This window comes from bacterium (genome assembly GCA_035419245.1).
GTDB lineage: Bacteria > Zhuqueibacterota > Zhuqueibacteria > Residuimicrobiales > Residuimicrobiaceae > JAKPUX01.
Genome location: DAOLSP010000011.1, coordinates 1 through 57671 on the forward strand (window position 1 = coordinate 1; position 57671 = coordinate 57671).

General features: G+C 61.1%; 43 protein-coding genes (1 of these 43 running past the window's edge). 31 read left to right on the plus strand and 12 right to left on the minus strand.

Annotated features, from left to right (window positions below):
* The first annotated feature begins 265 nt into the window (after window positions 1–265).
* Both PLH32_12600 and PLH32_12605 read left to right on the plus strand, forming a co-directional pair.
* Window positions 266–8470: a FlgD immunoglobulin-like domain containing protein gene (locus tag PLH32_12600; protein HQJ65445.1), complete on the plus strand. Its 8205-nt coding sequence runs from the start codon at window positions 266–268 to the stop codon at window positions 8468–8470.
* Window positions 8471–8632: 162 nt separating this feature from the next.
* Window positions 8633–10069 carry a sodium:proton antiporter gene (locus tag PLH32_12605; GenBank protein HQJ65446.1) on the plus strand — a complete coding sequence of 479 codons (1437 nt, stop codon included), beginning with the start codon at window positions 8633–8635 and terminating at the stop codon, window positions 10067–10069.
* A 121-nt stretch (window positions 10070–10190) separates the two neighbouring features.
* Here the strand turns inward: PLH32_12605 and PLH32_12610 are convergent, their stop codons facing one another.
* On the minus strand, window positions 10191–11690 hold the full coding sequence (locus tag PLH32_12610) for a NapC/NirT family cytochrome c (protein HQJ65447.1): 1500 nt from the start codon (window positions 11688–11690) through the stop codon (window positions 10191–10193).
* A 72-nt stretch (window positions 11691–11762) separates the two neighbouring features.
* Window positions 11763–14534, minus strand: coding sequence for a FlgD immunoglobulin-like domain containing protein (locus PLH32_12615; GenBank protein ID HQJ65448.1), 2772 nt, complete (start codon window positions 14532–14534; stop codon window positions 11763–11765).
* Between the two features lie 461 nt (window positions 14535–14995).
* Here PLH32_12615 and PLH32_12620 point away from each other — a divergent pair, with 461 nt between their 5' ends.
* Window positions 14996–16108 carry a hypothetical protein gene (locus tag PLH32_12620; protein ID HQJ65449.1) on the plus strand — a complete coding sequence of 371 codons (1113 nt, stop codon included), beginning with the start codon at window positions 14996–14998 and terminating at the stop codon, window positions 16106–16108.
* A gap of 78 nt (window positions 16109–16186) precedes the next feature.
* Here PLH32_12620 and PLH32_12625 read toward each other — a convergent pair whose 3' ends face one another.
* From PLH32_12625 to PLH32_12640, 4 genes are read right to left on the minus strand one after another with little or no spacing between them, the layout of a single operon-like run.
* Entirely contained in the window at window positions 16187–17722 is a 1536-nt protein-coding gene (locus PLH32_12625) for a fused MFS/spermidine synthase (GenBank protein ID HQJ65450.1), read from the minus strand.
* 12 nt (window positions 17723–17734) lie between these two features.
* Window positions 17735–19099, minus strand: a complete 1365-nt coding sequence (locus PLH32_12630) for a hypothetical protein (GenBank protein HQJ65451.1) — start codon at window positions 19097–19099, stop codon at window positions 17735–17737.
* Window positions 19100–19122: 23 nt separating this feature from the next.
* Window positions 19123–20007, minus strand: a complete 885-nt coding sequence (locus tag PLH32_12635; GenBank protein ID HQJ65452.1) for a cytochrome c3 family protein — start codon at window positions 20005–20007, stop codon at window positions 19123–19125.
* Between the two features lie 18 nt (window positions 20008–20025).
* Window positions 20026–21213: a hypothetical protein gene (locus tag PLH32_12640; protein ID HQJ65453.1), complete on the minus strand. Its 1188-nt coding sequence runs from the start codon at window positions 21211–21213 to the stop codon at window positions 20026–20028.
* A 231-nt stretch (window positions 21214–21444) separates the two neighbouring features.
* On the opposite strand from PLH32_12640, the gene PLH32_12645 reads away from it, so the two are divergent.
* On the plus strand, window positions 21445–22143 hold the full coding sequence (locus PLH32_12645; GenBank protein HQJ65454.1) for a cyclase family protein: 699 nt from the start codon (window positions 21445–21447) through the stop codon (window positions 22141–22143).
* Between the two features lie 56 nt (window positions 22144–22199).
* On the opposite strand, the gene PLH32_12650 is transcribed toward PLH32_12645, so the two are convergent.
* From PLH32_12650 to PLH32_12660, 3 genes are all read right to left on the minus strand, one after another.
* Window positions 22200–23240, minus strand: a complete 1041-nt coding sequence (locus PLH32_12650; GenBank protein HQJ65455.1) for an AI-2E family transporter — start codon at window positions 23238–23240, stop codon at window positions 22200–22202.
* A gap of 11 nt (window positions 23241–23251) precedes the next feature.
* The gene (locus PLH32_12655; protein ID HQJ65456.1) at window positions 23252–23773 is read right to left on the minus strand and encodes a cyclic nucleotide-binding domain-containing protein; all 522 of its coding nucleotides are present in this window, start codon (window positions 23771–23773) and stop codon (window positions 23252–23254) included.
* Window positions 23774–23893: 120 nt separating this feature from the next.
* A complete protein-coding gene (locus tag PLH32_12660) occupies window positions 23894–26923 on the minus strand; it encodes a fibronectin type III domain-containing protein (GenBank protein HQJ65457.1) in 3030 nt (1009 codons plus the stop codon).
* Between the two features lie 235 nt (window positions 26924–27158).
* Here PLH32_12660 and PLH32_12665 point away from each other — a divergent pair, with 235 nt between their 5' ends.
* Window positions 27159–28679 carry a FumA C-terminus/TtdB family hydratase beta subunit gene (locus PLH32_12665; protein HQJ65458.1) on the plus strand — a complete coding sequence of 507 codons (1521 nt, stop codon included), beginning with the start codon at window positions 27159–27161 and terminating at the stop codon, window positions 28677–28679.
* Window positions 28680–28750: 71 nt separating this feature from the next.
* On the opposite strand, the gene PLH32_12670 is transcribed toward PLH32_12665, so the two are convergent.
* Window positions 28751–28933 carry a hypothetical protein gene (locus PLH32_12670; protein HQJ65459.1) on the minus strand — a complete coding sequence of 61 codons (183 nt, stop codon included), beginning with the start codon at window positions 28931–28933 and terminating at the stop codon, window positions 28751–28753.
* Between the two features lie 372 nt (window positions 28934–29305).
* Between PLH32_12670 and PLH32_12675 the strand changes: the two genes are divergently transcribed.
* From PLH32_12675 to PLH32_12725, 11 genes are all read left to right on the plus strand, one after another.
* On the plus strand, window positions 29306–29935 hold the full coding sequence (locus PLH32_12675) for a TetR family transcriptional regulator (GenBank protein ID HQJ65460.1): 630 nt from the start codon (window positions 29306–29308) through the stop codon (window positions 29933–29935).
* Between the two features lies 1 nt (window position 29936).
* The gene (locus PLH32_12680; protein ID HQJ65461.1) at window positions 29937–31286 is read left to right on the plus strand and encodes a TolC family protein; all 1350 of its coding nucleotides are present in this window, start codon (window positions 29937–29939) and stop codon (window positions 31284–31286) included.
* A gap of 11 nt (window positions 31287–31297) precedes the next feature.
* Window positions 31298–32188 carry an efflux RND transporter periplasmic adaptor subunit gene (locus tag PLH32_12685; protein ID HQJ65462.1) on the plus strand — a complete coding sequence of 297 codons (891 nt, stop codon included), beginning with the start codon at window positions 31298–31300 and terminating at the stop codon, window positions 32186–32188.
* Window positions 32189–32199: 11 nt separating this feature from the next.
* On the plus strand, window positions 32200–33117 hold the full coding sequence (locus PLH32_12690) for an ABC transporter ATP-binding protein (GenBank protein HQJ65463.1): 918 nt from the start codon (window positions 32200–32202) through the stop codon (window positions 33115–33117).
* Window positions 33118–33125: 8 nt separating this feature from the next.
* Window positions 33126–33878, plus strand: coding sequence for an ABC transporter ATP-binding protein (locus PLH32_12695; GenBank protein HQJ65464.1), 753 nt, complete (start codon window positions 33126–33128; stop codon window positions 33876–33878).
* Window positions 33875–34984 (plus strand): ABC transporter permease, encoded by a 1110-nt coding sequence (locus PLH32_12700; protein HQJ65465.1) that lies wholly within the window; start codon window positions 33875–33877, stop codon window positions 34982–34984. The genes PLH32_12695 and PLH32_12700 overlap by 4 nt, the downstream gene beginning before the upstream one ends.
* A gap of 3 nt (window positions 34985–34987) precedes the next feature.
* Window positions 34988–36112, plus strand: coding sequence for an ABC transporter permease (locus tag PLH32_12705; protein HQJ65466.1), 1125 nt, complete (start codon window positions 34988–34990; stop codon window positions 36110–36112).
* Between the two features lie 125 nt (window positions 36113–36237).
* Window positions 36238–37062, plus strand: coding sequence for a bifunctional DNA-formamidopyrimidine glycosylase/DNA-(apurinic or apyrimidinic site) lyase (gene mutM / locus PLH32_12710; GenBank protein HQJ65467.1), 825 nt, complete (start codon window positions 36238–36240; stop codon window positions 37060–37062).
* Between the two features lie 14 nt (window positions 37063–37076).
* Window positions 37077–37868, plus strand: coding sequence for an ABC transporter permease (locus PLH32_12715; protein HQJ65468.1), 792 nt, complete (start codon window positions 37077–37079; stop codon window positions 37866–37868).
* Window positions 37865–38596, plus strand: coding sequence for an ATP-binding cassette domain-containing protein (locus PLH32_12720; GenBank protein HQJ65469.1), 732 nt, complete (start codon window positions 37865–37867; stop codon window positions 38594–38596). Before PLH32_12715 ends, PLH32_12720 begins: the two co-directional genes overlap by 4 nt.
* Window positions 38586–39452 (plus strand): MlaD family protein, encoded by an 867-nt coding sequence (locus PLH32_12725; GenBank protein HQJ65470.1) that lies wholly within the window; start codon window positions 38586–38588, stop codon window positions 39450–39452. Before PLH32_12720 ends, PLH32_12725 begins: the two co-directional genes overlap by 11 nt.
* A 133-nt stretch (window positions 39453–39585) precedes the next feature.
* Here the strand turns inward: PLH32_12725 and trmB are convergent, their stop codons facing one another.
* Both trmB and PLH32_12735 read right to left on the minus strand, forming a co-directional pair.
* On the minus strand, window positions 39586–40242 hold the full coding sequence (gene trmB / locus PLH32_12730) for a tRNA (guanosine(46)-N7)-methyltransferase TrmB (GenBank protein ID HQJ65471.1): 657 nt from the start codon (window positions 40240–40242) through the stop codon (window positions 39586–39588).
* 224 nt (window positions 40243–40466) lie between these two features.
* A complete protein-coding gene (locus PLH32_12735) occupies window positions 40467–40790 on the minus strand; it encodes a hypothetical protein (GenBank protein HQJ65472.1) in 324 nt (107 codons plus the stop codon).
* A gap of 247 nt (window positions 40791–41037) precedes the next feature.
* On the opposite strand from PLH32_12735, the gene PLH32_12740 reads away from it, so the two are divergent.
* The 15 genes from PLH32_12740 to PLH32_12810 all read left to right on the plus strand — a co-directional run.
* Window positions 41038–41631, plus strand: coding sequence for a sigma-70 family RNA polymerase sigma factor (locus PLH32_12740; GenBank protein ID HQJ65473.1), 594 nt, complete (start codon window positions 41038–41040; stop codon window positions 41629–41631).
* A complete protein-coding gene (locus tag PLH32_12745; protein ID HQJ65474.1) occupies window positions 41631–42161 on the plus strand; it encodes a hypothetical protein in 531 nt (176 codons plus the stop codon). The genes PLH32_12740 and PLH32_12745 overlap by 1 nt, the downstream gene beginning before the upstream one ends.
* Window positions 42162–42662: 501 nt before the next feature.
* Window positions 42663–43304, plus strand: a complete 642-nt coding sequence (locus PLH32_12750) for a fumarylacetoacetate hydrolase family protein (GenBank protein ID HQJ65475.1) — start codon at window positions 42663–42665, stop codon at window positions 43302–43304.
* Window positions 43304–44368, plus strand: coding sequence for a uroporphyrinogen decarboxylase family protein (locus PLH32_12755; GenBank protein HQJ65476.1), 1065 nt, complete (start codon window positions 43304–43306; stop codon window positions 44366–44368). Before PLH32_12750 ends, PLH32_12755 begins: the two co-directional genes overlap by 1 nt.
* Before the next feature lie 12 nt (window positions 44369–44380).
* Complete coding sequence (locus PLH32_12760; GenBank protein ID HQJ65477.1) at window positions 44381–45889, plus strand: oligosaccharide flippase family protein; 1509 nt, start codon at window positions 44381–44383, stop codon at window positions 45887–45889.
* Window positions 45879–46739 carry a class I SAM-dependent methyltransferase gene (locus PLH32_12765; GenBank protein HQJ65478.1) on the plus strand — a complete coding sequence of 287 codons (861 nt, stop codon included), beginning with the start codon at window positions 45879–45881 and terminating at the stop codon, window positions 46737–46739. The genes PLH32_12760 and PLH32_12765 overlap by 11 nt, the downstream gene beginning before the upstream one ends.
* A gap of 27 nt (window positions 46740–46766) precedes the next feature.
* Window positions 46767–47189: a nucleoside 2-deoxyribosyltransferase gene (locus tag PLH32_12770; protein HQJ65479.1), complete on the plus strand. Its 423-nt coding sequence runs from the start codon at window positions 46767–46769 to the stop codon at window positions 47187–47189.
* Window positions 47190–47206: 17 nt separating this feature from the next.
* Entirely contained in the window at window positions 47207–48406 is a 1200-nt protein-coding gene (gene dinB / locus PLH32_12775) for a DNA polymerase IV (protein HQJ65480.1), read from the plus strand.
* Window positions 48403–50460 carry an alginate lyase family protein gene (locus PLH32_12780; GenBank protein HQJ65481.1) on the plus strand — a complete coding sequence of 686 codons (2058 nt, stop codon included), beginning with the start codon at window positions 48403–48405 and terminating at the stop codon, window positions 50458–50460. The genes dinB and PLH32_12780 overlap by 4 nt, the downstream gene beginning before the upstream one ends.
* Window positions 50461–50476: 16 nt before the next feature.
* A complete protein-coding gene (locus PLH32_12785; GenBank protein HQJ65482.1) occupies window positions 50477–51283 on the plus strand; it encodes a histidine kinase in 807 nt (268 codons plus the stop codon).
* A 120-nt stretch (window positions 51284–51403) separates the two neighbouring features.
* The gene (locus tag PLH32_12790; GenBank protein HQJ65483.1) at window positions 51404–53542 is read left to right on the plus strand and encodes a tetratricopeptide repeat protein; all 2139 of its coding nucleotides are present in this window, start codon (window positions 51404–51406) and stop codon (window positions 53540–53542) included.
* Window positions 53543–53557: 15 nt separating this feature from the next.
* On the plus strand, window positions 53558–54304 hold the full coding sequence (locus PLH32_12795; protein ID HQJ65484.1) for an ATP-binding protein: 747 nt from the start codon (window positions 53558–53560) through the stop codon (window positions 54302–54304).
* Between the two features lie 215 nt (window positions 54305–54519).
* A complete protein-coding gene (locus PLH32_12800; protein HQJ65485.1) occupies window positions 54520–55383 on the plus strand; it encodes a D-glucuronyl C5-epimerase family protein in 864 nt (287 codons plus the stop codon).
* A complete protein-coding gene (locus tag PLH32_12805; protein HQJ65486.1) occupies window positions 55380–56738 on the plus strand; it encodes a glycosyltransferase in 1359 nt (452 codons plus the stop codon). The genes PLH32_12800 and PLH32_12805 overlap by 4 nt, the downstream gene beginning before the upstream one ends.
* Before the next feature lie 13 nt (window positions 56739–56751).
* Window positions 56752–57671, plus strand: partial view of a hypothetical protein gene (locus tag PLH32_12810; protein ID HQJ65487.1) — the 5' end (the start) only. The gene runs 1168 nt beyond the window's last position; only the first 920 of its 2088 coding nucleotides appear in the window; the start codon lies at window positions 56752–56754; its stop codon lies beyond the right edge, outside the window.

The following is a 57671-nucleotide window of genomic DNA, read 5'->3' on the forward strand; positions in this document are numbered from 1 at the left end:
ACCCAGTCCGCCTGCCCTCTCGCACCCACCCGCCACTTCGAGCAGGCGCGAGAGGGGCCTTTGCTTTTCTTCTTTTGATCCCGTTCCCCCCTTTTGGCATAGTGTTTGCGAAATAGGAGGGCGGTGGGAGATCCTCACCATTGAAAATATTGAAGTAAGTATCGAAAATAATAGCCGAAATATGAATTTTCTTGTTCGTTGCGCAAACAAGTGTTTTGACATGAAACAGAACCACGCATCGCAACTGCATTGGAGGTTACCCATCATGAGAATCGCGTTGTCGTTCTCAAAAGCCGCAACTCTGGTTGTGCTCCTGACACTCGCTCTGGCCTTCACGGCTTTTGGGCAGGATCCCGTCACCGCCTATTTCGAAGGATCCGGCACTCTGAGCAGCACATCCTGGTCTGCCGGTGATTCGCTGGTCTATAATGGCAATCTGCATTCCACCAAAAAACTGACCGGGGCCAAACAGATCGCGGTCTACACAGGCAAGGCCAATGCCAATCAGGTCGACATCCGCTGGGCGCCCTCCGGTGACGGATGCGAGACCGCTTATACCGGCTACGGTGGGGTGGTCTTCATGCAAACCGCCAACTTCATGGGCAACGGCTATTTTGCCAATTATTACAGCGGGCAGATCAAGCTCTTCAAGATCACCGCAGGTGTGACCGCCAGCTCGGGGACGACGGCAAACGTCTCATCGCCGCCGACCATGGCGGCAGGTTCCCTGTTTACGGTACGGGTCAATACCGCCACCGGAAAATTCGAGTATTTTCTCGACGGCAATCCCCTCGGCTCGATTACCAACACCGATTATAGCCTCGCTTCCACCTGTTACGGCGGCGCCCTGCTCTACAGCGGTGCAGCGGTGGACAATGACATCGAAGAGATGACCTTCAGCACCTATACGCCGCCGACGACGACCGACACCACCGCCCCTGCCGCTGCGACGATCTCGGCAACGGCGGCCAGCTCCAGCTCGATCACGGTAACCTGGACCGCCCAGTCCGATGATGGCGGCCCGACCGGCACCGGCGCGGCGACCTCCTACGATCTGCGTTATAGCACCTCCACGATCACCAGCGCCAATTTCTCCGCGGCCACCAAAGCTACGACCGGCACGCCGAAAGCCCCCGGCTCGTCCGAGTCGGTCACGGTCTCCGGCCTGAGCGCGAGTACCAAATACTACTTCGCCCTGGTGATCAAAGATGAGGTTCCGAATACCTCACCTCTCTCCAATGTTGCCTCAGCGACCACCTTGGCCGGCGGCGGTGGCGGCGGGACGCCATCCACGGGTTGGAACAGCCCCATCGTCGATGATTTCAACCGGACTTCGCTCGGTTCCGACTGGTCCGCTCCCAAATTTGCCACTGAGAACAACGAATTGACCATCTCGTCGGCCAACGGCTACGGTCTGGCCGCTTTCGCCCGTTCCGGCGCAAACAAATCGGCCGGCGCCGATTCAATCAAGCTTTCGATGACCATGGGCGCCTCGGCCATCTATTACCAAACCAGCGGATATATACCAGTCGGTTTTGCCCTGATGCTGGATTCGCCCGCATCCACGGCCAATGGTTACTGGCTACGCCGCTCCGCAAACAAGCTCTCCCTCTACCAAATCACCGGCGGCGGTACGACGTTCAGCAGCCTCGTGAGTGAGACCAATGTGACCAAGACCGCTCCTGCTGCCGGGCAGAAAGTTACCGCCATCGTCAAGGTCAGCGGCACCTCCCTGACGGTTTCTCACTATATCGACGATGTGTTTGATGCGACACTGAATCTGACGTTGCCTTCGGCGCCCGGCGATACCTGGTACGTCGGCGTGGTGATGTACGAGGATGGTGTCAGCAATTTTAATATAGATAATTATTCGGTCTATCTTCCCAATCTCGGTTCAGCCAGTGCCAGCCGCATAGCCTACATCAGCGGCAGCAACCAGTCCGCGCCCATCAACCAGTACGTAGCCGATTCCCTCAAGGTCAAGGTGACCGACGATGCCGGCAATCCGGTGAGCAATGTCGTTGTGGATTTCCAGGTGACCCAGGGCAAGGGCACCGTCGAAACCGGCACCTTTGACGGCAAAATCTGGAAAGAGGTGGAATCCGGTTCGCTCGGCATCTCCATTGCCAAGGACACCACCTCGGCGACCGCCTCCGGTGGCCATTATATCAAAACCTCGTTCACTTCCGGGTATCGCTACAAAGAAGCGGTCTCTATTCCGGTCTATGTCCCTGAAGAGCGCTCCTACTATTTCTATCTGCGGTATAGAACCACCTCCACCAGCCGGAATAATGTGATCGTCCGCTACGGAACCGCCAAAACCGACACCCTCTACTGCGAAGTGACGGATGTCTCGGGCGCCTGGGCCTGGTACAAGTTTCCCAGCAGCTTCAAATTGACCAAGGGTTTGCAGAATATCCGCCTGGTTATTTATGAACCCGGCTGGGACTGGGACAAGATCGCTCTAATTGCCAGCGGCGTGACTGGCCCCTCCGGCTCCACCATGGGCGAGACCGGCCCGAACCTCTCCAACGTCTCCAACAGTGCCGGCTACGCTGCGGCGCGTCTGAAATTCGGCACCGACGCCGATACCAATGTGGTGGTCTCCGCCCTGGGCTACAAGGCGGACGGCACCACCCTGTTGACCGGTGCCCCGGTGACCTTCACCCTCGACCCGACGCCGGGGCCGGCTGTCGCGATGATCAAGGATCCCGAGCTCACTGATCCGATTCTCGGCACCCGCGATGAGACTGCCGGCGCCACCCTGATCGCTGACATTATTGACTCCTATGGCAACGGCGTCCCCGGTACCACGGTGAACTGGAGCCTGCTCTCGGGCGTCGGCGGCTCGCTCTCCAGCGCGACCTCAACCTCGGATGAGAAGGGCCAGGCTAAGGTCACCATGACCCTCGGACTGGTCGACACCCTCTTCAAGGTCCAGGCCGCGGCCACCGGCGGCGGCGGCACCGCCCTGACCAACTCGCCGCTGACCTTCACCATCAAGACCGGCAAGCCGCCCGCTTCCATGACCAAGATCTCAGGCGACCAACAGACCGGCATGGTCGGCGTCATGCTGCCCACCCAGCTCAAGGTAAAGGTGCTGGGCACGTCCGGCGGCAATTACCCCAACTACCCGGTGACCTTTACCGTCAAGAGCGGTGACGGCAAGGTGAGCTCGGTCGCAGCTCCGGCGCCGGTGAGCAGCCTCAAGGTGCTCACCGACACCAACGGCGAGGCCGCAGTCTACCTGACCCTCGGCGACAAACCCGGCACCACCACGGTCGAAGCCAAACTGCAGGGCCTGGCCGCGATACCGGTCCAGATCTTCACTGCCACCGGCACCATCGGGCCCCCGAGCATCCTGGCCATCGCCTCCGGCAATAATCAGAACGGCTCGATCGGTTTGCCCCTTGCCGATTCACTGGTTGTCAAGGTGACCGACTACAAGAACAACGGCATCGCCGGTCATCAGGTCAGTTTTTCGATCATTGATGGCACCGGCGCGTATCTCGAGACCGCCGGCACCCGCACCCTGACCCGCTACACCAATGGCTCCGGGCGCGCAGCGGTTTCCCTGATAATGGGCAGTGCGGTCGGCGAAGTTCACACCGTCCGCGCCACCGCCACCGGCCTGAATCCGGAGTATGTCACCTTCTCCGAGACCGCCACCAATCCGGTGGCTTCCCGGATCGAATATTTCTCCGGAAATGCACAGGATACCACAGTCACCGCCAGACTCTCCAAGCCCTTCGTCGTCAAGGTGTACGGCCCCTTCGATGCCGTCATCGCCGGCCATACGGTCCGCTTCAAGGTGGTCAAGGGCGGCGGCAATTTCGACGGCCTCAGCGAGAAGGCGGTGGTCACCGATGTCAGCGGCATGGCTGCGGCGACACTGACCCTTGGTAAAACCGCCGGCGACAGCGCCAACGTCATCGAGGTCTCCTCCTATCGCGCCGACCAGCCCGCAATGCACCTCATCAATTCGCCGCTGCGCCTCTGGGCCAGCGGCCGCGCGGGCACCGCCGCCAAACTGGTCAAGCTCGCAACGACGGACAATCAGAGCGGCCCCAATGGCCAGGAACTGACTCAGCCCATCAAGGCGCAGGTAACGGACGTCTATGGCAACGCCATATTCAACCACTCCGTCACCTTCCAGGTGGTCGGCTCGGGCGGCACCTTTGTCGATATCGACGGCGAGAGCACTGTCAAGACCATCTCCACCGGAACCGACGGCTATGCGAGTGCACGCTGGAAGATGCCGACCGGCTATCTTGGCTCTGTGCAGGTGCGCGTCGACGCTCTGCGCAATGACGGCGCGGCCTTGACCGATAGCCCGGCCTTTTTCAACGCCACTTCGGTCACCGGCGACGCCTACCAGATGGTCAAGTGGTCCACGCCCGACACCCTCAAGGGCATAGTAGGCAATGCCATCACCCAGAATGTCAAGGTGCGGATCACCGACAAGAACGGCCAGTCCAAGACCGGCTACATGGTCACCTTCACCGTGACCCAGGGAGCCGGCAAGGTCAATGGCGCGAGCTATGTGACCGTGCCGACCTCCGCCGACTCGGGCATCGCCCAGATCACCTGGACCCTCGGCACCACCTCCGGCACGGCCAACAACGTGCTCGAGGTCCGTTCCGGCGTGGTCCTCAATCCGCTGCTGGTCTTCAAGGCCACCGCCCTGCCTGATGTAGCCTATCAGCTGGTGCCCGATGCCGCGACGGCCAATCAGATCGGCAAGGTCGGACAACCCCTGGCCAAGGCGGTCCGCGTGCAGGTCAAGGACAAATACGGTAACGGCGTGCCCAATACCCCGGTCCTCTTCCATGTCAGCGGTGTCGACAGCCTGCGTGGCAGCATCAACGGCCTGGCCGAAACAACGGTCAACACCGATCTGGATGGCTATGCCAGCGTTTACTGGACGCTCGGCAAGCGCCCGGGCAGCAAGAACAACGCCATGGAGGTGAGCGCCCGCTATAACAGCACCAATCTGGTCAACTCACCCTATCTCTTTTATGCCAGCGCCATCGTCGGCGACCCGAAACTTTTGCTCATGGCAAGCGATACGACGCTCTTCCTCGGCATCACGGAAAACAAGCTGGGTGAGCTGCTCAAGGCAAGAGTGACGGACGAATTCAAGAACCCCATTGCCAATCATTCGGTTACCTTTACCGTGACCTCCAATGTCACCGCCGGCGGCGGCACCCTGGATGGCACCGTCAATACGACGGCGACCAAGACTACGGACAGCAACGGTCTGGTCTCCGTCCAGTTCTATCTGGGCAAAATCGCCGGCAACAAGAACAACCGCATCGAGGCGACCGCGGAGTACAACGGCGCCAAGCTCACCGGTTCGCCGCTGCTCTTTTTGATCTCCGGCACGCCCAGCAATGCGGATAACCTGGTTCTGTCGGCAGGCAACGCCCAGAGCGGCACCGTGGGCAAGTTCCTCGGCAGCGAGTTGGCGGTGATGGCGCGTGACAAATATAACAACCCGGTCAAGGGCCATCCCATCGAGTTCCGGATCATCGTCGGCGCCTCCGATTATGCCGCGCTCGGCACCGATACCGTGCTGACCAAGGTCATCAACACCGACGCAGACGGCATTGCCCGCGTCAAGTGGCGGCTCGGACGCACCGCCGGCCTGGACCGCAACGTGGTCGAGGCTACTTCAACCAACGGCACGGCGGCTCTGAAAAACTCGCCGATCCGCTTCACCGCTGTCGCCATGCCGGACATCACCGACGGCAAGCGCTCCAAGATTCTCGCCGTGGATGCCGCGGTTCCGGCGGACGGCACCACCAAGGCTTCCATCAAGGTCTCCTTGCGCGATAAATATGATAATGCCGTGACCGGAAAATATGTCACCTTGCTCCCGAATGACGCGACCACCTACATCACCCAGCCGCTGACCACGTCCGATGTCAACGGCGATGCGGTCGGATTCGCCACTTCGACCAGGGCGGGACGGAAGTGGATCAAGGCGCGCGACGTCAACAACAACATCAGCATCGCCGACAGCGTCATGATCACCTTCAATCCCCTCGGCGCCTACGAGATCGCGCGCGCGACCAGCAATGACGGCGATGCCCAGACCCGTAACGTCGCCACGGCCTTGCCTCTGCCGCTGCGTGTGGTCGTGCGTGACCGCAACGGTAACACCATCGCCAATCATCCGGTGACCTTTATGCCCACGCAGGGCGGCGGCACGATGATCGATCCGCAGGTCATCTATACCGACAGCACGGGCGTGGCCCAGGCGCGCTACAAACTCGGCAAGTCGGCGGGCGTCAATTTCGTCGAAGCCCGCGCGATCAAGAACGACGGCAGCGGCGCTGTCCTGAGCAACTCGCCCGTACGCTTTACCGAGATCGCCGTCGCCAACCCCCCGGCGAAACTGACGATCCTAGGCGGTGACAATCAGACGGCGCAGCCCGGCAAGGCCCTGCCGCAGCTCTTCAAGGTGCAGCTGAATGACATCAACGACTGGCCTGTAGCCGATGTTCAGGTCAAGTTCACCGTCCTGGTCAACAACGGCGCCATCACCAGTACCAATCCGGCGACCACCGACATGTACGGCCAGGCCACCGCCCAAGCCGTCGCCGGCAGTGGGAAGGGCAACACGCTCTATAGCGCCAGCCTGCCCTCCTATGCGGCCATCAGCGCGGTCACTTTTACGGCGACGACCACTTCTGGACCGGCCAGCAAGATTGTCTACCTCCTCGGCGGCGATCAGACTGGCACTGTCGGCCGCACCCTTTATACGCCTCTGGTGGTGCGCGTCGAGGATGAGTACGGCAACGCCGTTCCGGATTGGCCGGTCATGTTCAACGTGGTCGACGACGGCACGGTCTCCGGCAAGGGCACCCTCGACGGCGGCGTGACCGGCCTGACCGCCACCTCCAACGCCCAGGGCACCGCGATTGCCAACTACACCCTCGGCACACGGGCCGGCCTCAACAAGGTGCGCGCCTCGGCGGTCAATCTCAATCCCGCCTTCATCGAGTTCTTACTCAATGGCGAAGCCGATTATGCCTACACCATGGAGAAGATCGAGAATCCCAATCTCCGCGGCCAGGTTGGCAAGGTCATGCCCGATCCGATCCAGGTGCTGATCAAGGACCGCTACGGCAACCCGGCTCGAGGCGGTACTGTCCAGTTCGTCGTAGTGCCCGGCAGTGGCAGCATCGAGGGACCGAGCGTGGTGACCTCCGGCGCCGACGGCATCGCCAGCGCCCGCTGGAAGCTCGGCAAGCAGGGCCCCAACGAGGCGCTGGCGACGGCCAGCCTGCCCAGCGGTTCGCCGACGGTACGCTTCACCGCCCAGGGCGACAACCAGAACTATCCGGTCTTCGCGGCGCTGGGTTCCTACACCATCAACGAGGGTGAACACCTCCGCTTCTCGGTCAACGCCACCGATGCCGACGGCGACCAGATCTACTACAGCGCCGCCAATTTGCCCGACGGCGCCACCTTTGAACCGGACGGCAGCACTATTTACTGGTTCGACTGGACGCCGACCTTTGACCAGGGCGGCAAGACCTACGTGCCGGTCTTTACGGTGCAGGACAACCAGGGCGGCAAAGCCATCGATTCGGTGCGGATCACCGTGACCAACGAGAACCGGGCGCCGCGCCTCGTCGCCTCCGAACCCGCGACGGAGAGCATTACGGTCAAGTGGCCCAACTCGGTGACCTTCTCGGTTCAGGTCGAGGACCCGGACAACGACGCCCTCTACTACACCTGGAAAGTCGGTTCACAGGCGGTCTCGAGCTCCTCATCCTTCACCCTCAATTCCCAGTACTATCCCCAGGGCTTTTATCTGGTGACAGTGGAGATCTCCGATGCCGCACACACCCTGACGAAGTATTGGTCGGTCAATCTGCAGGTCAGCGTCGAAATGAAGAGTTTCACCTGTACCAGCGTCGAGTACGAGGGCGTCAGCCTCGAATGGCAGACGGCCGCCGAGAGCGACAACCTCGGATTCAACGTGCTGCGCTGTCGTACCGAGAAGGGGACGTATGAAAAGATCAACAGCGCCCTGATTCCCCCGGCGACGGACGGCAAGTATACCTGGATCGACCAGAGCGCCCAGGCCGGCGAGCGCTGGTATTACAAGCTCGAGGACATCAGCCGCAGCGGCGTGACCACCCAGCACGGTCCGGTCGTGGCGGAGATGCCGGTACCGAGCAAGTTCGAGCTCGCGCAGAACTATCCCAATCCCTTCAATCCGGTGACGACCATCCGCTACCAGCTGCCGGCGGAGGGACGGGTGCTGCTGCAGATCTACAATACCAACGGCCAGCTCATCCGTACCCTGGTCGATGGTGAGGTTCCGGCCGGATACCACCAGATCGTCTGGAACGGCCGCAACGACGCCGGCGCACCGGTGGTGACGGGACTCTATTACTACCGCATCGTCGCCAACGGCATGAGCGTGACCAAAAAGATGGCCTTGCTCAAGTAGAGTTGGCCATCCCCCGCGCAGTACAAAAAAGCCGCCCGATCCGGGCGGCTTTTTTTATATTGACGGTATGCGATTTTTTATTTAAGTTGAAGGATAATTTATTGCAAGGTGCACATAACCGGGTTTCCACCTGGCCCACCTGCAAAGAAGGATCGCTACGGCATGCAAAAAAGACTGTGGTATTTGGCGGCGCTGGTACTCTGTTTTGCCCCTTCGCTGCTGGCGGGGGAGGCCGAAGCCGCTGCGGGCGGCATAAACCTGGGCGAGGTGCTTCCGGTCTGGAGCATCATCCCCTTTCTTGGCATCCTGCTCTCGATCGCCCTTTTCCCGCTCTTTGCCCCCCATTTCTGGCACCATCATTACGGCAAGGTCTCCGCGTTCTGGTCGCTGGTCGTGGCCCTGCCCTTCGTCCTTGCTTACGGCCATCCCGCGCTCCATGAGATCCTGCACATTGTGCTGATCGATTACATTCCCTTTCTCATCCTGCTGCTCGCCCTTTTCACCGTCGCTGGCGGCATTCTGGTGGAGGGGACTCTCCGCGGCAATCCGCTGCTGAACGCCCTGCTGCTGCTGATCGGCACGGTGATCGCTTCGTGGATAGGCACCACCGGGGCTTCGATGCTGATGATCCGTCCGGTCATCCGCGCCAATTCCCATCGCCGCAGCAAGATGCACGTCATCGTTTTTTTTATTTTTCTGGTCAGCAACATCGGCGGGGCACTGACTCCGCTGGGTGATCCGCCCCTCTTCCTGGGTTTTCTTCATGGTGTCCCCTTTTTCTGGACCTTTAAGCTCCTCCCCGAAACGCTCTTCGTCGTCGCAATGGTCCTGGTGCTCTTTTTCCTGATGGACTCTTATCTCTACCACCGCGAAAAACAGGCGGGCACGCTGAAAGAACCGGCAGGAGAAAAGGTGCCGCTGCGCATCCGTGGGGCGCACAACCTCATTTTTCTGGCTGGTATCATCGGCGCCGTGCTGATGAGCGGCACCTATCATGCAGGAGAGGTCAAGATGCTCGGCATTCATCTTGGCTTGGCCAACCTGTTCCGGGATCTCGTGCTGCTGATTCTGGTTGCCCTTTCGTGGGCGACCACGGCCCGCGAGGTGCGCAAGAAGAACGAATTCACCTGGGGGCCGATCATCGAGGTAGCGCTGCTCTTCGCGGGGATTTTCATCACCATCATCCCCGCACTGGCGATGCTACGCGCTGGCACCCATGGCCATCTGGCCTTCATCATCAACGCCGTCAAGGAGCCCTGGCACTATTTCTGGATTACCGGCGTCCTGTCGAGCTTTCTCGACAATGCCCCGACCTACCTGACCTTCCTTAATACCGCGCTCGGCAATTTCTACGCCGGTTTGCCGGAATCCCAGGCCATTCCCGCCCTGATCGCTGAAAAGGGAATCTTTCTCAAGGCGATCTCCACCGGCGCCGTCTATATGGGCGCCAACACCTACATCGGCAATGCCCCCAACTTTATGGTACGCTCCATTGCCGAGGAGCAGGGCGTCAAGATGCCAAACTTTTTCGGTTACATGGGCTACTCCCTCCTGATCCTCATCCCGACCTTCATTCTCACGACCTTCATCTTTTTCTGACCCCATAATAAAAGGCGCCGCTGGATGCAGCGGCGCCCGGAGTTCCCTCCTTTGTGCTCCCCCTGGAGGCTGCCGCGGCGAAAGGCCGGCTGACAACGGGTTCGGGGGGCGTGAGCGGGCCTCAAATCGGCGGCTGGGCGTGACACTCCGAACACGGGGCCTCTTTCCAGCCGTCGCCAATATCCTCGGGATGGACGAACTCGAGCGAACTGCCGGCATTCGAATAGACCATCGCTCCGGCCTTGCCCTGCGCCTGGATGTCGTGACAGAGATTACACTCCTTGGAAATCACCCGTCCCTGGGCGCTGACGTGCTCACCATCGTGGCAGCGAAAGCAACCGGGGGAATTGAGATGGCCGATGTGGTCGGGATAGTCGTTCCAGGAGACCTTCATCCCCGGGAAGAGGTTGCGGCTGTAGGCCTTCTGGGTTCCGGCGAGTGCGCGTTCGATCAACGCTCCCGTCTCCGGGCTCTGCGCGCCGGCCAGGGTGGCGCCGAAGGTACGCAGGTGGGCGGCGATCCCGGCCTGGGCGGAGTCCGGGGTCCCGTAGGTGGTCATGCAAGCCTCCACCGCTGCCCGCTTGATGCCGGGCAGGGCGGGATCGATCTCGCCGGCTGCCATCGCGCTGTTGATGAAGCGGTTGGGATCGTGGTAGCCGTGGCTCGGCCGGTTATGGCAATCGATGCAATCCATCTCCCGGACTGGCAGGGCCGCCGTTTCAGAACCGGCCGACGGGCTATCATAGACTATTTTCTCGCCGTTCTTGCGGTTGGTCATGACAACGCGGGGGATCTCGAGCCGTTTTGCATCCGCCGCGAAATAATCGATACGGATGTCGGGATTGATATGCCAGTGGATCCCGGAACTTTGCCCCAGGGCGGCATTGCCGCTGCCCGTATTGAGGAGCAGATTGATTTCCCAGCGGGTGTTGTTCTCATCTGGAAGAAAATAGATCTCGCGGCGCAGCTGTTTGCCGTAAATCTTTTGCGGCCAGTGGCAGGACTCACAGGTTTCGCGCGCCGGGCGGAGGTTGGCCACCGGCACGGGAATGGGCCGGGGGTAGACATTCGCCAGGGTGGCATAAACCTGATACAAGCCGCTCAACTTGGATTTGACATACCAGTTTGCGCCCGCGCCGACGTGGCATTCGACGCAGGTCACACGAGCATGCGGCGAGTTCTGGTAGGCGGTGTGCTCCGGCTCCATCACCTTGTGGCAAAGCTGGCCGCAAAAGGGAACCGATTCGGTGAAATGATAGGCTTCATAGCTGCCGAGGGCGGAGAGGAAGAGAAAGATCGTGGTGCCGAGGGCGAATATGATTGTGGCGGTCCGCTGCTCGGGCTGGTTGAGATCGAGCACCGGGAAGCCTTTCTCCAGGGTCTTGCCCTGACGCCGCCGTCGGCGGATGAACTGCCACATCCCCAGCGGAATGAGCAGCAGTCCGAGGATGATGAAGGCGGGGATGACGATGAAGAGGACAATGCCCACATAAGCCCGGTCGACGCTCGAGAGCGAGGCCAGGACATAGAGAAAGACGAACATGAAGAGGGCGATCAGAGCGATCACCGTGCCCGTGTAGGAGACCGGATTGTAGTAGGAGTCAGGCAAACGCAGTTTCATGAACAGTTCTCCCAAAAAGAAGAAGCCGGGGCGTTATGCGCCCCGGCTTCGGTTAAGCCAGGATGAGACTAACTATTTCAGGAAGATCATCTTTCTGGTGAGGGTCTGTCCCTCGCTTTCGAGGCGATAGATATAGGTGCCGGCGCTGGCGACATCGCCACTGTCGTTGCGGCCGTCCCAACTCAACTGATGGGTGCCAGCCGCGAAGGCGCCGCTGGCCAGGGTGCGCACCAGCTGGCCGCGCATGTCGTAGATCTTGAGAGCAATGCGCTGCTGTGCCGGCAGGCCGAAGGAGATCATCGTGCTGGGATTGAACGGGTTCGGATAGTTCTGTTCCAGTGCGAATTCGGTCGGCAGGCTGGCGTTGATATCGACGGCCGTGACGTTGAGCATCACGCTGGCGAAAGCGCTGCGGTTGCCCGAGAAATCGGTCGCCGCCAGTTTGTAGTAATAGGTCTTCTTGTTCAGGGCCGAGCCGTCGACGAAAGCATGGGTCGTCAGTTTGGCCAAAGGCTGAACCGCATCCGGATCGAAGGAGGCGGTTTCGCCGCGGTAGAGGGTGAAGAACTTGAAATCGGCGTCCACCGGTTCATCCCAGGTGAGGGAGACACCGGAGCTGGAAACGTCAGCGCGCAGGTTCATCGGCACCATGGGTTCCAGATTGTCAACCGAATAACCGCTGTCGGGCGCGGAGGCACTGTACCAGTAGGGCAGGTCGGTCTGGCCGGTGACGACGAAAACCGACCAGTGCTGACCACCGGTTTTGGTCGAATCATAGAGGGTCGGGGCCACGACGCTGTACTGTGGCAGCGCGGCAGCCGGAACCGACGCGACAAAGTCATAGAGATCCTCTTGGAACTTGACGCGAACCTCGGAGGTCAGAGTCGCCGGTACCTCGTCGAAGGAGCGGTAAAGCCTGGGTGCGGCCGCCAGCGTGATGCCCGCTGCGGGCGCATCGACGCGGCGCCAGACATTGTAGTTCCGGATCGGCATGTCTCCGGGACCGTCCGCCGGGAATTTGCTCCAGATCACCCGCACCTGCTTGCCCTGGTCATGCGGCACATCGCTGATGCTGCGGATCACACCGGAGCCGATATCGCCATACTTGAGCGAGGCGATCGAGCGGCGCAGCAGGGTGGCTGCATAGGCCGTGTTGTGGATGCCGCCGCTGAGATCTTCCTCGACAAAGTAATAGTTAAAGGCGGCTTTGAGCAGCAGTTTGCGGTATTCGGCGATTTGAACGGGTTGTCCCGTCCAGTCATAATCAGCCTTGGTGAGGACCACGTCCGAGCCGGTGGGGGGCAGAATTTCGGCCAGTTCCTCCATCAGACCCTCGATCTCGGCGGTCGCGCTTTCCAGGGTGCCGTCGTCATCATAATCCTGGGCTGCGGGGATATCGTCGAACGATTTGATGTCGCCATGGCAGGGCTGACAGACGAAGACCTTGTCGACATCGTCGGCGGTATTTTCAGTGCCCTTGTCGTCGACCATGGAGAAGGTGTGATTGTGGTCGCCAGGGTTGCCTGCGGTCGCCATGTGGCAGGTGACGCAGGCGTCTTCCGTGGTGAGGATATGGCCGGTCTTGGCGACCGGCAGGCCATAGTGAATGCCGTTGCTGGCATTGATCATATCCGCCTGAGCGCTGCCGTGTGGGCCGAAATGCGTCGAGATGTTGGCCGGATTGGCGGAGTAGACTTCGGCATTCTGACGGCCGTGATGGCAGGCCATGCAGAGTTTGCCGGTGCCGCCATAGGTGACCACGCTGCCATCGCCGAGGGTGACATCGGCCATGGTACGGATCTGGCCTTCATAGGTGCCGGAATGCGGATCGTGGCAGACCGCGCAGGACTGCTGGCCAAAGCCGTTGGTCGGGCGGCCATCAAGGCTCGTGGTCTTGGGGTCGACGCGGCGGATGAAAGCCCAGCCCGAGTGGCACTGGTCGCAGGTGGCGCGTGTGGAGTAGTTCTCCATCACTCTGGCGTGTCCCGATTTGGCCCACTGGATGTTCTTGACGTTGTAGGGCGGCTCCTCATGGCAGCGGCCGCAGGTGCCCTCATTCAGGCTCATGTCGATCGCGCTCTTTTTGCCGACATGCTGGCTGCCAGGGCCATGGCAAACCTCGCACTGGACATTGGACATCTGGGCCAGGCGCGGATAATTGGCGATCAGGCTGGCCCAATTGCCCGCCTGCAGTGGGGCCGGAAAAACCCAGCCGAGCTCAGCCGCGATGTCATCAAAGCCGTTGTTGACCGCAGTCGGCGCGGCGTTGTAGCCGGTTACATGGCAGGAAAGACAATAGCTGGCGAAATGGCCCGGCGTGTCGATGTTGTCGCTCAGGCCGACAAAGTGTTTGGTCTTGTTCCACTGGTTGGTGTTCTCGTAGTGGCAATAGGTGCACTGGCCGCCGGCGACATCGACACCAAATCCCCACTGGCCGCCGACACCGCACCACTTTGCCGCGGTGAGGACAACGGTGGTTTCACCGGTGCCGTCGGCGGTGGTGACCGACAGGACCACTTCATACTGGCCGATTGCGTCGGGAACCAGCTCGACCTTGGCCGTGTTGGTAGCAGAAAGGGCTGCGTTCGAGGCGGCCGGCTTCGTCTTGAGTGTCCAGACATATTTGGTCACCGTGCCGGAGGAAGCGGAACCGATCAGATACCAGGTTTCGCCGACACCGATGACCTTGAGGCCGCTCGAGGTCATCATGGTGCTGCCTTCGACATCGACGGAACTCAGGGCGTCCACGGTGATCTTGGCCGTCGGAGCCGCCGCCCAGGCGAAGGCCGTGATGAGCAGAAGACTGGTGAGGGCAGCAAAGATGGTGATGAATTTCGGATTCATGGGACCTCCCGGGTGATAGGGTAGTTGATTAGAATATCAAGGTACACCGAATTCAGCGATAGACCTCCTCTTTTAGCTTAAAAATGGATGGAATTTAGGGTTTCAAAAATAGTTCAATAAAACGAAATAAATTGACTTAAGGGAATGTAAAATATTTAATTATGGAATAATATAGGCGGAGGTTTTTTTTCAGGCAAATCTTTTATTGGGATTCTTTGCAGGCATGGCTTGTTTTGCTGAAAAATACGGCACCTGCTGCCGATTCCGTGAACATCCAGGGATGCAGGGGTCCATTGTGCTGAAATAGGCAACGTCGGCAGGGTTGCATGGCGAGAAGCGACCTAAAAAAGTGTAGAAAAGGCTTGCAATTGGGCGTTCATATGGTTATTTTTAACGGAAACCCGCAGTTGTGGGGGGGGGGGAGGTTCGACCAGCGTCCCATACGCAAGGAGGTCAATTCGATGAAAAGTTTAATCTGGAAATTTGCCCTGGTCGGCGCGGCACTCGTGCTGGTACTGGCGCTGCTGACCGGCTGCGGCGAAAAGCAGGCAGCGCCAACCGCTGCGGAGCCTGTTGCTGCCGCCGGCGAGTGGACCCTGGATAATCCCGCTATCCAGGCCGTGGCGGCCGTGCAGGAACGGCACACCGCCAGTCTGATGAAGAACAGCGAGGTGGTCGGAACCTATGTGACTGTCACCGAAGCGGGTCAGCCGGTGATCGTGGTGATGACCAAATCGCCCGTCCTGCAAAAGGGCCCGGGCGGTCTTCCCGCTGAGCTCGAGAGCGTCCCCCTGCTGGTCCAGGTCACCGGCGAGATCAAGGCCATGAAGAGTTCAAGCAGCACGAGCCATACCGCGAAGCAAACCCCTCCGATCCAGCTCGGCACTTCCGGCGGCTGGTCCTATGACCTGGCCAACGGCTACTGCTGCGGCGGCACCCTCGGCTCCCTGATCAAAATCGGTTCAGCTCAGTACATCCTCAGCAACTATCACGTTCTCGAAGCCGACATCGTTTCCGGTGGGAATAGCCGAGTCGCCACAAGCGGTGATCCAGTCATTCAGCCCGGCCTGATCGACGTCAACTGCAGCGCCGCCGGCGCCCAGAACGTCGCCACCCTGGTTGTGAAAAATTCTTTGCCGAGCAACAATGTCGATTGCGCCGTCGCCCAGGTGATATCAGGGATGGTGAGAACCGACGGCTCGATCCTCGAGATCGGCACCCTTTCGGCGACTACGGTTGCCGCCTCGGTCGGCCAGGCGGTCAAGAAGAGCGGCCGTACCACCGGCCTGACGCGCAGCTCGGTCTCGGGACTCAACGGCACGGTCTCGGTGAGCTATGAGAACGAGTGCGCCGGCGGCACGGCCTTCACCAAGACCTTTACCGGCCAGATCATCATCGCTAACAAGCAAAGCAAGTTCCTCAACAGCGGCGACTCCGGCTCCTTGATGGTCCAGGATGTGACGACCAATCCCAAGGCGATCGGACTACTCTTTGCGGGCAGCAACACCACTGCCGTCGCCAATCCCATCAATGAGGTGCTCAGCTTCCTCGGTGCAACGATGGTGGGCAACTGATATGAATCGTGCGGGGCAAGTCCCCATGCACGAGCGGTTTTGTCTTGAACACCCGTCCTTGCGGCGGGTGTTTTTTTATTACCAGGCGAGGGAGGGGGCAGGGAAGAGCTCGGCGAGCCGGTGCCGTGCGGCACGGTTAATGCGCTCAGCCCAGAGGTCGGAAGGATTGTGGTCGTCAGTGAGCAGGCGCGCCTGTTCCGTTGCGGGGGTGTAGCGGTTGTCCCAGGCGTGGTTGCGCTGGACGGCGCACCAGCGTTGGTAGTCGTCATCGAGGAAATCGCCGGGATTCCCCAGCCAATCTTCGGGAAACTCCAGTGCCCGGTTAGCGGCCAGAAGCAGCACATTGCCGAGGGCGTTCGGCGGCTCGGCGCAGGGCAGAGCAAGGACTGTTTCGAAAACGCGCTTGAGGGTCAGCGCCAGGCTCTGCACCAGGGGATCCTGCCAACCGACGCATTCGACATTGACCGCCAGGACCCCCTCGGGCGACAGATGCGACCGTATCAGTTGGAAGACTTCGAGGGTGGTGAGATGAAAGGGGATGGAACTCGAGCCGAAGGCATCCAGGAGGATGACATCATAGGTCCGGGAACTTGAACGCAGGAACTGCCGGCCGTCGGCCAGATGAATCCTCGCCTCGCCGCCTTCCAGGCCGAAAAAACGGCCGGCCATCTCCGCCACGACCGGATCGATCTCGACCGCATCGACCTGCCATTCCTTCGCCGACCAGTTTTTCGCGACCGATCCCCCGCCCAATCCTATCAGCAGCATCTCCCCGGTCCGGTCATAAAAGTTGCGCACCAGGTCGAAGGCGGCCACATAGGGCATTTCCGTCGCCAGGGTGCGCGCCTCCGTAGCCGTATGGATCGCCCCGTCGATGAGTAGGAAGCGGGTGCCGTTCCGCTCCACCACACGAATCTCGCCGAAGGGACTCTGCTGTACGGTGAGCACCCCGACCCCCGGTCTGGTCTGCAGGCCTGAAGCCATCAGGGTGAGAGCAAGGCCGAGGATTAGGACTAGGCCGGCCCCCTTGAGATTGCGGCGCCCACCGAGCAGGACCGCCGCCGCAGTGATCAGCAGCAGCCAGGCGATGCCCCAGGTCATCCGGTTAATGCCGGCTGCCGGGATCAGCCAGTATCCGGTGAGAAGGGCGGAGAAGACGCTGGCCACGGTGGAGAGTGCGGAAAGCGATCCGGCGGTGCGGCCCAGCTGCTCCAGCTGGTGGGTTTTCAGTTTAAGGGCGTAAGGGGTCACCATGCCCAGCAGGGTGAGCGAGGGCGCGAAGAGCAGGGTGGCCGCCAGGAGTGCGGCGGCGCGGAGCCCGAGGGGCTGCAAGCGAAGCAGCACGGGTTGTTTGAGCAGGGGAACCAGCATCAGCCAGAGGCCGGCGCCGGCCGGAAGCGCTGCGAGCCGCTCCAGAGCGGCACCGCGGTCCGCCCAGCGGCCGCCGAGATAGTACCCGAGGCTCAGGGAGAGCAGGGTTACAGTGATCAGAGCCGCCCAGAGGTAGAGGCTGGAGCCGTAGAAAGGAGCGAGCACCCGCGTGCCCAGCAGTTCGATGGCGAGCACCGCAGCGCCCGCCACCGAGACGACGAGGTAAAGGAGAAATCGGGCCATGCCAAAAGACGCTCAGTGGTTCCAGATATAGTTCTTGGAGGGGTCGTTTTCATGGCATCCGGTGACACAGGTGCCGTTGGCGTGGTTCCACTGCCACAGATCGATGACCTCCGCCCGGCCGGGGGTATCGTCGTTGACATGGCCGGGGTCGCTGTAGACGGTCGGCACCTTGTGGCAGAGCAGACAGGTGTACTTTTTGTCCAGGACATGGAACTTGTGCCGCCCCACGCCCATGGCGGTCTCGGCCATGTTACCCTGGGTATCCTTCGGCGGTTGGATACCATCGGCGCTGCCATGGCAGAGGGTGCAATTCTCGGGTCCACCAATGCCGGTATGGCAAAGGGTGCAGCTTTTGCCCGAGGTGCCGCCGAGATAATCGGCGCCGTGGCAGCTCTTGCACGGAGTCAGGTCATGCTCGTCCTTGCGCAGCCAGGCTACGTGTGAGGCGGCTCCGGCGGGATGGGTCCAGTCCGCAGAATGCGGGTAAGAGGCGTGGCACTTGGTACAGCTGGCTTTGGCGATGCCGCCCTGGAAATCCGCCCCATGACAGCCGGAGCAGCCGCTCAGGTTATAGCCCTGGGACTTGAGCTGGACGCCATGGAACTGCGATGATGATTTTTCATACTTGAAAGCCGTTTCGTGAGGATAGGCCGTGTGGCAGGCGGTGCAGGCCTGCTTGCCATCCCCGCCCTGCAGCGTTGCGCCATGGCAAGCCTTACACTCATCCAGCTTGAAGCTGCGCACGGCGAGCCAGGCTCCATGCGAAGTGCTGCCAGAGCCCTCGGCCCAGCTGTCTCGGTGCGGATAAGAGGCATGGCAGGTGTAGCAGGACTGCTTATTGCCACCGCCGCTGTAGTCGCTGCCGTGGCATGGCTGGCAGCTGTTCAAGTTCCAGCCGGCATTTTTCGCCCAGGCGCCATGAAAGGAGGCGGAGCTGCTCTGCATCCACCCCGTGGCGTGCGGATAAAGGGCATGGCAGCTGGAGCAGGGCTTTTTGCCTTCGCTGTTCTGCAAATCCTCACCGTGACATGGGGTGCAACTCGTGGTTGCAAAGCCGGCCTTGGCCAGGTAGCTGCCGTGGAACCGGCTGTGCCCGACGGTGAGCCAATTCTCGCTGTGGGGATAAGTATCATGACACTTGAAGCAGGAAACCTTGGAGGTTCCTCCGGCGAGGTCCGCACCGTGGCAACTGGCGCAGGAGGCCATACCGGCGGACAGTACCTTTTGGCCATGGTCCGCCCGGCTCGAACTTGCCGAGGTGGTTTTTACCCAATTATCCGGATGCGAGTTGGAAGGCTGAGGCGTTTGATCTTTGGAGCATCCGGCCCACCAGATCGCAAGGAGAGAGAGCAGCAATGCAAGAATTGTTTTTTTCATTTTTTCTTCCCGATGGGCTCAGGTTATTTGGATGCGTGGCACTGGATGCAGATCGGCTCGCTGGCCGATTCGGCATGGCACACAGTGCAGCCATCCATGTCGGCGCGGGCGGCGCGTGCATGCGTCCCGCCGGTGGCGGGATTGGACCAGGCGGCGCTGGCATGCGAGCGCGGCATCACCATCTGGCTCTGATGGCAGGTGACACAGTAGCTCTGGTCGTCATGGCAAGTCAGGCATTGTTCCTTGTTACCCCGCGCCATCAAGCCGTGATTGTGGATGAAATTGAGGGGATGAGCTTTGCGGTCGAGATTCCCCCGTTTGTGACAAATCAAGCATTGATCGTCGGTGTGGCACTGCTTGCATTCGTCTTTTTCGGTCTGCATCCGAATGCCATGGGCTTTGGGCCAGTCGAGTGAGTGGGAAGCGGGCGCCAGCTTTTCCCCCTTGGCATGGCAGTCATAACAGTACCCCGGTTTGGCGAGGTCGTCATGACAGCCGGAGCAGGTGCTCATCTTGGGCAGATGCTTTGCTCCGACGGTCTCGCTGGCGGCGACGCCGGTATGGCAGGTGGTGCAGGTCACCTTGTCCGAGATGTGTTTGGCATGGGGAAATTTGGCAATATAGCCGCTGGTGCGCGGCTCGGGTTTGGCATGGTCGACATCGCTGTGGCAGAGGCTGCATTCGGCTTCGCGGTCGTGACAGGTATAGCAGCTCTCCATATTGGGCAGGAGATCGTCGGACGGCTGGAGGCTCTCGGCGACGGCGGTGTGGCAGTCTGTGCAGGCCGCGCCGACGCTCTCGCTATGCAGTTTGTGCGAAAACTTGAGTTCCGATTTCTGCGCCTCCGCGGTCAGGGTCTGGAGGAGGACCAGGGCAGAAAGCGCGGTAAGGCTGAACATTCTTTTCATGGAAGGGCTCCTCTGCGGCTACCAGCGGTAGGTGATATGGTTCAGAAAGCGCGAATCGTTTTCTTTCAAACGGTTGGTCAGCCACTGATATTCGCCGACAAAGTTCCAGCGGCCGAGGGAGTAGCTCAAGCGCGCGGCATTGGCGATTTGGTCGTCGTATTCGTATATGGTCTCGGTGCGGTATTTTGAATAATCGGCATACAATGAGGCGACCAGTTTGGGCAGGATCTCGTAGCCATAGTTGAAATAGGCGCTGATCTGGTCGCCGGTGTAGCCGGTTTCGTACATCATGCCGATGCTGCCGTCGTCGTTATTGAGAGAAAGCAGAATGCGGTCCGCCTGATCGGCGTCGAACATCAGGTGCTGATACTGGGCCTCGACGGCCAGACCCGGCGTAAGCGCATAGTCGGCGCCGGTGCGGATCTGCGAGTAGGGTTTGACTTCAAAGATGGTATAATAGGAGTTGGCGTAAACCTGCGGATTTTGCCGCTTGTATTCGATAAAAGTGGCCAGTTTTCCGTTCCAGGAACGGCTGGCGTTCAGCAGCAAACGATGGAGCCGCTCATTCTCGAGATCATAGTGGGACTGGAGCCGCAGCTGCACATAAGGTACCAGGTTGCTCTCCAGATTGGCCCCGGTGATTTGCCAATAGGCGGCCTCGCTGTTGAATTTGCGCAAATAAAAGAGCTGGGCGGTGGAGGCGTAGACCTTCTTCACCTGAAACGCGCCCCCCACAACCGATGCATCCGCGAATTTCTGGATCTTGAAGGCACGGGAGGCGACACTCTCAACGCCGCCATAAAGCTGCAGCGAAAATCTTTGATCAAAGGCATAGCGGGCATTGAGGCCGTCGAGGGCGCCCAGGGCGGTGCCAGGATGGAGAAACTGCCGGCCGAAAGCCAGGTTCAGCTTGCCATCAAGCAAGTTTCTGGCCTCGAGCGTAAGAGCGAAGGCGCGGAAGCGCATATCATTATCGAGATCCTGGTTGGCATCGGTCAGAAAACGAAGATTGGAATTCAGGGCGAGGTGCCTGCAGGGGCTGACGGCAGTGAAATTGAGGTACTGGAAGAAACGGGTATGCACTTTGTCACTCTCGAAAGCATAGATCGAGTTGCGCGCGCTGCCATGGAAGGTGATGCCCTGAGCAGCGAGAGCACCGGCCATAAAAAACAGGAGGAGCAGCAGGAAGTGCAAACGGTTTTTCATGGTTCCTCGCGAGGTTGATTAAAAAATGGTTCAACTATACGAAATAACAAGACATTAGAAATGGTCCAATGCCACGAAAAAACATAAGGACTATGCAGCAAAAAAACAAGCAAATTGTGCGCATGTTGGGCGTTCTGCAGCATGAACCGTATTTTGCCTTGTTATTCAGGCGCTGCTTTCCTACATTGCAGCCTGGCCCGGGTTTCACTCGCCCATCGAGCAGGAGGCACCATGAGATCGGTCTTTCCTTTCCGGATTCTTGATCTTTCCCATCCCTTTGCAGCGGATATGCCGGTCTGGCCGGGGGATCCCCCCGTTTGGATCACCCCAACCGCAGGATATGAACGGGAGGGTTATCTCCTGAATGCCCTCTCTTGCGGTGAGCACAGTGGCACCCATTGCGGAGCACCTTGCCATTTTGTCACCGGCGGCACCAGCATGGACCGCTTCTCCGCGGAACAGCTTGTGGCTCCCCTGGTCAAGATCACCCGCCGGCTGCATCAGGACGATCTACTCACCGCTGCGGGCGTGACCGGTTGGGAAAAACGCTTCGGTCCGATCGCTGCTGATGCCGCAGTGGTGGTGGAGACCGGCTGGAGCAGCCGCTGGCCTGACGCGGCAGCTTATTTGGCCCGCGATGCCGGTGGCACCATGCACTTTCCGGGGATCAGTCTGGAGGCGATGCAGTTGCTGGTAGTGGAGCGCGGTGTGCGCATTGTGGGAATCGATACTCCCGGAGTGGATGGCGGTGCTTCGGCTGATTTTGCCGCCGGCACCCTCCTGGCGCACCATGGAGGCCTGCACCTGGAGAATCTGGCCCGCCTGGCGCAGGCGCCGCCAACGGGCGCCTGGCTGATCATCGGTGCCTTGGCCATCACAGGCGGCAGCGGCGCACCGGCAAGGCTGCTGGCCCTGACACCGCGGGCCTGAGAGGACAAAAAAACCTTCCGGAGGATGAGGCCGGAAGGTTTTTTTGCAGGCCATACTCAGGAAAATCGGTACGCCTTGAGGGTCTGGAGACTCTCGGTGACCACCACCTTGACAAAGCCGGTGACGGGGACCGAAAGCAGCATGCCGATGAGGCCGAAGAGGTTGCCGCCGATGATGCAGGTGACCAGGACCAGCGCCGGATGGAGGTGAACGCTGCTCGAGACCGAGAGCGGCTGGATACAAAGATCATCGGCCAGCTTGAGGCCGAGAAAGAGCAGCGCAACGTGCCCCCCGGCCGAGAGATCGCCGTTCTCCATGATGGCGATGATGATCGACGGAATGCCGCCGGCAAACGGGCCGACGTAGGGGATGAGATTGGCCAGGCCGGAGAACGGCCCGAGTAGAAAGAAATAGGGCACGCTCAGGGCACCCAGGCCGATCGTTGCGAGCGTGCCGATCGAAACCGCATCGATGAACTGGCCGCGTAAATAGTTGCCAAGTTGCTGGTCCATCTTGTGGATGAGATCGAGACTGAACTCGAAATAGCGGTTGGGGACCATCCGGATCAGTCCTTTCTTCCAGCTGCGCGCATCCTTGATAAAAAAGAACATGAGAAAGGGGATGGTGACCAGGGCGAGAACGATCTCGACCACATCCTTGACGAGGAAGTCGATGATCTTCTTGCCGAAAGAGGCCTTGAATTCCGCCAGTTTGACCTTGAGGTCGATATCGCCATATCCGAGCCAGCCCATCTTGGCTCGCACCACCTCCTGCAGCTTGGCGAGGGCAAGATCGGTCTTGGCTGAACTCTCGCCGCTGCCCATCGCGATCAGCTGGGCCTTGAGGGCTGGCACGAAGGTGAGCAGACTGATGATGAGCAGCAGGGTGATGGTCAGCAGGATGATCCCCGCCGCAGCGGTGCGTGAGATGCCGTGCGCTTCCATGCGCACTACCAGCGGATCGAGGATGTAGGCGAGTAGAATGGCGATGATCATCATCTGGGCGACGCCGCCCATGGCGAGCAGGATGATGATCAGCACCAGCACAAACAGGAGCAGCAGCATCTTGCGGGTACTGGGGTCGCGGAAGGAGATCATGCGTTCACCTCCTACTGCGGCGTCTGGCGCATCTGCTGCAGCGCCTCGTTGATGGCATAGGTGCGCTGGTTGGTCTGGCGCAGCCGCTCGCAAACCAGCCGCGAGAGGCCGAGGACGATCTTGATACCCAGCTGCGGATTGCGTTCGATCAGGCCATACAGATCGGGCTGGAAAAAGCCGAAAATGCGGCAGTGGGCGCGCGCCACGGCTGTCGCCGAGCGCGGCGCGGCATCGAGCAGCGCAATCTCGCCAAAGAATGAACCATCGCTGAATTCGGCCAGCTGCAGTTTGCCGGCTTCGGAGAGAATGGCCACCCGGCCGGTCTGGAGGATGTACATCCCCATCCCCGGTTCGTTCTCACGAAAAATGACCTCGTCGGGCTGGTATTCCCGCTGGTGCAGAATGCGCACCACCGCCGCCAGTTCCCGCCGTGTTAAATCCTGAAAGATCGGCATGGCCTTGAGGAGCTGGCTGATCTCCTCTTCATTCTGCTCGGGATGTTCTGCTGCTTTCTTGACGAACAAACCTTTCATGGGCATTCCCCATTCAGCTGCGTGAATCGACTGGACTCCCTTTGCGGGGCCGTCTGCAAGGCGCAGCGGGCCCCTCTTCAATCGAAATATAATGCAAATTGGCCAAAAATGAAATGATTTTTATTGTTGCGTCAAAAAGGCCAGAATAGCCCGCATCAACCGATCCCGCTCCGGCGCTGCGGCGAGGGTCTCGAAGGGGAATCCCATAGCGACTACAGCATGGCCTTTTTTAAAGGCTGTGGCGGCACTGAACTGGTTCTCGCTGTAGCGGAGAATGGTGCGGCTGCCGTTGACCGGATCAATGGCGTCGGGAGCCTCGGCGGCATAGATCTGTGAATCCGGCCGGGTGATGAACCGGAACGGGGTCCCGCGCGGCCAGAAGCGGTCATCCGCGCTGAAGAGGATCCCCTCGGTGGCGGCGTGATCGGCCGTCCAACGGTAATGCAAGCGCCGCTCGATGAACTGAACCAGAGAGTCGTCGGACTTTTTCCCGGCGCAAGGATCGCTGCCGATGTACGCCCCGCTGACGAAGAGCCCCCCCTTGCGGTTGAGCAGACTGTCGAGGGCCGCGCAGAGTCCTGGCGAGAAAGCGGCATACCGCGGGCCGCGCAGCGAATCGCCGGCGGCGGTAGGCCAGCGGGTCCGCTTTTGCTCCCCAAGGATCAGATCGACCAGCCTGAAGCGGCGCAGATCGACCCGCCCGCTGGTGAGGGCTTCATCGCTGCAGGAGACGAAGGAGCGGCCAGCGGCGCGGATCGAACGGCCATGAACCGCGGGAAAATCGAAGGTATTGCCGCAGATTGGCTTCGCCTCCCAGGCCGCAGCGCTGGCACCGTGACCGGGGGCATCATTGGTTCGGAAGGGGGAGTCGGTCTTCAGGTCGGTCTGGCTCCCGGTATACCCGATGCTGAAATGGTCGGCTACCCCCTGATCGAGGAAATCGGTGAATCCCGCGTACTCTGCCCCGTCGATCCAGGCAGGAGACGCGACCCGGTCAAATCCGTTGACCACCAGGACCGGCTCAGGGTCCTCCGGCAGCTGGCAGAGGGAGAGCACCTCGCTGGGAAAGCTCTCGCCGCCGGCATTGACCGCGGTCACCTTGAAACTGTAGAGCACCCGCGGCTTGATCGGCCGGACCACCAGGCGCGGCTGATCGACCGGTGTGCCGTTGTCAAAACCGCCGTTCTCCTGGCGCATGTAGACGATGTAATTCTGCGGCTCGGCCGACGGTTCGAGGGGATCGCTGACCGGCTGCCAGCTTAGGGTTGCCTCCCCCGGGCCGCTCAGCAGGGCCTGAAAATGGTCCACCGGCAGGGGCTGGACGGCGAAGGCGCTCTGGTTTTGAAAGGCGATAAATTTGAGCATCGCCTTGTAGATAGCGCGCGCGGTGTCAAAACGGAAACGCGGATCGAGGGCATACTTCATGTCCAGAAAATTCTGGTGTGAGAGCAACTCGAGCAGGGTGCAAGGGATCTGCGGGCGCCGAGACTCGCTGTAATCGCCGTCCATCAGCGGACGGCGGCTCCAGACCGGATCATACAGCCGACGCAGATCCTCAACAAGCTGGGTCTGCAGCACATCGGCGAAATCGCGGTTGGCCATGCGCGATACCCCGTCCGGAAAGCTGAACGTCGAATCCGCGGATTGATAGCTGTAAATGCTCAGGGTGCCAATGGTGGTGTCGTTGCGGGTAATTCCGGCATCGGTATGAAAGGCAAAGCTGAGGTCAAAAGGGATGCCGCGGCCGGGATCGTGGCGGCTCTTCTTCGGCCCGAAGGGATCGCCGTAGAGATAGTTGGCGTACTCGCTGCGACTGTTATAGTCATCTCGATAATCATCGCGGCCATCGTTGAGATTGTAGATCAGGGTGTCGGGAAAGCCGGCGAACTGAAGATAGTACTTGCTCCCCTCGGCGAAACGGGGCTTGCCGCTGACCGCCCCATTGCGCAGGATGTCGCCCATGCCGCCGCCGAAACGGACGCCATCGGCGCTGACCAGACGGCCGGGGGTGTGGCCCCGGTTGCTCAGCTCGACGCTGCCGCTGTCGGGATGGCAGCCCTTCAGGAAGCGGAAGGTGCCGAGATAGATCCATGTGGAGCCGCCGATCTGCTGATTGACCAGAAACTGCGTTGCGCCACCGGCATGGCGGACGGTATAGAGGGCATCATCGAGGTTGTCCGGAGAGGCATGCCAGGAGATGTAGACAGCATAATCGCCGTCGGCGGGGATCTCCGGCCGCCAAAAGGCGCAGCTCGTCCCGACGGTGTCGCTGGTGCAGAGACGATGGGTGCCTTGAAGGAAGGGATTGTGATTGACCTCGTAGGGTGGACGGCCGATGGCGAAGCCTTTCTCCGCGCCACAGTGCCACCCGGGTCCGGATTCGTGGTAGCCGGCGCCGGTGGATGCCGGGGTGTCGTTGTCAACGATCACCATACGGGTCTGGATGTCGCGCTCGCGCGGTGTAAAGACCACCGCTCCGGCATTCTCGAGCATTGGAATGAGATAAAAGGTGGTGAACGAGAAAGGGAGCAGATCCTCGACGGTCTCGAAAAGGCGCGGACGCTGCCATTCCCAACGGTCCGTCCCGGCATTGTAATACCAGCCGTGGCTGGGACGAACGTCGATGGTGCGATTCAGCAGTCCGAGGCTGGGTTGACTGGGGCGGCTGATGCGCCGCACCAGGGCCGCCGGTCGCGGCGTCTGCCGGGCCATACGGCTGCGGTCCCATTGACGGGCATTGCGGCGGTAGAGATTGGGGATAAGGGATTCGATCGGCTGGCCGAGCGTGTAGAGGGTGATGTTGTAACGGTCGTATTTCTTGCCGAGCAGCGCATGGAGCCGGGCATAGGTCGCTTTGACATTATCAGGCCGGAAGGCGGGATAGGAAAAGTTTTTGCTGAAAGTGACCGCGAGGGACTTTTCGCTGGACTTGAGGATGAGGGATTCGATGCGCACCCCGTTGGAGAGGGGCAGAGGCGATTTGGTCGCCGTGCACTCGGCAATCAGGGCTTCGATTTTTTTATGGACGTGAATGCTTTCCTTGTCCATTTTGCTGTAGTCGTAGGCGGGTTTGCGCAGAACTGCTTTCGGCGCACAGGCCAGGGCGAGCGCAATCAGGCCCGGCAGGATGAGGCGGAGGCACGGTTTCATTTAGACTCCCGGTTAGATGGTCACATGATAAAGAATTTCGCGCAATCCTCCAAGCAAAAAGTGCGGCGGCCGGAAAACGGGTAGGCGCCAGCGGGGGTGCAAGTTACGTCGGCGGCCGGAAACCGGGCGGGCGCTGAAGGATGTGCGCAAACCGGGCGCGCCGGAACGGCGCGAATAATACCGGGCCGCGAATGGTTACATGCTGTAGAGCGCGACCCTTAAATACGGAGGTGGTATGGATTACACCCTGCTGCAGCAACATCTTTTCGAACTCATCCGCCGCACTTCGGCCTTTCTGCCGCGCGATGTCGAGGTTGTGCTGGCCGATGCGCGCGGCCTGGAGGAGCCCGAATCGCGGGCCCGACTGGCTCTGGAGATGGTCGCCCTTGACATCGGCCTCGCACGGCAGCGCTCGGCGCCGATCTGCCAGGATACCGGCACCCTCACCTTTTACCTGCGCGTGCCGGTTGGCGCCGACCAGATCGCCATCCGCCAGGCCATCGAGGCGGCGGTGGTTGATGCGACCCGCCATGGCTATCTGCGGCAGAATTCGGTCGACAGCCTCACCGGCCGGAACAGCGGCAACAACCTGGGGCCCGGCAGCCCGGTCTGCCATTTCGAGCAGGGGCCCGGAGAGAACCTGGATATCCGCCTCATCCTCAAAGGGGGCGGCTGCGAGAATACCAGTGCGCAGTTCATGCTCCCCGCCACCTTTGACGGCGTGCGCTATAACCGCGATTTGCAAGGGGTTCATGCCTGCATTCTCCAGGCGGTGCTGCAGGCGCAGGGCCACGGCTGCGGACCGGGGTTTCTCGGGGTTTGCATCGGCGGCGATCGCGCCACAGGGTATGCCTATGCGAAAGAGCAGCTGCTGCGGCCGGTTGATGATGTTAACCCCGTGCCCGCGCTGGCGGACCTGGAGGCGCGCGTAGTGGCGGACGCCAACCGCCTCGGGATCGGCCCCATGGGCTTTGGCGGCCGCCTGACCCTCGGCGGCTGCAAGATCGGCAGCCGCAATCGCCTGCCTGCCTCCTTCTTTGTCAGCGTCGCCTATATGTGCTGGGCCTATCGCCGCCGCGGTCTGTTGCTGGATGCGCAGGGCACGTTGGTCGATTGGCTTTATCATGAAGCGGGCGAATTCGCCGCCGAACCCGCTGCGCCTGCGGAGATGGTCTTCGATCCGGCGCGGGTGCGGCGGCTGCAGGCGCCGCTGGATGAAGCGACGGTGCGTTCCCTAGCGGTCGGGGAGATCGTCCTGCTCAGCGGCACCCTGTTCACCGGTCGCGATGCCGTGCACAAGTATTTGCATGAAGGCGGCGAGCTCGAAATCTTGCGCGGCGGCATCATCTACCATTGCGGTCCGGTGGTGATCGAGGCCGGCGGGCGGCGCCAGGTAGTGGCCGCAGGGCCGACCAGCTCGATCCGCGAGGAACCCTATGCAGCGGAGATCATCGCAAAATACGGCCTCAAGGCGATCATCGGCAAGGGGGGCATGGGGGAGCGGACGCGTCAGGCCCTGGCGGCGCACGGAGCGGTCTATCTGCACGCCATCGGCGGAGCGGCGCAGATCTATGCCCGGTGCGTCGAAGAGGTGGTCAGCGTCCATCTCGAAGAACTGGGCAGCCCCGAAGCGGTCTGGGAGTTGCGGGTGCGGGATTTCCCTGCGGTGGTGACCATCGATGCGCACGGCCGTTCGCTGCACCAGGAGGTGTTGGCCGCTTCGGGAGAGCGACTGCAGGCGTTGATGACACAATAATCGCGGAACCCGGCGCAAAAAAAACGCCCGGAGGAGGGGACTCCCGGGCGTTTCTGTTTTTTGGCAGCTTCTCAGAGCCGGCTGAAAAAGGGCAGCAGCGAGAGCGCCAGGCCGAGGAAAAATTTGGAGATGCGCAGGAGCCGTTCGTCGCCGGTGATGAAGAGGAACTCCTTGGCAAATGCGGCGTGGATCACCAAAAAAAGCCCTAAGCCGCTGCTGATCAACTGCCAAAAGTAGATGGGTTGATCTCCCATGGCTGCTTCTCCTGACGAAGCCGAAAATGATGAGGGAGACTCCAAAGCCGGGGGGGGGACGGCCATGGAGTGAGCACAGTTAGAGGAGGCGATGTAGCTTCAGAAACAGCTTGGTTAAATATAAAAGCCATGCTATTGGAAGTCAAGTATTTTCTTCACAGGTAGCAACTTTTTTTTAGGTCGGCAAAAGTTGCCGTTAAACGCAGAAAATACTTGACAAATTCCACAAGATGTAGTATTTTTAACTAAATAGTTGGTTAAACCAAATGGTTAATTCAGCGGCGGGGAAAAGACTGCCGCTTTTGAACCCTTCGGGACGGCCGTTGTTCCACACGTTCCACAGCGGGAGTGGATCCTTGCAGCAGGAGAACCATGAGCGACCGGGAAAATATGCGTGACCGGATCAAGCAGGCGGCCGCGGAAGTCTTCTCCGAGCGGGGTTTTGACGGGGCGCGTATGCAGGAAATTGCGGATCGCGCCGGCGCCAACAAGGCGATGATCTATTACTATTTCAACTCCAAGGAGGCGCTCTTCACCGCCATTTTTTCGGAAAACTTTACTAATCTTTTAAAACTGTTCAGCTCCATCCTCCAAGTTGAGGCGATCGATCCCAAGGTGGTGATCCCGCAACTGGTCCATCTGCACCTGGACTTTCTCAACCGGCATCCCGAGCTGCCGAGGATGATTGTCCGCGAGATTCACAGCGGCAACCCGGTGGTCGAGAAGCTGGTGCGGAGCAATTTCCGCCGCTTCAGCGGACCGTTGCAGGCCCTCAGGGACGAAATACCGGCAGCGATCCGAAACGGGCGACTCCGCAAGGTCGATCCGCTGCAAACGGTCTGGAATCTTGTAGCGCTCAATATTTTTGTCTTCATTGTGCAGCCGATCCTCGCAGCCGCCTTTCCCGAGGCCTTCTCCGACAAAGCCCGGATGCTGGCGGAGCGGGAGAAGGCCATCGTGGACCTCATGCTCTACGGTTTGATTCCGCGTCAGGAGGAGTGACATGTCATCTCCATCATGGATTCCCAGGCGATTTCCCATCCTCAGTCTGTTGCTGCTGGCGCTGGGAGGGGCGGCGGCAGCGCAGCAGAGTCTGCCGGAGTGTGTGCATGCAGCCCTCTCCAATAATCCGGGTTTGAAGGTGGCCGAAAGCGAGGCGGGGATCGCCGCTGCGGATGCCGACCAGGCGAAGGCGGCTCGGCTGCCTTCCCTCGATTTCAGCGGCAGCTATCGCCGCCAGAGCACCATCCCCGAACTGCATTTCGATGCGCCGCTGTTCCAGCAGTTCTTCCCGAAGGGTGGGATCAAGCTGGGTTCGCTGGACAACTCGGACCTGCGGTTGACGCTGAGTCAGCCCCTTTTCACCGGGTTCCGGCTAAGCGGCTCCAGGAGGGCCGCCGAGGCGATGGCCGGCGCCAAGGAGAGTGAACTCAAGCGTCAGCGTGGCGAGTTGATTTTCCGGGTTGAATCGGCCTATGCCGCCCTGCTGCAGGCGCAAAAGGGGGCGGAGATCGCCCGCAGCGCCCGCGAGCAGATCGCCGCTCATCTGCGTGACGTCGAGGTGATGGTCGAACAGGGGCTGGCCCGCCGCGACGAGCGGCTGCGCGTTGAGGTCAAGGCCTCGGAAGCCGATCTGGCGCTGCTGCAGGCCGAAAACGGCGTCGCTTTGGCGGCGGCCGCACTCGAGAACCTCCTGGCGGCTCCCCTGCCGGCTGGAACCGGCCTGACGGCGATGGGCCCCGGCCATATCGAACCGGGCACGCTTGAGGCGTCACTGCAACTGGCCGCAGCCAACCGGGAAGAACTGGCGAGCCTGGCCAGGGCCCATCAGGCTGCCGATGCCGGCCGCAAGATAGCCAGGGGAGGGCGTCTTCCCGCACTCGCCGGTTTTGCCAGCTACGGTTATGGCAAACCCGGCCTCGACATGATCCGCAATGAGTGGATGGACTACTGGCTGGTCGGAGTCGGCGCCGAATGGAATCTTTGGAACGGCGGGCGGACGGTCTCCAGGATCGAGCAGGCCGAACTGCGGCTGAAGGGGATCGCCGAGAGCGAGCGCCAGCTGCGGGAGGCGATCGCGCTCGATGTCAAGCAGGCTCATCTGCGCCTCAATGAGGCGTCCAAACGGCTGGAGGTGGCTGGACGGATGGCCGAACAGGCGCGGGCCAGCTTCGCGGTGACCGAGAAGCAGTATCAGCAGGGTCAGGCGTCGAACACCGATTACTTTGATGCACAATCCGAGCTGACCCGGGCCCTGCTGCAGCAGAGCGGTGCGGAGATCGAATCGGATCTGGCGCGCGCCAACTGGCGCCGCGCTGTGGGCCTCGGCGAAAAGGAGTACTCTCAATTCTGAAAGAGGAGTCTATGAAAGTCTTATCCCAGGTCGTGTTCGTCATCGCCGTTCTGATGCTCTTCAGCGGCTGCGGCAAAAAGGAGAGCGGCGTCATCACCGGCTCGGGAACGCTGGAGGCGACCGAGGTCCTGGTCAGCGCCAAATCGGGCGGCACTCTGACCGCCCTGCTGGTCGACGAGGGGGCATCGGTCTTAGCCGGGCAGCTCATCGCCGCCATCGACAGCGAAAAGATCGTCCTGCAGCAACAGCAGGCTCTGGCCGCGCTGGAGGAACTGCGGCTCAACCGCATCAACGCCTCTCGCCTCACCCGCACCGCCGGAGAGAACCTCGACAACCTCACCCGGAAGAGCCAGCGCATCGCAGTGCTGCTCGAGGATGGCAGTGCAACACAGCAGCAGTTCGATGATCTCGAGACCGCGCGCAAGGCGGCCGAGGCGCAATTCGAGAACGGGCGTACCAGTCTGGCCGCTCTCGACGCCAAGGAAGCGCAGCTCAAGGCGCAGATCGGGCTCATCGGCAGCCAGTTGCGCGACAGCCGCGTGACCGCGCCGATCAGCGGCGTCGTCATCGACACCTATATGGAAGCGGGCGAGGTGGCACGCCCGCTTGCGCCGGTGGTCACCCTGGCCGACCTGACGCGGATGTACGTCCGTATTTACCTCAAGGATAAGGATATCACGCGCATCCGGCTCAACGGCCCGGCGCAGCTCACCCTCTCCGGCTATCCCGGCAAGACCTTCCCCGGCCGGATCGTCTGGATCGCCGACAAGGCCGAGTTCACGCCCAAGAATGTGCAGACGCGCGAGGCGCGCTCCGATCTGGTCTATGCGGTCAAGGTGGCGGTGGACAACCCCGACGGCATCCTCAAAATCGGCATGCCAGCCGACGTGACCCTGCTCTGAGGGCTCGCCCGATGGCGTACGATATTCAAGTCTCCGGCCTGCGCAAGTCCTTCGGCGCGGTGACGGCCCTGGACCGACTCGGCCTGACCGTCCAGCCGGGGGAGATGCTCGGCCTGATCGGGCCCGACGGCGCCGGCAAGACCACCACTCTGCGCATCCTTTGCGGTCTACTCTTCGCCGACGCCGGCGACGTCCGCGTCGGCGGCCTTGACCCGCGCCGGGCGCCCCGCGAGGTGCGTCGCTTCCTCGGCTATATGCCGCAGCGCTTCTCGCTCTACCCGGATCTTACAGTTGCGGAAAACCTGCGCTTTTTCGCGGATCTCTTCCAGGTGCCCAAGGGAGAGCGCGAACGCCGCATGACCGAGCTACTGCACTTCAGCCGGCTCGCTCCCTTCACCAGCCGTCTCGCCGCCCGTCTCTCGGGGGGAATGAAACAAAAGCTCGCCCTCTCCTGCACCCTGATCCACACGCCCAGGATCCTGATGCTGGACGAGCCGACCACGGGCGTCGACCCGGTCTCCCGGCGGGAGTTCTGGGAGATCCTCGGCACCCTGAACCAGGAGGGTGTGACCATTCTCGTGACCACTCCGTACATGGATGAAGCGGCGCGCTGCGACCGGGTGGCGTTTATTCACAAGGGGCGGCTGCTCACCGTCGAGCGCCCGGAGGCCATCCCGGGGCTCTACACCAAGAAACTCTTCGAGGTGGTCACGCCGGATAATCTCGTGGCGGCGCGCCTCTTACGCGCCAGCGGGGCTTTCACAAGGGTCCAGGTCTTCGGCGACCGGATTCACCTCAGCGCCTCGGGGGATGACGAAACCTTGCAGCATCAGGTGACCGCGTTGCTGGAGGCGGCCGGCATCCGCGCCGATTCGGTCGCCCCGATTGCGGCGGGGATTGAGGACGTGTTTGTCGAATTGCTAAAGTGAGCAGTGCCATGACAGAAGCGTACTCCGTTCAGGTGGAGGGGATTTCGCGCCGTTTCGGCGATTTTGTTGCCGTCGACGGCATCAGCTTCAAGGTGCGCGAGGGCGAGATCTTTGGCTTCCTCGGCGCCAATGGCGCGGGCAAGACCACGACCATCCGTATGCTCTGCGGGCTGCTGCTGCCCTCCTCCGGCAGGGCCACGGTCGCGGGTTATGACATTTACTCGGAGACGGCGCAGATCAAGGCTACCATCGGTTACATGTCACAGAAATTCTCGCTCTACGACGATCTGACCGTCGCGCAGAACCTCGATTTCTACGGCGGGATCTACGGCCTCTCGCGGGAGGAACTCGGCCGGGCCATCACCTCCGCCATCGCCACGACCGATCTAAAGCAGCATCTGGGCAAGCTGACCCGCGATATTCCCACCGGCTGGAAGCAGCGTCTGGCCCTGACCTGTGCCATCCTCCACGAGCCCAGGATCCTCTTTCTCGACGAGCCCACCGGGGGTGTCGATCCGATCTCACGGCGGGAGTTTTGGGGGCTGATTTATGATCTGTCCGAAAGGGGGACCACTGTCTTCGTCACAACCCACTATATGGACGAGGCCGAATACTGCAACCGGCTGTCGATCATGCATGACGGCCGGATTATCGCCCTGGGCTCGCCGCGTGAGCTCAAGGAGCGCTACCGCAAATCGACCATCGAGGCGCTTTTTATCGATCTAGTGCGGCAAGAAAGCCGCAAAGCGGAGACCGTATGAGGGCGCGCATCCTGGCGATCGTCCGCAAGGAATTACTCCACATTTTGCGCGATCCGCGTAGCCTGGTCATCATCTTCCTTCTCCCGATCCTGATGGTGCTGCTCTATGGTCACGCGATCACCTTCGACATCCGCGACATCCGGCTGGGGCTGCTCGATGAGGACAAGAGCCCGGCAGCGCGTGATCTGGTGGAGGGTTTGATCAGTTCGAATTATTTTCAGTTGAGCGGCATCCTCGAACGCCGCGAAGCGATCGAGGAGGCCTTTCTCCACCGCCGGATGATTGCGGTGCTAATCATTCCGCGGGGATTTGGTGCCTCCTACGGGAGCCGGCCGCTGAGCGAGGTGCAGGTGATTCTCGACGGCTCCAACGCCAACACCGCGACCGTGGCGATGAATTATATTCGGGCCTATTTCGTCAACCGCTCACTGCAGGCCAATGCCCTGGTGCTGCAGCCGCCGATTGAGCTGCAGCCGCGTGTCTGGTACAATCCCGATCTCAAGAGCGTCAATTTTATCGTCCCCGGCTTGGTGGCGATCATCATGATGCTGATCTGCGCCCTGCTCACCTCGGTGACGGTGGCACGTGAACGCGAGACCGGGACGATGGAGCAGATCCTGGTTTCGCCGGTGCGCGCCCTGGAGATTATCGCCGGGAAAACCCTGCCGTACATCCTCCTGGCCTTTCTCGCCGGGTTGCTGGTGATTCTCTTCGCCTGGATCTGGTTCGGGGTCCCCTTCCGCGGCGAACCCCTGTGGCTGCTCTTCTATGCCCTGATCTTCATCTACACCTGTTTGAGCCTGGGGATTTTTATCTCAGCGCGCGTGCCCAATCAGCAGCTGGCCCTGATGTTCGCGATGGTCTCGACCTTTCTCCCCTCGATCCTGCTTTCGGGTTTTATCTTTCCGGTCGCCTCGATGCCGAGGCTGCTGCAATACCTCAGCTATATTGTCCCGGCCAAATACTTTCTCGTTATCATCCGCGGCCTCATGCTTAAGGGGGTGGAGGGCGCCCAGCTCTGGCAGCCGGCCCTCTTTTTGCTGGCTTTCGGGACCGTGCTGATCCTGATCAGCGTCAAGCGCTTCAAGATCAATCTGGAGGAGTAGCGGGTGATCAAGATCCTGCATATCATCAAGAAGGAGTTTATCCAGATCCGCCGCGACCGCAGCATGCTGGGCATCCTGTTTGTGGTACCGGTGGTGCAACTGTTGCTGCTCGGTTTCGTCATCTCCAGCGAGGTTCGCAACATCAGGACCGTCATTTGCGATCTCGATAATTCATCCGCGAGCCGTCGGATCGTCGAGCATATCCGTCAGTCGGGATATTTTAATGTGGCCTATTACGACCCGAGGCCGGGCCGAATGCAGGCGTACCTGGACCGCGGCCGTGCTGCGGTGGCGGTGGTAATTCCTGAGGATTTCAACGCCCGGCTGCAGCGGGGCGAGCGTACCGCCCTGCAAGTGCTGGTCGATGGCCAGGATTCCAACACCTCGACCATTGCCCTAGGGTACATCAACGGCATTCTGCAGCGTGATCTGACCGACCAGATCGAGGCGCGGTTGCAAACGAGCGAGGTTGCCGCGGAGGTTCATCTTGTCTCCCCCAATCTGCGCGTCTGGTACAACGAGGAACTCAAGAATTCGGACTATATGGTGCCGGGGATTGTGGTTTTTCTCCTCACCATGGTCACGACGCTGGTGAGCGCGATGGGGCTGGTGCGCGAGCGCGAGATCGGCACGATGGAGCAGCTGCTGGTGGCGCCCATCAAGAAGCACGAGCTGCTGATCGGCAAGCTGGTGCCCTTTGCGGTGCTCGGTCTGATCGAGCTGGCTTTCGGGCTGACAGTCGCGCGCATCGTTTATACGATTCCGCTGGCTGGACATCTCGGTTTGCTGATACTCTTCGCCCTGATTTATCTCTTCACCACCCTTGGACTGGGGTTGTTCATCTCCGCCTCCTCGGCGACGCAGCAGCAGGCGATGTTTCTGACCCTCTTTTTCCTGATGTTTTTCCTGCTGATGTCCGGTTTTCTCTTCCCGATCGAGAACATGCCGAGAGTGATGCAGATGATCAGCCTGGTCAATCCGATGCGCTATTTCGTGCTGGTCGTACGCGAGCTTTTAATCAAGGGGGCGGGGTTGCACCATCTCTACACCCAGGGTCTGGCGCTGCTGGTTTTTGGTGCAGTGATCTTTTCGTTTGCGGTGCTGCGGTTTCAGAGTCGTGTTAAATAGCGGCGGGATTTTGCGGCCGGGTTCTGAAAGAATTGGTTGGTTTTATCAAAAATATTTTGTAAAATTTAGCTTAAATCTGGATGACCATCGCCGGAGACGGGGCGCCGGCGTGGGGAGTGAAGGAGATGCCGGAGCTTCCGGAAGTAGAGACGATCTGCAGGAGTCTGGCCCCGCACATCACCGGCAAGCTGCTTGCCGGGGTGGAGGTAAGCGCGCCCAAATTGCGCCGTCCCTTGCCCTCTGCGACCGTCTTGCGTGGGCTTTCCAATCAGCGCATTCTCGCTCTGGAGCGGCGGGCCAAGTATCTGCTCTGGCATCTCGACGGCGGCGGGGTCCTCGTTATTCACCTCGGCATGAGCGGGCGGTTGAGCTATTGCAATCCGCCGCGGCCGGCTGAACCCCATACCCATGTTATTTTCCATTTTACGGACGGTGGTGAACTCCATTTTCGGGATCCGCGGCGGTTTGGCAGTCTGGACTATGCCGGGCCGGGCGAGGCGCTCGAAATGGCCTTCCTCAGGGATTTGGGGCTTGAGCCCCTTTCACCGGCCTTCACACCCGATTTTCTCCGGCAACGTTTGGCATCGACGCAGCGGACGGTCAAAACCTTGATAATGGATCAGCGGGTGGTGGTTGGCGTGGGTAACATCTACGCCAATGAGGCGCTTTTCCGCGCGGGCCTGCATCCGCAGCGGCGGGGGAACAGCCTGAGTGCGCAGGAGGGCGCGGCGCTGCATGCCGCGGTCGTCCAGGTCTTGCAGGAAGCGGTGGAGCGCGGCGGTACCACCCTGACCGATTTCCGCAATGCCGAGGGAGAGCCGGGTTTTTTTCAGCTTGATCTGGCCGTTTATGGCCGCCAGCAGCAGCCTTGCCCGCGCTGCGGCCGGGAGATCCTCCGCCTGGTCCAGGGGGGACGCAGCTCGTTTTTCTGTGAAACCTGTCAAAAATAAAGGTTCATTGGCCTATGGCCAAAATACTTTCCGACAAATTCTTTGAACAGCTGGGCGAGCGCACGATCTCGTTCTTCACCACGGTGTATGACATCGCTGTGCTTTTCATTCAGAGCATCAAGGCGCTGCCGTCGCTATGGTTCTACCGCCGTCAATTCCTCGAGCAGATCTATGCCTTCAGCGTCAAGACCCTGCCGATTGCGGCAGTGATCGCGGTCTTCATCGGTCTCGGGGCGACGGTGCAAAGCACCTATCAATCCTCCGAACTGCTCACTCGTGCAATCCTCGTCAATGTCATTTTCAAGACGACCATCCTCGAGCTCTGTCCGATCATCCTCTCCCTGGTGCTGGCCGGTAAACTGGGGGCCTCACTCGCCGCGGAGATTGGCAGCATGAAGATCTCCGAACAGATCGAGGCCCTTGAAACCATGTCGCTCGATCCCGTCGGTTTTTTAGTGGTACCGCGCATCGTCGCCGGCCTGCTGATGCTGCCGGTGATCACCATCTTCGCCAACGCCCTGGCGATCTTCAGCTCCTTCTTCGTTTCAGCGGTGGCCACCGACTGGATCTCGGCGCAGGAGTTCGGCAGCGGCATGCAGATGGACTTCAAGGCGTTCGAACTCTATTTTGGCAACCTGATCAAGCCGGCGGTGTACGGCGTCCTGATCGCCCTGGTGGGAAGCTATTTCGGGCTGCGAACCACCGGCGGCGCCAAAGGCGTCGGGACCGCCTCCACCAACGCCGTGGTGGTCTCGGCGGTTTTCATCGTCATCTTTGATTACTATCTGGGAAAACTTTTACTATGATCACCGTGCGCGGCGTCCACAAGAGCTTTGAGGAGAAGGAGGTGCTGACCGGCATCGATCTGGATATTCCGGATAATAATAACCTGGTCATCCTCGGCCCGAGCGGACAGGGTAAAACGGTCTTCATCAAGACTCTGGTGCGGTTGATCGAGCCGGACGCGGGCTCGATCGCCTATGATGGAGACGATATTCTCAAGATGAGCCGCAAGGAATGGCAGGCCTACCAGAATCACATCGCTTTCGTTTTTCAGAATTCGGCTCTATTCGATTTTCTCGATGTGCGCGAAAATCTGAGCCTCTTTTTGCGCATGCACAAGCGATTGAGCCCGTTTCAAATGTACAACGAGGTGAGCCGGGCGATCAATTTTGTCGGCTTGGGCGAGGATGTCCTCGACAAATTCCCCGAGGAGTTGAGCGGCGGCATGCGCAAGCGCGTCGCTATCGCCCGCGCCATGATCAAGCGCCCCAAATATATCTTTTATGATGAGCCCACCACCGGACTGGACCAGAACAATGCCGAGAAGGTGAGCGAACTCATCCTCATGCTCAAGAACGAGATTGCCGCCACCTCCATCATTGTGACCCATGACATCAAATTGATGCGCGATGTGGCCGACCGGGTTGCCCTCCTCCGGGAGGGAAATATCTCATTTACCGGCACCAAGGAAGAAATTTCGGCTGAAACCCTGGAGTTTTTATACGAGACACGAGGAGAATATGACCTATAAAAAGATGAGCTATATTTCCGGCGTGATCATTTTTTTCAGCGCCGTGATCCTGCTTTGGGCCATTCTGTGGCTCTCGGGCCAGCGGATCATCTCGTCGAGCGAGTACCGCGTGTTTTTTAAATTTTCGGATGTTGTCGGCTTGCGCGACCGCTCTCAGGTCTTCATGCGCGGCTATCGCATCGGCTGGACCAAGGGAGTGCGCTTCGAGGAGGATGGGGTGGTGGTGCGGGTCGATATCAAGGACCGCTTTCATATCCCGATCGATTCCAAGATTGAAATCAACACCCTCAACCTCATCGGCGAAAAGGCCATCACCATCGAGCCGGGTAAATCGCCGAAGGTGTTGCCGGCCGAGGGCCAGCTGGAAGGCCAGAACAAGGATATCATGATAGTCGCTAAAACCATGCTGATGGATCTTCGCAGCCGGATGGAGGGGGGTGAACTCGATCAGCGGATCAGGGAGGCCTCATCCTCTATCAAGACCATGAACGAGGTGCTCATCAAGGTCGATAAAAAGGTCGATGCCCTCGATGTCCCCATGTACAATCGCCAGATCGCCGAGATTGGCGAAGCCGCCCGAAGCATCCGGCTAGCGGGCTCGGAGGCGACCGAACTGGCCAAGGAGAGCCGGGGTAGCGTTAAGCAGGTTGAGGAGACCGCCGGCAAACTCTCCCTCCTCTCCGATCAGCTGACCGGGATCGCGACCCGGCTCAATAGCGGTGAGGGGTCAGCGGGCGAGCTGCTGCAGAATAAGGAATATGTCAAGAATCTCAATGCGACGGTGACCGAACTCAAACTCCTCATCGAGGATTTGAAGCAGAATCCGGACAAGTACATCAAGGTGTCGGTTTTCTAGAGTGTAACCGCCGGGCTGGTCCTTGCGACCGGCCCGGCGGCATCAACCTTTCTCCGTACCCTCTCGTCCCCACCCGGCTCTTGCAGTACGCTCTTCGTAACCTTTCGTCCCCAACCGGTTCGCGCCGGAACGCTCAGTCCCGACCCGCTTTCAGGCGAAACCGGATGTACTTGATCCGTTTCCCTTCCTTAATATGTCTCTGCTCGTAGGCAGTCTGAATTCCAGTCAGATCGGGATCGGATGGCCCGGAATAAAGGTCGGGAGTACTGGCCAGAACCTCCGCTTTACGCCTTGCCAGAATCCGCAAGGTGAAAGCGTAGAGGCCTTCATCATCGGTTTTCAGGTGGAGGAGGCCATCCGGTTGTAAGAGGAGTTGGTAGAGATCGAGGAACCGCGTGGAGGTGAGCCGCTTTTTATGCTTGCCGCCTGCTGGATGGGGATCCGGGAAGGTAATCCAGATCACAGCGATTTCTCCAGGTGCAAAATATTCGCCAAGCTGTTCGATGCTGGCGCGCACAAAGCCGGCATTGGTCAGGCCGAGCTCCAGGGCGCGGGTGGCGCCGACCCACAGGCGCGGACCCTTGATATCGATGCCGATAAAATTGCGCTCCGGATAGCGCTGGGCCAGCGCCAAGGTGTAATCGCCTTTGCCGCACGCCAGTTCGAGGGTGATGGGACGATCATTGTGAAAAAAATCGGAGTGCCAGTGACCCCGCAGGCTGCCGGGATCCTGGCGTACGTTCGCCAATCCTGGAAGGGCGGCGAAGCGGATGAGTTTTTGTTTGGCCATATCGGGGGAGTATTTACGAAGAATTCTCTTGCATTGCAAGGAGAAAAAAAGCAGGGTACCCAAGAAATCTTCATCCCACCCGCTGCTTTGCCCGCGGGCCCCGATTCAGGTTTTCACCGACCTACGCTCTCGGTCCCACCCGCTGCTTAGGCCGCAAGCCCCCATTTCCGGCTCTCACCCGCACCCGATTGCCTGAGGTCGCGGGTAAGAGCAGAGTGCCTATCTCAGCCGGCTTTGCGGGCGGCCAGGAAGTAAAAGATGATCAAGGCCAGTCCACCGAAAAGGAGCATACTGGCCAGGGTGAAGATGTCCTGGCCATCACCGTAGATCGTGCCGACCAAGGCACCAAGTCCAACGCCGCTCAGCACCAGACCCCATTTGAGCGAAGTGGGGGCATTCTCGCGAACGGGCTGGGCGAAGAGGGCCTGAAGGATCTCGGCCGTCACCCCTTTCTCGATCATCTGCCGCTTCAATTTGTTATCCGAGAGGATCTTCACCATTAAAACGACCATGGCAAATGCGCCCAGAGGGACCAATTCTTCCATCATAGGATTCTCCTTTCTTGGTTGAGGGATTTCATTTCGCTCTACCTTATCTGACAGGTCAGGGGGGAAAATGTTGCAGGAGAGCAATACCTTGTTGCAATTACCCGAGAATTTCTTATCTTATTATGTAGGTACCGCCTGTACAGGCGAGCCGAGGTCAGGGAACACCGGGTGTGGGCGAGAGGTGATGGCTGGCCCCGGGATGCACCGAGTGCAACATTTCAGCCGCTTGGCGGTCTAATCAGAGGGAATGGACACCCGAGACGATAAAACGCTGATCGAATCCATCCTCGCGGGCGACCAGGGCGATTTCGCCCTGCTGCTGGCGCGCTACCAGAAACTGGTCGTGCACCTGGTCGCGCGGATGATTCCCCGGGCATCAGACCGTGAGGACCTGTGCCAGGAGATTTTTCTGCGCATCTACCGCAGCCTCGGCGAATTCGAGCATAAATCCAAATTATCCACCTGGGTGGCTACAGTCGCCCACAATACCTGCATCAATTATCTGCAGAAGAAACGCCTGCCGCTCTACGAGGACCTGGCCGGGCCAGAATCCGACGAGAATGCCGAGGCAAGCCGCCGGCTCGAATGGGTCCCCGCGGCTGAGGCCTCACCGCTGGAGCATGTAGAAGCGCGGGATTTGCGTGCCACCCTCCAGCGCGAGATCGATGCTCTGCCGTTGACCTTCCGGGCGATCCTGACGCTCTTCCATCTGGAGGAGATGAGCTACAGCGAGATCGCCGAGGTGACCGCCCTCCCCGAGGGCACGGTTAAAAGTTATCTTTTTCGTGCGCGGCGTCTACTGCGAGACCGCCTCGCCGCGCAGTACCCTGTGGAGGCTTAATGAAGCAACATTTGAATGATGCTGAGCTGCAACTATACCTCGATGGCCGGCTCGAGGAGAGGGAAAAGCTCGACCATCTCCGCGGCTGTCCGCTCTGCCAGGAACGCCTCGATGGCTATGAGCCGCTCTTTGCAGCGCTCGCCGTTGAACCGGAATGGTCGCCGTCACCAGCCTTGACAGAAAAGGTGATGCGCAAGATCCGGAGGGAGAGCCTTGGGCCGCTCTCCGAGAACCTGCTCCACTCCCTGATTCTGATGGGCGGGATCATTGCCGCCTTTCGGATCGCCTTGCCCTTTCTGCATCCGCGAACCTATCTGACGGAGATGCGCGGACTTCGCCTGCCTGAGAGCGGTCTCTCCTGGGAGTGGTTCCGGCACCTGAACATTTTGCCCCAGCTGGAAGAATACTTCCGCGGGACCACCCTACCGATTAACAGCCTGGTTCTTTTGGGCGGAGCGCTCCTCCTGGTGCTGCTTCTGGACCAGCTTATCGCCCTGGCCCGTCGTCACGATCTGCCGCAGAGCCGCTGAACCCCCTTCGCCTCCAAGGGTGTCGGTTTCGAGCCCGGCCGGAATCTTCCCCGGCCGGGCTGTTTTTTTGAGGGCCGCGTGGGCGGGATCGAGAGCGAAGGGGGGGGACCGAGAGCAGGGCGCGTGGAAACCAGCTTTCGGCGGGTATCCAGGCACTGATATTTTCCTTGATTCTTACTCCAGGGTTTGATATACTTTTGAATTAAACCGGCGTTCCCATCAGGAGACGAGGCGATGAAGGCATTTTCCTATCTCACGGCAAAGGGCGAACCCTGCATCGGTATTGAAACAGGGGATGGTCTGCTCAATTTCACCCGCTTGTGGCACTATTTCAAGGAGATCAAGAATTTCCCCCAGGCCCCCGATTTGCCGTTCCTGCAGCTCATGGTCGAGCTCGACTATTTCTCCGGAGAGACCTTTGATCAAGTCCTTGCCGCGGTCCGGGAAGTTCGCAGCCTTGATGACCTGATCATCCGGGAGCCGTTCACCTGGCAGGTGCCGATGCAGCGGCCGACCAAAATTCTATGTCTGGGCCGCAATTACCGGGCCCACGCCGCCGAGCTGGACAACACGGTTCCCGAGTCGCCGATGTATTTCGCCAAGGTGCCTTCCTCTCTGCTTCCCCATCAGGGCGCCATCTGCATTCCGGCGGGGATCGGCCGGGTGGATCACGAACTGGAGCTGGCGTTGGTGATCGGCAAGCGCGGTGCCCGCATCCCAGCGGAGAAAGCCATGGAGCATGTGGCCGGCTATACCATTGCCAACGACGTCACCGCGCGTGAGATGCAGCGCGAAGAGCAGAAAAAGGGCAAACCCTGGACCCTGGCCAAGGGGATCGACACTTTTTGCCCCATCGGGCCCTGGCTGATCCCGGCGGACCTCCTTCCGGATCCCCATCGGCTGGCGATGGAATTGAAAGTGGATGGCGAGGTGCGGCAGAAGGGCAATACCGGCGAGATGGTCTATAAAATTCCCGAATTGATCGCCTATATTTCGCGCTATATGACCCTCGAGCCCGGGGATATCCTGCTGACCGGCACCCCTGAGGGCGTCAGTCCGCTCCAGCCCGGAAACCGGGTGGAGTGCTCGATCGAGGGACTCGGCACCCTCGAGAATCTCGTGATTTCCGGAAAGGGGGAGTGATGACCGGCGGATTCGCGCCCTATTCACCCAATTTCGGCCGGCTGAAGACGGTCCTGTTGGGCGGCAAGGCCGATCGCGTGCCTCTCATGGAACTGGGCATCGATGAGGGAGTCATGGGGCAGTTCATCGGGCGGCCCCTCCAGACCCTCGGGGACAAGATCGAGTTTTACCGCCTCGCTGGTTACGATTATATCAAGCTCGCTCCGGTGATCAACATGAATCCGGGCGCCGCGGTGCCGGAGAGTGGCTTCCGCCAGTCCGAGGCTACCGCGCTGGACCGCGCCCGCACCTGGGGGACCGAAAGCAAGGGGATCATTACCACCTGGGAGGAGTTCGAGCGCTTTCGGTGGGCGGAGGTGACCGATGCCGCGTTCCGCTGGTTCGACGAAGCGGAGCGCACCATGCCCGCGGAGATGCGGGTGATTGGTCAGTATGGCGACATTTTCACCTTCACCTGGGAATTCATGGGCTTCGAAACCTTCAGTTACGCCCTGGTCGAGAACCCCGAACTGGTGGCTGCCCTCTTCGATCGGATCGGTTCGATCATCTATGCCCTCTTTGAGCGCATGGCGCAGTACGAGGTGGTCGGGGGGCTTTTTTACAGCGACGATATCGCCTACTTTTCGGGGTTGATGATTTCGCCGGCCACCCTGCGCCGCTATCTTTTTCCGTGGATGCGCAAGATCGCGGCGCTCTGCCAGGCCCGGAATATGCCCTTCCTCTACCACAGCGACGGCAAGCTCTGGGAGGTGCTGGATGAGCTGATCGCGGTGGGCGTGACCACGCTGCAGCCGATCGAGCCCAAGGCGATGGAAATTCGCGAGGTGAAGCAGAAATATGGCGATCGTCTCGGCCTGGTCGGCAGCGTCGATATGGATCTGCTCGCGCGCGGCGATCCGGAGCGGATCCGGGAGACCGTGCGCGGTCTGATCGAGGATGTCGGCCGGCGTGGCGGCTATTGTGTCGGCTCGGGCAACAGCATACCCAACTATATTCCGCTGACCAATTATCGTGCCATGCTCGAGGCCACCTGGGCGTTCGGGCAACTCTCGACGCAGCCTTGAGACGGGCCGCCCATGTCGCTTTATCAACCCATCAAACGTCTCGTCAAGCACTCCGCGGTCTATGGTCTGGGTCATGTTCTCAGCCGCTCGGTTGGCTTTCTGCTGCTCCCGCTCTACACCAATATTTTTTCGACGGACGGATTCGGGGTTGCCGGGCTGGCAATGACCTGGCTGACCATCCTCACCTTGCTTTACAGTTACGGTCTGGATGCCGGATTTATGCGGTTTTACATTCTGGCCAGCCAGGAGCGGGAGCGCCGTGCCATTTTTACCACGGCGACGCTGGCCCTCTCGTGCACCAGTCTGATCTTTTCGCTGCTGCTTGGGCTCCTGGCTCCGCACCTGGTCACCCTCTTTTTCGGAGCTGGTGCGCGCGGCACCGGGATCGATCTGGTGCTGCTGATCCGCCTCCTGGCCGGGATCCTCTTTTGTGACACCGCGGCTTTTATTCCGCTGCTGCTGCTGCGTGCGGAGGAAAAGTCGTGGCTCTACGTTCTCATAAAGGTGGGTTCGGCTCTCGTCCTGCTGGCGGCCAATCTGTACTGTATCCTTGCCGCCGGGATGGGTGTTGAGGGCATCTTCATCGCCAATCTCGTTTCCTCCGCCCTGACCCTGGCTGCTGCTTTGGGGGTGTTGCTGCACAGCGGCGCGGGGCGCCTCTCCCGCGACTGGCTGAAGCAGCTGCTGCGCTTCGGACTGCCCTTTTTGCCGACGGGATTAGCCATCGCCCTGCTCGACAGCGCCGACCGTCTGATGCTGGAACGGCTCGATTCGGTGGCCGCCGCTGGTCTTTACAATGCAGGCGCCAAGGTGGGAATGATCATGGGCCTGCTGGTGGCCGCGTTCCGTTTCGCCTGGCAGCCCTATTTTCTCGCTACTTCCCGCGAAAACGAAGCCAAAAAGATCTTCAGCCGCATCCTCACCTGGATGCTCGCTGCCTGTCTCGCCCTTTTTCTGCTGATGAGCCTTTTTGTCGATGAGCTGCTGAGGTTGCGCATTGACGGTTATACCTTTTTCGGATCGGCCTTTTGGGAGAGCAGCCGGGTGGTGCCGTTGATCATGCTCGCTTCGCTCTTTTATGCTCTCTACCTCATCTTCGAGGCGGCCCTCTACCTCGAGAAGAAGAGCGGCTTGATCGCTCTGGTCACTCTGGCCGGGGTGGCGGTAAACCTTGCCGTCAATTTCTGGCTCATCCCGCTTTATGGCCCCCTCGGATCGGCCTGGGCACGTGCGATCGCCTATGCCGGTATGGCCCTGGGCCTGTATGGATTTGCACAGCGTTACTACCCCATTCCCTATGAATGGCTGCGGATCCTGCGCTTGGTCCTTTGCAGCGCCGCGGTTTTCGGCCTGGCAATGCTGCCAGCGCTGCGCAGCTCGACGGTTTTGCGAGCGTTCCTCCTCGCCTCCTGGCCCCTGCTGCTCTGGGGCAGCGGCTTCTTTCGCAGCAGCGCCGGGGAAAAATCCGGGTTTTTGTCGCAAAAATTGCGTAAGTTGGTAGCAGACCGGCGTGCCGGCTGAAATTCATGCAGGGATCGAGGAGGAGATGACCGACCAGGAAAAAGCCGCTCTGAAAGCCTTCTACCAGCAAGTCGGTGAGAAATACCCTGAGGAGGAGGAGGTCTATCACACCCTGCGCGGCCTGCTGCGGCGCGACTTTATTCTCGGCCGTCTGCGCGGTCTGCGCGGCACCCTGCTCGATGTCGGCTGCAATCGCGGCATGTACCTTGCAGCCTGGCAAGGCGGCCCCTCCTTCGGTCTAGATCTCAGCATGGGGGCCCTGCAGCGGTGTCCTGCGGAGCTCGCCGGACGGCTGATCCAGGGCGATGCGGAACGGCTCGACTGCTTCCGCGCCGGATCCTTTGACCATTTGCTCTGTAGCGAGGTCCTCGAGCATTGCCTGAACCCGAAGGCTATCTTTGCGGGAATGGCCCGGGTGCTGAAACCCGGCGGAGCGGCCCTGCTGACCACGCCGAATTACCGCGGACGGCGGCCGGAGTACCTTGAACTCGGCATTCTCAAAACCTACGGCGTAGAATGTTCGAGCGGCCCGGAATATTTCCACACCGCCTATCGCCCCGAGGAGCTCGAAGCCATGGCCCGGGAAGCGGGTCTTTTAGTGGTGGAGTCGGGCACTCTGGAGAAGGAAGTCAAGTATGCGGCCAAGCTGCCTGCCGCTCTGCTGCTGGCGGTGCGGCTCCTCAACCGGCTGCTCCGTTCAGAGCACCTTGGCCGCGCCAACGAGGCTTTTTTTCATACCTTCACCCTGGCCTGCTACCGTTTCAGCCGCGCGATCGGGCTGGAAAAAGTGCTCCTCCTCCTGGTCCGGGAAGGGGTGCGCTCCTACATCGTCATGAAAAAGCCGGCCTGAGGCCGGAGCCACACCCGGGAGAAGTCGATGCAGATCTATTTTGCTGCTTCCATCGCCGGCGGGCGCAGCTATCTGCCCACCTACCGGAGGATGGTGGATTTCCTCAAAGCGGGCGGCCATCGGGTGCTGACCGAGCATATCGTCGCGCAGGATGTCCTCCGCCAGGAGCAACCCTTCAGCGCGCGCCAGATCTTTGAGCGCGATGCCGCCTGGCTCGAGTCCTGTGACTGCGTGGTGGCCGAGATCTCTAATCCCTCGCTGGGGGTCGGCTATGAGATCTGCTATGCTCTGGATTGCAGCAAACCGCTCCTCTGCCTGCATGCACGCGGCCTTTTCATCTCGCGGATGATCACCGGGATCAGCCGGCCGGGCTTCTCGGTCGCCGACTATGGTGCGGAGGAGGAGTGGCAGCAGCGGATCACTGCCTTTTTGGGAGCCGTATCACGATAAGGGAGTGGGCCTGAGCCATGCCAAGGACGATTCTGCATCTGGACATGGACGCCTTTTTTGCGGCGGTTGAGCAAAGCGACCATCCCGAATGGCGCGGCAAACCGGTGGTGGTGGGCGCCGATCCCCGGGGAGGCCGGGGCCGCGGCGTGGTCTCGACCTGCAGCTATGAAGCGCGACGCTTCGGCATACATTCCGCCATGCCGATCTCGAAAGCCTGGAAGCTCAATCCCGGCGCCATCTACGTCCAGCCCCGCGGCCAGCGCTATGCCGAGGTTTCGCGCCAGGTGATGGAGATCCTCTCCCACTTTAGCCCCGATCTCGAGCAGATCAGCATCGATGAGGCCTTCCTCGACATCACGTCCACACAAAAACTCTTCGGCGGGGCCGAGGCCATGGCGAAGCGGATCAAGGCGGAGATCCGGAAGGAGACCAATCTGAGCTGCTCCATCGGCATCGCCCCCAGCAAGTTCGTCGCCAAGATCGCCTCCGATCTGCGCAAGCCCGATGGTTTGGTCCTTGTGCCGGAGGGCGAGGTAGAGCGCTTTCTCGCTCCGCTCGAGATTGCCCGGCTTTGGGGGTGCGGGCCCAAGACGGTGCCGCTGCTGCAGGCGATGGGGATTTTCACCATCGGGGATCTTGCTGCATGCGCCCAACTGGAGCTGATCAACAAGTTCGGCCAAGTGGGCCTCCATTTCTGGCGTCTGGCGCATGGCCTGGATGAGCGGCCGGTCAGCGACGACCATTCAGCCAAATCGATGAGCCGCGAGTCCACTTTTGCGGCGGATACCGGCGACGAGGAGGAGATGCGCCAGACACTCCTCAGCCTCTGCGATGATCTGGCGTACGATATGCGCCGCCATGAGGTGCGCGGGCGCACCATCACCCTCAAGATCCGGCTTGCTGATTTCAGCACCTTCACGCGTTCTCGCTCCCTCGAGACCGCCACCGACACCAGTGCCGAACTCTTCCATCATGCCAGCGAGCTATTCGCCAGTTTCAACCGCAAGGGCGCACGGATACGCCTGCTGGGGGTGGCGGTCTCACAGCTGCAGCAGGGTGAAGGCCAGATGGATCTCTTCACCCCGGAGGCCGCACGCAAGGATAAAGTCGACCGCATCATGGATGACGTGCGTAAAAAGTTCGGCACCCGGGCGATCAGCCGCGCCAGCCTCCTTCAGAACCGCCGTGATTCACAGTGGATCCGGGACGAGCCATGACGCTGACGGAACTGCAGCGTTATGCCTACCGGCTACGGGTGATGCGGCCGGGCGAGATGGCCAGCCGATTGTACCGCAACCTGGCTGCCCAAGGGTCGCGCCTGCGTGGCGGGGAAACCGGCCCCGACCTGGCGGCAATCCTTGTGGAATCGGAGTACACTCCCGAAGGTTTACTGGCCGCTGCGCGGCAGCGCCGGCCACTGCCGCTGCAGACCGCTCTGCCGACCGATCCTGGGGCCTGGTTTGCCGCCCGCTGGCCGGATGGCTACGCCGCCCTGATGACCGCCGCCGAGCGGGCGGCTGCAGGCCATTTCTCCCTGCTCTCGGCCGATTTCACTTTTGACGGTCCTGTCGACTGGCACTATGATCCCCTAACCCGGCGCTCCATGCCATTGAAACACTGGACGGCCATGCCCTATTGGCGCCCGGGCTTCTGCCCTGGGGTCCGGCAGATCTGGGAGCTGAACCGGCATCAACACTTCGTCACCCTCGGTCAGGCCTGGCTGTTGAGCCGCGACGAGCGCTGGACCCGGGCCCTCTTCGGGCAGTGGCACGCCTGGCTCGCGGCGAATCCCTGCGGCCGCGGCATCAACTGGACCAGCTCGCTCGAACTGGGTGTACGGCTCATTTCCTGGAGCTGGGCGTTGGAACTGGTGAAATCCGCCTCCGCCTGCACGGCCGGCTTTTACGAAAAACTCCTCATCTCGGTCCATCAGCACGCCGAGCACATCCGCCACCACCTCTCGCGCGGCTCCTCGGCCAACAACCATCTGCTCGGCGAGTGTGCGGGCCTGATCTGTGCCGCTCATTTTTTCCCTGAGCTGAACCATGCCCGGGCTTGGCTGGAGCAGGGATTGACCCTTTTCTGGCCGGAATTCCTCCGCCAGGTGCATGACGATGGCGTGATCAAGGAACAGAGCACCGGTTATCAGCGTTACCTTTATGAGTATGGCACGCTGGCGATCCGAGCAGCCGATGCGGCGGGCCGGCCGGTTCCTGCAGCGCTCCCGGAACGGCTGGAACGGATGGCCGAGTTCGTCGCGGCCCTGATAGATGGTGCCGGGCAGGTGCCGCCGATCGGCGATGGCGACGATGGCCAAGCGCTTCTGCTTGATCCGCGTCACCGGGATGCGGAGGGAATGAAGCCGACGCCCTGGCAGGACCTCCTCGGAGAGGCCGCCCTGCGCTTTGGACGGCCGGATTTTGCCGCCCGGTCGGCCGGTTTTTCGCCTGCTCTCTTCTGGCAATACGGCGCGGCGGCAGCCGGGTGCTTTCCGGAAGCGGCGGGCCCCCACCCGGAAGCGCTGCGCCTGTTCCCGGAGGGGGGGTATGCCGTATGGCAGCAGCGCGGCGGCGGCCTGACGCAGCGGGCGATTCTGGATGCCGGCCCTCTGGGACTTGATGCGATGGCGGCGCACGGTCATGCGGATGCCCTGAATTTCCTTCTCACCGCGGGCGGCCGGCCCCTGCTCATCGACAGCGGCACTTTTATTTACCGAGGCGAGGCCTGCTGGCGCGACTATTTCCGGGGCACTGCGGCTCACAACACGGTGCGTATCGATGGCCGGGATCAATCGCAGCCGCTCGGACCCTTCCAATGGGGCCGCCAGGCGCGGGCCCGTTTTCTGCCCCCGGAAGTTTCAGGCGGGCCGGCCATCCGCGCTGAACACGACGGCTATCGGCGGCTTGGTGTCGTCCACCGCCGGTTGGTCGCTTGGGACGAGGGCGCCTGGCAGGTGGTGGATGACCTGCTGGGCTGCGGGACGCTGCGGGCGGAGTTGTTCTGGCATCTCGCGCCCTGCGGCTGGCACTGGTCCGATACGGACCAGCTTGAAGCCTGTTATCCGGACTGCCGCCTCCTGATCCGGATCGCCGGGCCGGATTCTGTCCGTCTTGAGGTGGTCGAGGGTGTAGAATCGCCTCCGCAGGGCTGGTTTTCACCCCGGTTCGGGCAGAAGAATGCCAATCCTGTGCTCTGTGTCAACACATATGAACCACTCCCTGTGCATATTATCACTACAATTCGAGTCCTGTGCGAAGACGCACAGGCTTGAGGGAAAATAGGAGCCCATGACATCCAGGATCCGTAATGGAATCGGCGCGGTCTTATCCGGTTCAGCCCTCGCCCTGCTGTATCTGAACTGTGCGGCCTGGTTTGACATGCCCGGCAAGCCGGCTGTGTGGATTGTGGCCCTGGGCGGCGCTGCCGGCTTGACGGGCGCTTTGCTGATGCGCCTCCTCGATGAACCTAGAGAAAGCGCGAAACCGACACCGGTGGAACCGGTCGTACCCGGTGTGCCGTGGCAGGTGAACCGGTTATTCCTCTTCAATACGCTCCATCATGCCGCAGCCTTGACGGTGGCCGATCCCGAGCGGGCACGGACGGTCATCGAAAAACTGGCTGAGTATCTCCGCCTCGTTCATGAGTTGAATCACCATCCGGATACCCTGCTCAACCTCGAGATCCGTTGCGCCGGGATGTTTCTCGCCCTCGAACGCATGCGCTTCGGCGATCGGCTGCGCGTAACCGAAGCGGTGGCGGACGATTGTCTCGAGTACGCTGTTCCCAGCTTGATGCTGCAGCCGCTCGCAGCCTGGGCAGTACGCAGCGGAGTGGAGCTTGACGACAGGCCGGTGGAGGTGACGCTTAAGGCATGGCAAACCGGCAGGGAGATCCTGCTCGAGGTCCGGCACGACGGCCGGGGCATCAGCGATCCGGCGCGGCGGCAGCGGCTGCTGGACGAACTCGGTTTTCGCGAACTGGAGCGGTCGCTGCAGCAGCGATTTGGCGCCGATACGGCGCTTGAAGTTATGGCGAGTGAACCGACTGGAGAATGCGCGCGCATCCGTTTGAAATGGGAGGATGCAGCCGGCTGAACGCCGCCGCTGTGGTCTTTCCTTTCCGCACTTGCCGCCGCAAGCCAGTACTACAGGGATGCAGCCGTGAATCGCTTCCGCAGCAGGCATCATGTGAATCAACAGCAAAGTAAACAAGTGATGAGAAAGCACCTATCCGTACTATTCCTCGCTCTCCTGGTCAGCGGAGGGTATTTCACAGCCGCTTCAGCCCCGCCGGAGCGACTTCGCCTGAGTCTGATCCCCCTTGCCAATCCTGCCGTAGAGCCGGCGGCGGTCGACCGTTTCAATCGAACCATGAATGCCGCTCTGGCCTGGTTGCCGCGCCAGACCGGGGTGGAACTGGTGCCGGCGGACACCCTGGCCGCTCTTCTCGATGGGGCGATCAAGCCCGATTTTCCGGAACTCTATGAGCCGTTCAGCCTGGCGCGCGCCAATCTCGAACTCCAGCTGGATGGCGTCCTTTTTTGCCGCCTTGAGAGGCGCGCAGGCCGCATCGTCATCACCGCCCGGGCGATGGAATTCCCCTCGGGCGTACTGGCTGCGGAAAACGAGCAGCCCCTGCCGGCCGATACCGTGACGGTGGAGTCGCCATTGCTGACGTCCCTGATTCAGCGATTCGCCGTACGGGATTCCCTGACAGGCCATCCCTTTGGCGCTGGCGAGCAGGGATTGGTGCTGTTGACCGGCGATCTGACGCAGGAGGAGTACCGTTCGGCCTGCCAGCAGTTTTTTGCGGCCCTGCAATTCGATGAGAGCCAGCAGCCGCTGCGTGTGAAAATTCTCTCCAGGGAGAAGCTGCTGCCGCAGGCGCAGGAGATTTGCGGTGTGGCCCGCGACCTGAAGGCCGCCACCCAGGCCGCTTGGCTCTTCGATCTGCGTCCAGCGCCGGATGGCGCCCGGGTCCGCTTCGCCCAGGCCCTCACGGCACCGCCGCAGAAACCGGTCATGGAATGGACCCTGCCCGTATTTCCCCAGGTCGATGAACTCGCTTGTGTCGAGCTGCCGGCCGATTCAACAGCGGCCCACGAGATCAACGCTGCGCTCCTCGAAGCGCCACCGGATCCCCTGGCCGTGGTGACACAGGAGGCCTGGAATGCAACTCCTGCCCTTGCCTTCCGCGCGGCCTTACGGCTGCACCAGGGACTGGCAGGCACCGGAACCAGCCCGTCCCCGGCCCGGATGGCCGCGGGTGAGACGCTCTACAGGCTCGCTGCCGATGGAGCGGCGAGCAAGCCGCTGGAGGCCTGGTCCGCTCTCTATCTCGGAACTTTGCTGGCGCAGGAGAACAAGAGCGCGGAAGCCATCACTGCGCTGCAGGAGGCCGAGGCCCTCTTCGGCCCCATGGCCGATCCCTCCGGGCTGATTCTGAGCCGGCGCGAGCTGGCTGCGGTTTACACAGGGCAGCAGGCCTGGCAGCAGGCGCGGCAAACCCTCAACCGTCTGCTGAACATTCCGCCGGACAGTTTGACCCAGGCTCTGACCTGGCAAAAGGTCGCCCAACTCTACGAAAAGGAGGGACGGACCAACGAGTCGGTTCAGGCCTATCACCGTACCGCCAAAATCAATCTTGCCATCAAACGGCCCTATGAGGCTGCGATGGTCTATCAGCGCCTGGGTCAGATCATGCGCGAAACTGGGGATCTGGACCGCTCCGTCGCCTATCTGGACACTTTCCTGACGCAATCGCAGTCGCTCGCCAGCGAGCCCGCCCTGGCGCGTGCCTATTTCCAGATGGGGCTGACCCGGCTGGCGCGCAACGAACGCGAAATCGCGCTCTCCAATTTTCTCAAGGCCGGCGATTACCTCGAAATGCTTGGCGATCACAGCGGCCAAGCCAGGGCGGACCTCAACATTGGCGCTATCTACTGGCAACTCGGCGATACCCTCAAGGCGCGGCAGCGCTACTTCTCGGCCATCAACCAAGCCACAGCCGAGGGGGATTCGGTGATGGTGCTGATGAGCGCGGTCAATCTTGCCGACATTCATCTGACCCAGAAGAACTACAGCCAGGCCCAGACTTTTTTTGACCGTGCCCTCGCCATCGCCCAGCAGGCCAGGGACGCCCGCGAGCAGGCCAAGATTACCTACGCCAAGGGTCTCGCTTATCTCAAGGAGGGTCGGCTGCGGGCGGGGTATGCCCGGATCAAGGAGGCGATGGCCCTCGGCGGCGGCTCGGTCAACGGCGATGCCGCAAAGGAACAGGCCTTTCTGGACAAACTCTCCCTGCTGATCGGCGACATCGAAACCCTGCGCGGCGCCCCGCCGCCGCGTTACTGAGAGCGACCTGTCCGGGTGGCCGCTCGCCGCAACATCCCCGAGGCCGTCCGTGCTCTCACCGCGCGGGTCGATCGGGCCGTGCGCGAGTACCGGATGCTCCAGCCAGGCGACCGGCTCCTGGTTGCGGTCTCCGGCGGTGCGGACTCCATGGCTTTGCTTCAAATCCTTTCCAGCCGCATCACCCTCTATGCCGCCGGCTCGAGCCTGCGCGCGGTCTATGTTGATCTGGGATTCGGCGCCGCCGCCGAGGCGCGCTGCCAAACCATGCGCGACTATTGGCATAGTCTCGGGGTGAGCGGCCGCATCCTGCATACCACCATTGGCCCGCTCGCCCACAGCGAGGTCAACCGCGAAAATCCCTGTTTTCTTTGCTCCCGCATCCGCCGCAAGCACCTTTTCGCCACAGCGGAACGCTTCCAGTGCAACAAGATCGCCCTGGGCCACCACAAGGACGATCTCATCGAAACTCTGCTGCTCAACATGCTCTTTAACCGCGAGATCAGCACCAGCCCGCCGATGCTTTCCGTCCATGGAGGGCGCTACCACCTGATCCGGCCGCTGCTCTATGTCGAGGAGACCATGGTCAAGGCCTACGCGGCGGAGTGCCGGGTCCCGGTTTTCGGGCAGGAATGCCCGAGCGACGGCGCCTCTAAACGGCAGGAAATCAAGGAGTGGCTGGCAGCGCTCGAGCAGACACATCCCGGCTGCCGGGAGAATCTCTTCCAGGCGATGCGCCGAGTCAAGAAGGACTATCTGCTCTGAGCACGAGGCTCCGTGTTGAGCCAAGTCGTGCGGTTACGCCCCCGCTCTCGTCCCTACTTTGACGGACGCCGCATCGACGCGACACCCGCCCGGTCGTACAGCTTCCTCCTTGCAATTCCCGCTAAAAATGCGTACCTTGTAGCGCCGGTTACGTATCGGCACCGGTGCTCCGGTCATCCCTTACACCCTTCACCCCATCAAGGAAACCGCTGCGCATGCGGCTTAAGTTAAGCTATCCCTTTGACTGGCAGGGATTGGAGGACTTTTCCTACGACTACGATCCCGCCGGCGTGCCGCGTGTGGACTATGGGAGCGAGGGGTTGCGCTACAATCCGATTACCATCGCCCAATACGGTCTTTACTGCCTGCAGCAGTATGCTAAAGAGGCGAAGGAGGAGGACCGCGCCCGGGCCCTGGCCTGTGCCGAATGGCTGGCGGCCCATGCCAAACCCACCGGCTGTGGGCTGCTCGGCTGGATTTACGATTTCAGTCTGCCGTTTTACGGGCTGGAAGCGCCCTGGATTTCGGCGATGGCCCAAGGTGAGGCGGTCTCGTTGCTGGTCCGCTGTCATGGGCTCAAGCCGCGGAGTGATTTTCTCGAGATCGCGCGCTCGGCCATCCGGCTGCTCGATCTCCCGGTCGCCGAGGGCGGCACCCTCAGCCGGCTTGCCGACGGTTCGCCCTGGTTCGAGGAGTATCCGACCGAGCCGGCATCGCATGTCTTCAATGGTCACCTCTTCGCATTGCTCGGCGCCGCAGACTGGGCCGACTACACCGACTTGCCCGAGGCCTGGCAGCGGTATGAGAGCGGCCTGGCCAGCATCGAGAAGAACTGGCGTCTGTGGGACCGCGGCTTCTGGACCCGCTACGACCTGCACCCAACCAACCGGCTCGCATCGCGGATGTACCAGCGTGTCCATCTGCGGCTGATGCATCTGCTGGCCTTTCGTACCGGCCGGCCCCTTTTTTACCGTGTGGCGCGCCGCTGGCGGACAATGCTCTACGATCCCTGGTGCAATCTGCTCTGGCTGGCTTTCAAGTCGGGGGAGAAACTCCGGCTGCGGGGAGGCCCACGGTGAAACGGGTGTTGATGCTGGCCTATTATTTTCCACCGCTCGGGATGGGGGGGACACAGCGCTCGGCCAAATTTGCGCGATACCTGCCTGAATTCGGCTGGCAGGCGACGGTGTTGACCGTCAAGCCCATCGCCTACTGGGCGGAGGATGTCTCCCTTCTGGACGATCTGGCCGGGGTGGAGATTGTGCGCGCCGGGTCGTTTGATCCACAGCGGCTGCTGGCGCTCGCGCGCCGGAAAACCACCCCGGGCGCTCCGGTCAATGAACCGGCACAGCCCGCGGCGGCCTCCGGGGGCGCCTCCGGCGCGGGCGGCAGGGCGCGTGCTGTTGGCGGGAGCGGGATGCTCGCCTGGATCAACCGCCGGTTGCTGCCCTGGGTGCTGCTGCCCGACAGCAAGATACTGTGGAGCTGGCATGCGCGTCGCGCTGCCGCCGGGCTGCTCCGCTCCGGCGCCTGCAGCGCGATCTGGTCCACCTCGCCGCCCCACTCCACCCATCTCATCGCCCGGCGGCTGGCGCGGCGTTACCGCCTGCCCTGGATTGCTGATTTCCGCGACGCCTGGGCTGACAGCGTCGTCGTCCCGCAGCCGACCCCCTGGCACCGCCGCCGCCAGGCCGCCCTATTGCGCCGCGTGGCGCAGGACGCCGACCTGCTCATCGGCGTCACCCCCGGCATCGTCGCCGAACTCGAAGCCGCCGGCGGGGCCGGCAAGACTCGGCTGATGACCAATGGTTTCGACGCCGCCGATTTCCCGGATTCCGGCCCGCCGTATCGCGCCGGAGACCGGCTATCACCGGCAACCGCCCCCCCGGAGAGGCGCTTCGTGCTCTGTCACTGCGGTGCCATCAGCCGTTTCAGCGATCCCGCACCCCTGCTGGCCGCCCTGCGCCCGGAGGAGCCCAGCCGCCTTCATCTTCACTTTGTCGGCTTCGACGCCAGCGGGAGTTTCGCCGAACGCGTCCGCAGCCTGGGGCTAACGGAGAGGATCAGTTGGTCCGGCTACCTGCCGCATCGCCAGGCCCTGGCGGCGATGGCCGCCGCCGATGCCCTGGTGCTCATCGCCTGCGATGATCCACGCGCTAGGTTCATCCCGGGCAAAAGCTTTGAATATCTGGCCAGCCGTAAGCCCATCCTGCTGATCAGCAACGTGGCCGAGACCCTCGCACTGTTACAAGGCCAGCCGGGCGTCATCGCCTGCGCCCCGGACCAGCCCGAGGCCATCCGCGCCGCCCTCGCGCGCCTGCAGCAGGATCCCGAGCTCGCCCGCGCGGCCCTGCAGCGCGACTTGCGTTCCTTCGACCGCCGGGAACAGACCGCCCGGCTGGCCGCCCTGTTGGACGACTTGACCCAAACCTGATACCAGTCCTTCGATGAAAAAAATCCTGATGACCCTGACCGCCCTTCTGGCCGCCTATCTGACCGCCGCGGCGAGCGAATCCCCGCCCTTCACCTGGCCCACCGACGCCAGCCGGCTGCTGACCTCAACTTTCGGCGAGTACCGCGGCCACCGCTTCCATGCCGGCATGGATATCAAAACCTTCGGCCAGGTGGGATACAAGGCCCTGGCCGTCCGGCCGGGATTCGTCTCCCGCGTCCAGGTTTCTCCCTGGGGCTACGGCCGCGTTGTATTTCTTCTTCTCGATACCGGCGAAACGGCCGTCTATGGCCATCTGCAGAAATTCAACCCGGAGATCGCCCGCCGGGTCGCCGCGGAACAGGAGCGCACCGGACACTACGCGGTGGAACTGCGCTTTGCACCGGGCGAGATCCCGGTCGCCCAAGGGGAAATCGTCGGTTGGACCGGCCAAAGCGGCTCCGGGGCGCCCCATCTCCATTTCGAACTGCGCGATGCGGCGGAATCGCCCGTCAATCCCTTGCTCAAGGGCTTTGAGATCAAGGACACTTTGGCTCCGGCCGTCCGCAGGGTCATGGTCATCCCCCTCGACGCCGCCGCGCGCGTCGCCGGCGACCTCGAGCCGGTGGTCTACCTGCCCATCCCTGCTGAACAAGGCCGACTGCGGATCGAACGCACCATTCCGGTCTATGGACGCATCGGCTTCGCTGCCGAGTTCTTCGACCAGATCGACGGCGCCCAGAACCGCATGAATCTCTATCGCTATCGCCTTCTGATCGACGATAAGGAGGTCTTCGCTACTCGCTACGATACCTATCCCTACGAAATCGACCGCCAGGCCGACCTCGACCGCGAGTACCGAACGCTGGTGCGCGACAAGGCGTTGTTTCAGCGCTTTTTCCGCGAGGCCGGCAACACCCTGCCCTTTTATGCCAG

What these genes read in the sequence shown, in the direction of transcription:
- PLH32_12700 (HQJ65465.1), top strand. Translation starts at nt 33,875, where the DNA reads ATGAGGGCGCGCATCCTGGCGATCGTCCGCAAGGAATTACTCCACATT.
- PLH32_12800 (HQJ65485.1), top strand. Translation starts at nt 54,520, where the DNA reads ATGCGGCTTAAGTTAAGCTATCCCTTTGACTGGCAGGGATTGGAGGAC.
- dinB (HQJ65480.1), top strand. Translation starts at nt 47,207, where the DNA reads ATGCCAAGGACGATTCTGCATCTGGACATGGACGCCTTTTTTGCGGCG.
- PLH32_12740 (HQJ65473.1), top strand. Translation starts at nt 41,038, where the DNA reads ATGGACACCCGAGACGATAAAACGCTGATCGAATCCATCCTCGCGGGC.
- PLH32_12625 (HQJ65450.1), bottom strand. Translation starts at nt 17,722, where the DNA reads ATGGCCCGATTTCTCCTTTACCTCGTCGTCTCGGTGGCGGGCGCTGCG.
- PLH32_12660 (HQJ65457.1), bottom strand. Translation starts at nt 26,923, where the DNA reads ATGAAACCGTGCCTCCGCCTCATCCTGCCGGGCCTGATTGCGCTCGCC.
- PLH32_12605 (HQJ65446.1), top strand. Translation starts at nt 8,633, where the DNA reads ATGCAAAAAAGACTGTGGTATTTGGCGGCGCTGGTACTCTGTTTTGCC.
- PLH32_12690 (HQJ65463.1), top strand. Translation starts at nt 32,200, where the DNA reads ATGGCGTACGATATTCAAGTCTCCGGCCTGCGCAAGTCCTTCGGCGCG.
- PLH32_12645 (HQJ65454.1), top strand. Translation starts at nt 21,445, where the DNA reads ATGAGATCGGTCTTTCCTTTCCGGATTCTTGATCTTTCCCATCCCTTT.
- PLH32_12675 (HQJ65460.1), top strand. Translation starts at nt 29,306, where the DNA reads ATGAGCGACCGGGAAAATATGCGTGACCGGATCAAGCAGGCGGCCGCG.
- mutM (HQJ65467.1), top strand. Translation starts at nt 36,238, where the DNA reads ATGCCGGAGCTTCCGGAAGTAGAGACGATCTGCAGGAGTCTGGCCCCG.
- PLH32_12720 (HQJ65469.1), top strand. Translation starts at nt 37,865, where the DNA reads ATGATCACCGTGCGCGGCGTCCACAAGAGCTTTGAGGAGAAGGAGGTG.
- PLH32_12735 (HQJ65472.1), bottom strand. Translation starts at nt 40,790, where the DNA reads ATGATGGAAGAATTGGTCCCTCTGGGCGCATTTGCCATGGTCGTTTTA.
- PLH32_12780 (HQJ65481.1), top strand. Translation starts at nt 48,403, where the DNA reads ATGACGCTGACGGAACTGCAGCGTTATGCCTACCGGCTACGGGTGATG.
- PLH32_12600 (HQJ65445.1), top strand. Translation starts at nt 266, where the DNA reads ATGAGAATCGCGTTGTCGTTCTCAAAAGCCGCAACTCTGGTTGTGCTC.
- trmB (HQJ65471.1), bottom strand. Translation starts at nt 40,242, where the DNA reads ATGGCCAAACAAAAACTCATCCGCTTCGCCGCCCTTCCAGGATTGGCG.
- PLH32_12685 (HQJ65462.1), top strand. Translation starts at nt 31,298, where the DNA reads ATGAAAGTCTTATCCCAGGTCGTGTTCGTCATCGCCGTTCTGATGCTC.
- PLH32_12755 (HQJ65476.1), top strand. Translation starts at nt 43,304, where the DNA reads ATGACCGGCGGATTCGCGCCCTATTCACCCAATTTCGGCCGGCTGAAG.
- PLH32_12655 (HQJ65456.1), bottom strand. Translation starts at nt 23,773, where the DNA reads ATGAAAGGTTTGTTCGTCAAGAAAGCAGCAGAACATCCCGAGCAGAAT.
- PLH32_12760 (HQJ65477.1), top strand. Translation starts at nt 44,381, where the DNA reads ATGTCGCTTTATCAACCCATCAAACGTCTCGTCAAGCACTCCGCGGTC.
- PLH32_12635 (HQJ65452.1), bottom strand. Translation starts at nt 20,007, where the DNA reads ATGAAAAGAATGTTCAGCCTTACCGCGCTTTCTGCCCTGGTCCTCCTC.
- PLH32_12615 (HQJ65448.1), bottom strand. Translation starts at nt 14,534, where the DNA reads ATGAATCCGAAATTCATCACCATCTTTGCTGCCCTCACCAGTCTTCTG.
- PLH32_12750 (HQJ65475.1), top strand. Translation starts at nt 42,663, where the DNA reads ATGCAGCGGCCGACCAAAATTCTATGTCTGGGCCGCAATTACCGGGCC.
- PLH32_12790 (HQJ65483.1), top strand. Translation starts at nt 51,404, where the DNA reads ATGAGAAAGCACCTATCCGTACTATTCCTCGCTCTCCTGGTCAGCGGA.
- PLH32_12650 (HQJ65455.1), bottom strand. Translation starts at nt 23,240, where the DNA reads ATGATCTCCTTCCGCGACCCCAGTACCCGCAAGATGCTGCTGCTCCTG.
- PLH32_12725 (HQJ65470.1), top strand. Translation starts at nt 38,586, where the DNA reads ATGACCTATAAAAAGATGAGCTATATTTCCGGCGTGATCATTTTTTTC.
- PLH32_12670 (HQJ65459.1), bottom strand. Translation starts at nt 28,933, where the DNA reads ATGGGAGATCAACCCATCTACTTTTGGCAGTTGATCAGCAGCGGCTTA.
- PLH32_12640 (HQJ65453.1), bottom strand. Translation starts at nt 21,213, where the DNA reads ATGAAAAACCGTTTGCACTTCCTGCTGCTCCTCCTGTTTTTTATGGCC.
- PLH32_12785 (HQJ65482.1), top strand. Translation starts at nt 50,477, where the DNA reads ATGACATCCAGGATCCGTAATGGAATCGGCGCGGTCTTATCCGGTTCA.
- PLH32_12665 (HQJ65458.1), top strand. Translation starts at nt 27,159, where the DNA reads ATGGATTACACCCTGCTGCAGCAACATCTTTTCGAACTCATCCGCCGC.
- PLH32_12745 (HQJ65474.1), top strand. Translation starts at nt 41,631, where the DNA reads ATGAAGCAACATTTGAATGATGCTGAGCTGCAACTATACCTCGATGGC.
- PLH32_12770 (HQJ65479.1), top strand. Translation starts at nt 46,767, where the DNA reads ATGCAGATCTATTTTGCTGCTTCCATCGCCGGCGGGCGCAGCTATCTG.
- PLH32_12610 (HQJ65447.1), bottom strand. Translation starts at nt 11,690, where the DNA reads ATGAAACTGCGTTTGCCTGACTCCTACTACAATCCGGTCTCCTACACG.
- PLH32_12695 (HQJ65464.1), top strand. Translation starts at nt 33,126, where the DNA reads ATGACAGAAGCGTACTCCGTTCAGGTGGAGGGGATTTCGCGCCGTTTC.
- PLH32_12630 (HQJ65451.1), bottom strand. Translation starts at nt 19,099, where the DNA reads ATGAAAAAAACAATTCTTGCATTGCTGCTCTCTCTCCTTGCGATCTGG.
- PLH32_12715 (HQJ65468.1), top strand. Translation starts at nt 37,077, where the DNA reads ATGGCCAAAATACTTTCCGACAAATTCTTTGAACAGCTGGGCGAGCGC.
- PLH32_12620 (HQJ65449.1), top strand. Translation starts at nt 14,996, where the DNA reads ATGAAAAGTTTAATCTGGAAATTTGCCCTGGTCGGCGCGGCACTCGTG.
- PLH32_12680 (HQJ65461.1), top strand. Translation starts at nt 29,937, where the DNA reads ATGTCATCTCCATCATGGATTCCCAGGCGATTTCCCATCCTCAGTCTG.